Origin of the sequence: Leucobacter sp. VD1, assembly GCF_037150695.1 — a bacterium.
In the GTDB taxonomy this organism is placed as follows: domain Bacteria; phylum Actinomycetota; class Actinomycetes; order Actinomycetales; family Microbacteriaceae; genus Leucobacter.
The window spans coordinates 57,672-115,342 of the sequence record NZ_JBBCPO010000002.1 but is presented as its reverse complement, the minus strand read 5'-3'; the positions used below and the strand labels follow the sequence as shown (position 1 = coordinate 115,342).

The window sequence follows — 57,671 nt, the reverse complement described above, 5'->3', positions numbered from 1 at the left end:
CACCGCGGAGTGACGCAGCGGGCGATCAGAGCGGGCGCCCTGCGGGTCGAACGGAAACGAGAAACCGCGGCGCATCAGCTCGCGCAACTCGCGCTCAGCATCAGCGACAGTGCGGTGCACTGCGTGGCCCCTGATCAGCCTTCGATGAGCAGATCGTTGATGCCCTCTGGCACCCGCTGCGAACGCGCCCACGGTTCGCGGTCGCGTCGCGCCACACGCTTGCGCCGCTGCGTTTCCTCACTGCGCACCGCGGTAAGCACCGCCACCACAGCGGCTCGCTCCTCCTCGCCCACCATCCGCGTCACGAAACGAATATCGTCTCCGCTGAGCGCATCGTCAAGTGCACCCAGCTCCCGGCGCCTGGCGGCGTCGCGCTCGGCGGCGTCAGGGGGCAGCAGGCGATCGTTCACGATGATTCCTCTCGATCCACGGAGCGGCAGGGCGCAACCCCATGAGAATACCTGACGGGGCGCGGGCGGTTGATTGGGGTGACTCTGCGCCGGTGAGGGAGGGGCGGATCCGCACCCCTGTGCCGATCCGCCCCTCCGCGCCGCCGTGCTCGCCCGCGTCCAATCGTTACAGCGGGATGTTGCCGTGCTTCTTGGCAGGCAGCTCGTCGCGCTTGCCGCGCAGACCGCGCAACGCCTTGATCACCGCGAGGCGAGTGCCGGCGGGCTCAAGCACATTGTCGAGCTCGCCGCGCTCAGCCGCGAGGAACGGCGACGACACATCAGCGGTGTACTTTGCGGTGAGTTCGGCCCGCAGCGCTTCGACATCGTCGCCGCGCTCAGCAGCTGCCGCAAGCTCCTTGCGGTAGAGAATGTTCACAGCGCCAGCGCCACCCATGACGGCGATTTCGGCGGTGGGCCACGCGATATTGAAATCGGCGCCCATCTCCTTCGAGCCCATCACGATGTACGCGCCACCGTAAGCCTTGCGGGTGATGATCGTGACCAGCGGCACCGTGGCCTCGGCGTAAGCGTAGAGCAGCTTCGCGCCGCGACGGATGACGCCCTGGAACTCCTGATCGGTGCCAGGCAGGTAGCCGGGAACGTCGACCAGGGTGAGGATCGGGATCGAGAACGCGTCGCAGAAGCGCACGAAGCGGGCGGCCTTCTCGCTGGCGTCGATGTTGAGGGTGCCCGCCATCTGGTTGGGCTGGTTGGCGACCACGCCCACCGTGCGGCCCTCGACGCGGCCGAAGCCGATGAGGATGTTGGGGGCGAACAGCGGCTGCACCTCGAGGAAGTCGCCGCCGTCGAGGATCGCCTCGATGATCACCTTCATGTCGTACGGCTGGTTGGGGCTGTCCGGGATGATGGTGTTGAGGCGGCGGTCGGCGCTGGTGATCTCGAGAGCGGTGTCGCTGTCGTAGACCGGGGCCTCGGCGAGGTTGTTGTCGGGCAGGTAGCTGATGAGCGCGCGAGCGTAATCGAGCGCGTCGAGCTCATCGCTGGCGAGATAGTGGCTGACGCCGCTCGTCTTATTGTGCGTGAGCGCGCCGCCGAGCTCTTCGAAGCCGACATCTTCGCCGGTGACGGTCTTGATGACGTCAGGGCCGGTGACGAACATGTGGCTGGTCTTGTCGACCATGATCACGAAGTCGGTGAGGGCCGGCGAGTAGACCGCGCCGCCCGCCGAAGGGCCCATCACGATGGAGATCTGCGGAATCACGCCCGAGCAGGCCGTGTTCAGGCGGAAGATCTTCGCGTACTTGCTGAGCGCGACCACACCCTCCTGAATGCGGGCGCCGCCCGAATCGAGAATGCCGAGCAGCGGTGCGCCCGTTTTGAGTGCGAACTCCATCGCCTTCACGATCTTCTCGCCGGCGACCTCGCCCAGCGACCCGCCGAAGGTGGTGAAGTCTTGCGAGAACACGACCACCTGGCGGCCGTGAATGGTGCCGGCACCCGTGACGACCGAATCGCCGAAGGGGCGGCTGTTCTCCATGCCGAAGCCCTGGGTGCGGTGCTTCACATACTTGTCGAACTCGACGAAGGAGCCCGGGTCGAGCAGCGCCGAGATGCGCTCGCGCGCCGTCATCTTGCCACGGGGATGCTGCTTCGCGGCGGCGGCGGCATCGCGGTCTCCCACGGCCTCCTGATACTTGCGGCGATGGTCTGCGATGCGGCCCGCGGTGGTCGCGAGCGAGTCTGCTCCCTGCGAGGCGGGTGCGGCTGCGGCTGCGTTCTCTTCGATCACGCCTGCCAGCCTAGCGCGGGCCTCTGGCTAATGGTTCATGGACACCTCCAACTGAAGTAGAAATTCGTAGTCGATTGCCTACGAAAAGGGGGAGCGGTGGGTGCTTGAGGTGAGGGGGTAGCTTGGGGGTATGGAGTTGTGGCGCACGCGGGGCGTGCTGGCTGAGGTGATCTGGCGGGAGAGCTCGCCCTCGACGAACGCCGAGCTGCGGGCGCTCGCAACGAGGCCCGGAGGTGACGCGCTGCCGCACGGCACCCTCCTCGCGACCTCGAATCAGACCGCCGGCCGCGGTCGGCTCGATCGCAGCTGGGTGACCCCGCCCGACACCGCAATCGCGGCCTCGCTGTTGATCCGCGGCTTCACCGGGCTGGGCATCGGCTGGCTGCCGCTGCTCACAGGCTCTGCGGTGGTGGCCGCACTGCAGCCGTTCTTCGGCGAGGGACTGCGCGTTGGCGTGAAGTGGCCGAACGATGTGCACCTGCGCGACGAGGAAGACGCGATCGCGGGCCGACCGGGCAAGAAGCTGTGCGGCATCCTTTGCGAACTGCTGCCTGACGGTTCGGTAGTGGTGGGCACTGGCATCAATCTGCTCATCCCCGAGTGGGAACTGCCCACTGAGCGGGCGACCTCGCTGCTGGCAGCGGGCGCTGATCTGATGGCTGGTGCGGCCTCTGCCGGGTCGGCACCTGCTGAGTCGGTGCCTGCTGGTGCGGCCTCTGCTGGGTCTGCGCGCAGCGAGCTTGCGGGTGAGTACGAGGGGGCGGATCCGAGTCTCGCCGATGCGCTCGGCCACGACCTCGCCGATCGTGTGCTGGCGGCCTACGCCGGCGAGCTGCTGCGGCTGATCGAGCTCGCTGCGAGCGACCCGGATGCGGCCCGCGCTCGCGTGGCCCGGCACTCACTGACCCTCGGCACGGAGGTGCGGGTGCATCTGCCTGGCGGTGAGGTGGTTGACGGGCGGGCCCGGCGGCTCGCCGAGGACGGCTCGCTGATGGTGGATCTGCCGACGGGCGGCGTGCTCACGGTGTCAGCGGGGGACGTCGAGCACCTGCGCTGACCGCAGCCGCGCAGCCGAAGCCGCAGCCGCGTAACCGCAACCACAGACCACAGCGGGCGGGCGCGGGGTGTGTTCCCCGTGCCCGCCCGCTGCTGTCGACGCATCAGCGCCGGCGTTGCGACTTCGGTGCCGCAGCCTCAGCGGCGCGGCTCAAGCGGATACTCCTCGCCGAGCTGGTCGATCTGCTCGGTGGTGGGATCGTTCTCGGAGAAGTCCATCTTGGGCACGGGCCGCTTGAAGCCGCCGGTGACGATCGCGATGATGATGACGCCGACCACCAGCCAGATGCCGCCCACCAGCCAGGTGCCGGGCTCGAGCGAGGTCCACAGCCAGATGGTGAGAAGGAAACCGATGAACGGTGCGACGCCGTGCGTCAGAATCGAGCGAGCGGTGAGCGGTTGCTTGCGGCCACCCTTCGGGAACAGGTAGGTGCGGATCACCGACAGGTTGACCATTGCGAACGCGGCGAGCGCGCCGAAGCTGATCATGAAGGCGACGGTGTCGAGCGACAGGAACAGGCTCGACAGCGCGAACACCGACACCGTGACAGCCGCCACGATGGGGGTGCCGAAACGGCGGTTCAGGCGCGAGAGCGGCTTGGGCAGCATGCCGTCGCGGCCCATCGCGTAGAGGATGCGCGACACCGACACCTGCCCGGTCATGCCGGAGCCGAACGCGCCGACCACGTAGACCGCGACGAAGAAGGCGGTGAACGCCTCGCCGCCGATGTTGTTCATGACGGTCACACCAGCGGCATCGACCTCGCCCGCGGTGAGCGAAGCCCAGTCGGGGCGGTAGGCGATCGCGCCGGCCCACGAAACCAGGATGAAGAAGAGGCCACCCACCATCGTTGCGAGCACGATCGCGCGAGGGATGTCCTTGCGGGGGCGCTTGGCCTCTTCGGAGAGTGTGGAGACCGCGTCGAAGCCGAGGAAGGAGAGCGCGAGGATCGCGGCGCCTGAAGCAACCGCGCCGATGCCGCCTTCACCGAAGGTGAAGGGTTCGATGAGGCTGATCTCAGTGTTGCCGCCGAGTGCGTGCTTGAAGGCGAGCACCATGAACAGCACCACGAGCACCACCGAGAGCGCGATGATCACCATGTTCACCTTGTTGACGAGCGTGATGCCGAGCACGTTGAACACGAGCACGATCAGCAGCGCTGCAAGCGTGAACACCCAGGCGGGGATCGCGGGGAACTGCGTATTGAGGTAGATGCCGATGAGCATGAAGTTGATCATCGGGATGAACAGGTAGTCGAGCAGCATGACCCAGCCGGTGAGGAATCCTGCTGCGCCGCCGAATGACTGCTGCGAGTAGGTGTAGGCGGATCCTGCCACCGGATACCGGCGCACCATCGCACCGTAGCTGGCGGCGGTGAAGAGCATCGTGACGACGGCAACGATGTACGCGGCCGGAAGGTGCCCATCGGTGACCTGGTTGACGATGCCGTAGGTCGTGAAGACCGTGATCACCGTCATGTAGGTGACGCCGAACAGGGTGAGACCTGTCAGGCCGAGGGCTCGTTTGAGACGTGGCTGCGAGGATTCGCTCATGATTTCTCCTTTGAAATCGGTGTTGTTGGGAGTTTATCGTTGAAAGGTTTGCTCGCCGGCAAGCCACGTGCCGTGCACGGTGAGATCCGCAATCTCCTCGGGAGCGATGGTGAGCGGATCCGCTGACAACCAGACGGCGTCGGCGGTCTGGCCGGGCTCGAGTGAGCCGCGGTCGGGTGCGAGAGCCTGCCGCGCGATACCGGCGGTGTAGGCGGCATACGCAGTGGCGGGATCGATGCGCTCCTCCGGCAGCCAGGCCTCCGCGCCGGGATCGGTGTGGCTGTGGCGGGTGATCGCCGTCGAAAGGGCCGGGCGCCAATCGAGCGTCGTCACAGGCCAGTCACTGCCGAACGAGACCGTCGCACCGCTGCGCACGATCGAGCCGATGAGATACTGCCACTCGTCGCGGGGATGCCCGAGGTGCGGGATCGTGAGATCGCGCATGACCGCGTCGCACTGCGCCCAGTACGGCTCGAAGTTGGCGATGACGTCGAGCTCTGCGAAGCGTGCGACATCGGCGGGGTCGAGCAGGGCGACGTGCGCGATGACGTGGTGGCGCAAGCGGGGGCCGTTCGTGCGGATCGCGGCTTCGATGGCGTCGAGTGCGAAACGGTTGGCGGCGTCTCCGATGGCGTGCAGATGCAGCTGGAAGCCTGCCGCGTCGAACGCGGTGACGGCGGCGGTGAGTTCGGCCGCGGACCAGTTTGGCAGGCCGTGCTCGTCGGGTTTGTCGGCATAAGGCGCGAGCAGCGCGGCGGTGTGGCTCTCGATGACGCCGTCGACGAAGAACTTGATGGTGTGCGCGCTGAGGCGGTCGGCTCCGAGTGCGTCGACGCTCGCCCGCGCATCGGCGAAGGCTGCGAGCTGTTCGCGCCACTCGCCGGGTGCGGCGCGGAACGCGAGGTTGATGCGGGTGTGGAGCCGCTGCTGCTCGGCTGCGGCGAGGTAGACGGGCAGCTCAGTGAGTTCGACCCAGGCGTCTTGCACCCAGGTGGTGCCCTGCGCAGCGTAGTTGCGCGTGGCGCTTTCGATGGCGGCGAGCCGGGTTTCGAGGGGGTGGGCCGGCACGATATTGGCGAGGAAGTCGTTGGCTGCGGCCTCCTGGAGGGTGCCGAGAGGGGAGCCATCGGCGCGGCGCACGATCCGGCCGAGGGCGGGATCGGGGGTGTCTGCGGTGATGCCGCCTGCACGCAGCGCCGCCGAGTTCACCCACGCCGTGTGGTAATCCCAGGCGCGCAGAATCGTGGGGGTGTCTCCGGTGACCTCGTCGAGCCAGCGGGCGTCGAAGAGGCCGCCCTCGGTAAAGGTGGCGTCGTAGCTGCCGCCCACGATCCACTCAGCCTCGGGGTGCTCGGCTTTCCATGCGGCGACGGCGTCGAGGATGCCCTGCTTGTCTGAGGCCTCGCGAATGCGGGGGCCGATCGCCTCGAGGCCGCCGAGCAGCGGGTGAGCGTGGCCGTCGCCCGGGGCGGGCGCCAGCACACCGCCGGCGAGATCGATCACTCTGGCGTCGGGCTGCGATGCCAGCGCTGCGGCCTCGGTTCCGAGCGCCGCGACGACGCCGTCACGGAACGCGATGGCGTCGCTTCGCGCCGCGGCACCCGAGGCGAGCGGGTCGACGAGGATGGTGCCTCCGGTGAAGACGGTGAGGCTCATAGTGGCGGCTCCTTTGCCTACGGGGTGTGCGGGGCGGCTGCGGGGGTGCGGCGCTCGCCGCACCCCCGCAGGTGAATCACTTGAAGGGGGTCGCTTCGGCGACGGCGTCGATCACCTCGGTGGCGGGGCCCTCGGAGAAGTCCATGCGGGGCACCGGCCGGGTGAAGAAGCGGGTGTTGATCGCGAGGATCACCACGCCGATTGCGAACCAGATGCCGCCGACCACCCAGGTGCCGGGCTGCAGCGAGGTCCACAGCCAGAGCGACATGGCGAAGCCGATGAGGGGCAGCAGGCCGCGCAGGAACCAATCGGCGGTGGTGGGCCTGGGATCGCCGGCCTTCGGGAAGAGGTAGACGCGGATCACCGACAGGTTCACCATGGTGAACGCGGCGAGCGCGCCGAAGCTGATCATGAAGGCGGCCTGCTCAAGCGTGAGGAACAGGCTCGCGAGGGCGAATACAGAGACCGTGGCGGCTGCGACGACCGGGGTGCCGTAGCGCGACCAGAGGATGCCGAGCGGTCGGGGCAGGGTGCCGTCGCGGCCCATCGAGTAGAGGATGCGCGCGACCGAGACCTGGCCGGCGAGGCCTGATCCGAAGCAGCCGGCCACGCTCACGATGACGAACAGCACCGCAAGCCACTGGCCTGCCACGTGCTCGGCGAGCACGACCGCCGCGGCGTCGATGAGTTCGCGGGGGATGTCCTGCCAGTTCTCGGGCTGGTACGCGAGGGCGCCGGCGAGCGAGACGATGATGAAGATGGCGCCGCCGATGAGGGTGGTGAGCATGATCGCGCGGGGGATATCGCGGCGGGGGTGCTTCGCCTCTTCGGAGAGGGTGGAGACGGCGTCGAAGCCGAGGAAGGAGAGCGCGAGTACGGCGGATCCCGCGAAGATGGGGCTGAAGCCCTCCTGGCCGGGGATGAAGGGATCGATGAGGCTGGGCGCGTCGGGGTTGCCGATGGCTGCCTTCACCGCGAGCGTGGTGAAGATGATCAGCGAGGCCGTGGAGATGGCGATGATCGCCACGTTGAGCTTGCTCACGAGCGTGATGCCGAGCACGTTGAAGAGGAACACGAGCAGCAGCGCGGCGAACGAGAACACCTGTGACGGCACCTCGGGGAACTGGGTGTTCAGGTAGAGCCCCAGAATCATGAAGTTGATCATCGGGATGAACAGGTAGTCGAGCAGCAGCACCCAGCCCGTTAGGAAGCCTGCGCCGCCGCCGAAGGCCTGCTGGGCGTAGGTGTAGGCGGAGCCCGCCACGGGGTAGCGGCGCACCATCGATGCATAGCTGTACGCGGTGAACAACATGACGAGCAGCGCGACCACGTAGGCTGCAGGGAGACGGCCCTCGGTCATCTGGTTGACGATGCCGTAGGTGGTGAAGACGGTGCCCATCGCCATGTAAGCCAGGCCGAAGAGGATGAGCCCTCCGAGGCCGAGTTCTCGTCTGAGGTGCTGTTGCGGCGATGCGGTCTCGGCCACGGTATCTCCTTTGATAGTGCTCGGGTGCGGGGCGTCGGGCCCGGCTCCTGCGGCAGAATCAGTAAAATGAACGGGGTTCTTTTAGAACTGCCGAAATGAGAATAGTACGGAAAGGCCCAAAATGGCGAACCGAAACGGCGACGGCGCGGCAGCAGCGCCCCCAACCCGTCGCAGGGTCGGCCGTCCGAGCGCCGGAGTGCTCTCGAAACGCCTCATTACGGAGACCTGTCTCAGGCTGATCGACGAGCGCGGCACCGAGGCGGCAAGCATGCGTGCGATCGCCGCAGAACTCGGCGTGCGCCCTTCCGCGCTCTACAACCACGTTGCGGGCTACAACGAACTCATCGCGGGGGTACGAGAGCTCATCAGTGAGCGGATCCCCACCGACGCCTTCGAACGCGAGCCCTGGGAAGCCGCGCTCGCCACCTGGGCTCACCACTATCGCGACGTGTTCGCGGCGCACCCCTCGCTCGTCGCGTTGCTCGCGGTGCTGCCCCTCGCCGAAGAATCGGTGACCACCGTGATGTACGAGGCGGTGATCGCGAAACTCGTTGACGCCGGCTGGCCCGAAACACATGCGGTGACCGTGCTCGTGGCGCTCGAATCGTTCGTGCTGGGATCGGCACTCGATCTTTCAGCGCCAGACGACATGCTCGATCCCGGTCCGCGCGATGACGTGCCGCGCTTTAGCTCCGCCTACCGCGCCCGCGCGAAGCTGCTCGCACAGACGGGCACGCGGCCCGCCGATGCGTCGTTCGAACTCGGGTTGCGCGCGCTCATCGCAGGATTCTCTGCCGAGCTCGCGAACCCCTCGACTACTGGAAGATGATGGTGCGGTCGCCGTCGGCGAGCACACGGTTCTCAGCGAACCAGTTCACCGCGTGGCGCAGCACCCGCGCCTCGATGTCCTGACCCAGCTGCACCAGCTCGCGCGGCGAGTACGAGTGATCGACGCGAGTGGTGTCCTGCTCGATGATCGGGCCCTCGTCGAGATCTGTGGTGACGAAGTGCGCGGTCGCGCCGATCAGCTTCACCCCGCGCTGGTGCGCCTGCTTGTAAGGATTCGCTCCCTTGAAGCCGGGCAGGAAGGAGTGGTGGATATTGATCGCGCGCCCCTCGAGCGCCTGGCACAGCTCGGGCGACAGGATCTGCATGTAGCGGGCGAGCACCACCAGCTCGATGTCGTGCTCCTCGACTGCTTCGAGCACGCGACGCTCGAACGCAGCCTTGTCTTCGGCGCCGGCGATGGGGCGGTGCTCGAAAGGCACGCCGTAGAACTCGGCGATATCGCGCACGGTCTCATGATTTGAGAGCACGAGCGGCACCTCGATCGGCAGCTGGCCACCGCGGCGACGATAGAGCAGATCGTTGATGCAGTGCGTGGCGGTGGACGCGAGGATGAGCGTGCGCACCGGCCGGCCCACGGTGTCGAGGCGCCACGTCATGTGGTAGCGCTCGGTGACCGGGGCGAGCGCGGCTGAGAAGCGCTGCTCGAACGATTCGGGCTGTGCCACGGCGCTGACCTGCAGTCGCATGAAGAAGCGGCCGGTGTCGGCGCTCGCGAACTGCTGGCTCTCCTCGATGTTGCCCCCGGCCGCGACGATCGCGCCGCTGATGGCGTGCACAATACCCGGACCGTCAATGCAGGAAAGGGTCAGCACCCATTGGGCATGCTCTGCGGTATCTGCGGGGGCGATCGTGTTCGTGCTCACGGAGTACAAGGGTAGTGGATCCGCGCTAAACTGGTGCTCGTCGTGACTGGCGTGCAGATGGGACACCATCGGGGAACGACAACTTCGTATGAATTGGCCGCTCGCCTGGGTCGTATTTCTCTGGAATCTCCGTGTGCCGCGGAGACGAAGATAGAAGGAGCACACAATGTCCACCCAGTCCGCATTCTTCAACGAGCCGCTCGAGTCGGTCGATCCTGAGATCGCCGCAGTGCTGCAGAACGAGCTCGGCCGTCAGCGCGCCACGCTCGAGATGATCGCCAGCGAGAACTTCGTGCCGCGCGCCGTGCTCGAGGCCCAGGGTTCCGTGCTCACCAACAAGTACGCCGAGGGCTACCCCGGCCGCCGCTACTACGGCGGCTGCGAGTTCGTCGACGTGGCTGAAGATCTCGCCCGCGAGCGTGCCAAGTCGCTCTTCGGCGCGAAGTACGCGAACGTGCAGCCCCACTCGGGTGCAAGCGCCAACGCCGCCGTGCTCAGCGCCATCGCCGAGCCCGGCGACACCATTCTGGGCCTCGAACTCGCTCACGGCGGCCACCTCACCCACGGCATGAAGCTCAATTTCTCGGGCAAGCTCTACAACGTTGTGCACTACGGTGTCGACCCCGAGACCTTCCTCATCGACATGGACGTGGTGCGCGCGCAGGCGCTCGAGCACAAGCCCAAGGTCATCATCGCCGGTTGGTCGGCCTACCCCCGCACGCTCGACTTCGCGAAGTTCCGCGAGATCGCCGACGAGGTCGGCGCGACCCTCTGGGTCGACATGGCTCACTTCGCAGGCCTCGTCGCCGCCGGCCTCTACCCCAGCCCGGTGCCGCACGCGCACGTCACCTCCTCGACCGTGCACAAGACCATCGGCGGTCCCCGCTCCGGCTTCATCCTCACCAACGACCTCGAGCTCTACAAGAAGCTCAACTCGAACGTGTTCCCCGGCCAGCAGGGCGGCCCGCTCATGCACGTCATCGCCGCGAAGGCCACCGCCTTCAAGCTCGCCGCCACCGACGAGTTCAAGGATCGCCAGCTGCGCACTCTCTCGGGTGCGAAGCTCGTAGCCGAGGCGCTCACCAGTGACGCCTCGAAGTCGGCCGGCGTCGACGTGCTCACCGGCGGCACCGACGTGCACCTCGTGCTCGCCGACCTGCGCAACTCGCAGCTCGACGGCCAGCAGGCCGAGGACGCACTGCACGCTGTGGGCATCACCGTCAACCGCAACGCAGTGCCCTTCGATCCGCGCCCCCCGATGGTCACCAGCGGCCTGCGCATCGGCACCCCCGCCCTCGCAACCCGCGGCTTCGGCGACACCGAGTTTGCCGAGGTAGCCGACATCATCGCGCTCACCCTGCAGCAGAGCGGCGACATCGAGGCCCTCAAGGCCCGCGTCACCGCGCTCGCCGAGGCCTTCCCGCTCTACCCCGGTCTCGAGACCTGGTAACCCCGTTCGCCGGGGCTGCCGGAGCGCGCGGTCAGCACCGCCCTCCGGCAGCCCCGGCGCACGGCTCATCAGAGGAGTCAGTCATGCCTGCAAACATCCTCAACGGCACGGCCGCGGCCGCCGCGATCAAGAGCGAGTTGACCGATCGGGTCACCGCCCTGCGCGAGCGCGGCGTCGTGCCCGGTCTCGCCACCGTGCTCGTCGGTGCAGACCCGGGATCCCAGTGGTACGTCGCGGGTAAGCACCGCGACTGCGCCGAAGTCGGCATCGCGTCGATCAAACGTGAGCTGCCCGAGACCGTCACCCAGGACGAGCTCGAAGCGGTGCTCGATGAACTCAACGCCGACCCCGGCTGCACCGGCTACATCGTGCAGCTGCCGCTGCCGAAGCATATCGACACCGATCGCATTCTCGAACGCATCGACCCGGACAAAGACGCTGACGGCCTGCACCCGACCAACCTCGGCCGACTCGTGCTGAATGCAAACACCGAGATCATAAGCCCGCTGCCGTGCACGCCGCGCGGCGTGATCGAACTCGTCGAGCGCAACGGCCTGTCCTGGGCCGGCAAGCACGTGGTCGTCGTGGGCCGCGGCGTGACCGTGGGCCGCCCCATCGGGCCGCTCCTCACCCGCCGCGAGTACAACGCCACCGTCACTCTCACCCACACAGGCACGCAGGATCTCGCCGCAGAACTGCGCCGTGCCGATGTGATCGTCGCTGCAGCCGGCGTCGAAGGGATCGTGCGCGCCGAAGACGTCAAGCCCGGTGCGATCGTGCTCGACGTGGGCGTCTCGCGCAAGACCGACCCCGAGACCGGCAAGAGCCGAGTTGTGGGCGACGTCGATCCTGCAGTGGCCGAGGTGGCCAGCTGGGTGTCGCCGAACCCCGGCGGCGTCGGCCCGATGACCCGCGCGCTACTGCTGAAGAATGTGGTGGAGATGGCCGAGCGGACGCTCACCGCCTAACTGATCTCCCGTGAATCGCTGCCAGGGCAGCAGCGTCAGGGATGTGCCGCGAACAGGCACGAAAAGACGCAGGCGTATCAAACACGCCCTCTTCTATCACCGAGGCCCCGGGGCGGACGCGCAGCGTCCGCCCCGGGGCCTCGTGCCTGCTGCGGCCGGTGCTTGAACCTCTGGCGCACCGGGATCGCAGCGAGCGATCAGCCGAACGTGGCAAAGCCCGCCACGAGGTAGGCGATCACGCTGAGCACTGCCGCCGCCCCCGCGTACGGGAGGATCGAAAGCATGAGATTCAGCGGCTTCACGCCGACCGACTTCGACGCGAGGATGATGCCGTCGCCGTAGAGGCAGGTGGTCGAGCCGAGCGCGGCACCTGAGAACACGGCCGTTCCGGCAAGTACCGGATCGACGCCGACCGCAATCGCCAGGGGCAGCACGACCGGTGTGATGACGGCGGCGAGATCCCAGAACGCGCCGGTCGCATAGGCGTAGACGCCGCACACGAGGAACACGATGGCCGGCAAGAGCGCGCCGTGCATGACCGGTTCGGTTGCGCCGATGACCCACTCCGCGAGTTGGAGTTCGGTGTTCAGGTGCTGCACCATGAACGCCAGTACGAACAGGATGATGACGTATCCCATGCTCATGACGCCCTCGAACGCCTGCTCGAAGACATCTCGGATGGTCATTCTGCGCTGCGCCAGATACAGGACGATCGCGACGACGACGGCGGCCGCAGAGCCGGCCACGATGTTGATATCGGTGAGGATCGTCACGACGATGAGGGTGATGATGGGGAGGAGGAAATTGAAGGGGAGTGGGCGCTTGCCTGAGGTGGCGGCACCTGACAGCTCGAACGCACGTTCCTCAGCCGTGAGACCCTCGGGAAGGGGGTCGCCGGTGCGGTCGACGCGCAGTTGTTCACGGCGCAGTGGGCCCACCAGTGGCAGCAGGCCGAGGGCGAGGAGCAGGCCGATTGCCAGAGCGAACCAGCCGAAGAACACGAACGGCAGGCCCTGGACATACGCGCCGAAGCCGGACCCGTTGACGGTGACACCATCTTGTTCGAGCAGCGCGGCGAAGAACACGGCCCAGGTGGAGAACGGGATGATCACGGCGATCGGTGCGGAGGTGAGTTTGACGATCGCACCCACGAGGGTGCGCGGCACCCCATAGCGGTCAGTGACGCGCTTCATGGAGGTGCCCACGGTGAGGGCGTTGAGGTAGTCGTCAATGAACAGTGCCACGGTCAGCAGCCAGGTGAGCAGCAGAGACTTGCGACGGGAAGTGACGAAGCGCTCGGTCCACTCAGCAAAGTCGGAAACGGCTCCCGAAACATTGAAATAGGCGATGAGGATGCCGAAGAGCACCACGACCAGGGCAAGCCAGTGCACCGTTTCATTGGAGAGGGAGGCGCCGAACGTGCCTACCAAGGTGTCGAAGAAGCCCCAGCCGCCGAGCAGGATCGCTCCGGTGACGGCGCCTGCGAGCAGGCCCAGGAGCGCGCGTTTCGTTAGCACGGAGACGAGGAGGACGGTCAGGACTGGCAGGAGCGCCAGCGCGGTGTTCTGGATCACGGTTGCCTTTCGGGCAGGGCGCGGCTGCGGCGTCGCGCCGGGTTATCGATAGTGGGCGGATTCGGGGTGGATCTACTGGGCGTGGTCTTCGCGCGAACCGTCGAGGTAGGTGGCGAGCACCGGGAGTTTGACGAGCTCGTCGGCCGGCACGGTGACCGGGTCGTCGGCCCACACGGCGAGATCGGCGCGGGCTCCTTCTCGGATCACGCCCAGGTCGGTGTCGCCCTGTGCCAGTGCGGCGCCGCGGGTATAGCCGTGCAGTGCTTCGGCGGAGGTGAGCCGCTCGTGCGGCTCATACACGAATCCGTCGAGATCACCCGGGTTTCGGCGTAGCACCGCCCAGGCGAGACCGAATCGGGCGTCGAGATCGGCGATGGGCCAGTCCGAACCGAGTGCGAGCGGCGCGCCGGCTCGGAGCACGGAGCCAGCGCTCCACGCTTGCGCGGCGCGCACGGGGCCGAGTCGTCTGGCCCACTCGTCGCTGCCGTCTGGTCTGCGCCACTGCATATGGGGGAGCTGCATTGAGGCGATGATGCCGGTGGCCGCGAGGCGGGCAATGTCGCGGGGGTTCAGGCACTCAAGATGCTCGATGCGGTGGGTGGCGCGGCCGTGCGCGCGGCAGCCTACGGTTTCATAGGCGGTGATGGTCTCTCCGACGGCGCGATCCCCAATGGCGTGGGTAGCGATCTGGAATCCGGCCTGGGTGAACTCCGCGACGGTCGCGACGAAGTCGGCTTGCGATCCCCAGAAGCCATTGAGACCGGCCCCGTCAGTGTCGGGCTCGTAGAGCCAACCGGCGCCGGTGTCGATCACGCCGTCGGCGTAGAGCTTGATCACGCCTCCTCGCCAGCGCCTGCCGCCGCGGTCACGCTGTGCGCGGATGGCGGCGCGATCCTCTGCTGTCGCGGTGGGCTTCACGTCCATGGCGCTGACGATCCGCACCGGCAGGCCGCTGCCGCTGGAATCGAGAGCTTCAAGGAGGTCGAGCGTGCCGGAATTGCCGTCCATGATCGTGCCGCCGGTGAGGCCCGAGCGGCGCATTCGGGCGAAGGTGCGACGGGCTGATTCGAGGGTCTCTTCCGGGCGAAGCGCGGGCATCGTGGCGAGCAACGGCTGGTATGCGCTGTCCTCGCGAAGCTCACCAGTCGGGCGGCCGCAGCTGTCGACCACGATCTCGGAGCTGTCGTCGAAGTGTCGCGCTCCGGTGATGCCGCCGCGTCGCAGCCCCTCGGTGCTGGCGAGCGCGGTGTGGAAGTCGAAGAAGAAGAGCAGGGTGGGAAGCCCGTCGACGGCCTCATCGATGATGTCGGATCGCAGCGGCACCCCATCGAAGACCGCATAGTCGAGGTTCCAGCCGCGGACCCAGCCGTCACTGGTGTCGCGCCGGACTCGCGCGGCTTCCTCTCGGAGCGCTGCGAGCAGTTCGCGTGGGTCTGAGACGGCGCCGAGGTCGAGCCCCTGGGTGAGCTCCACTCCCTGAATGGGATGCAGGTGCGCGTCGATGAGGCCTGGGGTCACCGTCATGCCCCGGGCGTCATCGAGGCGGGTGTGCGGCCCACGGAAGGCCTGGGCGATGTCATCGCGTTCACCGACCCCGAGGATGCGACCGCCTGAGAGAGCGATGGAGCGGGGCCGGGGGGAGTCGTCTCCGGGGATCAGGGTCCGCACCCTGGCCCCATCTATGATGATGTCGGCTGCCGTCACTGGCGCACTCCTCTGTCTCTCTCCTCGGGCTCAGCCGAGGACCAGATTTAATTTAACTGCATTCAATTATCGGCGCAACATCGCGGAAGGCTCATGTCCCCCAACTCCGATGCCCAGCGTTCTGCTGGACGGCCTCGGGCCGCCGTCCTATCGCGCGAACGGATCCTTGAGGCCGCTTTCGCTCTCGTTGACGACCGTGGTTCGGATTTCACGCTCGCGGCGCTCGCGCGCTCCCTGGGTGTGCGCCCACCTGCGTTGCACCACTACTTCGAGAGCAAGGCAGATCTCATCGCGGGCATGCGAGGTCGACTGACCCTGCGCGTGGGGGACCCCGGCTTCGGCCAACTGCCCTGGTACGAGGCGATCCGGCTGTGGGCTCGGTCCTATCGGGAGACCCTCGGACAGCACCCGGGGATCATCGCCGCGCTCGCGACGTTCCCCGTCGACGGTGAACCGGAGTCGATGTCAGACTACGACCGTATTGCTCAGGCGTTCCGGCGCGATGGATACCCCGAGCACCGCATTGTGCCGGCAATCATCGCCATCGAGTCTTACATCATTGGCTCGGCGCTCGACGCGCTCGCGCCGGAGGACAACTTGCGGCCCTTCCGGGATCCCGAAAGCACGCCGGTGCTCGAATCTGCCGAACGTGCAGCCCGCCGCCGGGCTGCCGAGCGTGGGGTGCCCGTCGCAACGGAGTCCTTCGATTTCGGCCTGCGCGCCCTCATCGAAGGGCTCCGCGCGTTGGGCCGCGAGGAGCTTGAGGCCGCCGGATGACCCGAGCTTGACAACCCCACGCGCAGGATCGTCGTCGCTGCGAAGCAGGGGCCGCTCGCGCCTCAACGCCTCAGTGCCTCAGGTCGAGTGTCTCTGCGGCCGGGACATCCCCCGGCGCTTCATCGATGAGCCCCATGCGTGAGGCCTGCAGGAGCGCTTCGTCACGGCCGGACACTCTGAGCTTTCGGTACACGGCGTGCAGGTGCTTCTTCACCGTGGCCGGGCTGATGAAGAGGGCCTCGGCGGCCGAGTTGATGTTGCGATGCGAGGCGATTGCTTCGAGGGTGCGCTGCTCCATGCCGGTGAGCGCGGCGCGGCGTTGGGCGCGTGCGGCCTCCGGGATCGCGCGGATGTGCACGAGTGTGCGGTCGGCCGCGTCGATGCCGGCCTCGGTTGCGGCAACGGCGAGCGCGAGGAGTTCACCGTGGGGCACCCCCGAGAGCGGTGAGAGCAGTTCGTGCCGATCGATGAGCCGGCAGGCCACACCGAACTCATCGAGTGCTTCGGAGAGACGCCCGCAGTTCCACGCAGCGATCGCCGAAATGAGCGCCCGTCCCAGTTGCTGCCTGACGCTGGTGCGCTCGTGCTCCTGCTGCACGAGCATGAGCGCTTGGACATCGTTGCTTGCAAACAGCGCAACGCGGGCGCGCTCAATACGGGTGCTCGGGTGGTCTGAGGGAAGTGTGCCGAGGAGGCGTTCGGCGACGGCGAAGTTGCCGATCTCGGCGCTCAGACGCGCTTGGTGATGCACGAGGGTGCGGATCCAGGGGCTTCCGGCCGTGGCCGCCGCGCCGGTGAAGTGGCTGCGGTGGGAGTCGAGGTCGGCGAGCGCGGTCGCGGCGCTGCCGCTGCGGCGCTGGAACGCCGCCTGTGCGACCAGGAGGGCCGGCCGCCAGCTGTCGCAGCGGCAGGAGGAGGAGAGGAGTCGTTGCGCGGCGAGTTCGAGTTGCGCGTGGTCGCAGTATTCGGCGGCGAGCACAGCGCGGGCGAGGTCGCCGTGGTGCGATGAGGTGTTCGGGGCGCGATCGATGATGTCTGGGGTGATCTCGTCGAGTTCTGCGAGGAGTTCGCGGGCTTCTCGAATGCTGCCGTCGATTGCGGCGGTGAGCGCGAGCCCGCCGATGGCGGCCGCCCGCCACCGCGCACCCGATTCGGGGTCGGTGACGGTGCGGGTGGATGCCGGCGGGAACCCCTGCCAGGGGCGTTCGATGAGCTCTTCGGATTGCGAGCGGAGCCGCGCCCAGTTGCGACGCTGTGTGGGGAAGTCTTCGACGAGCATCGCCGTGAGTGCGATCTCCCGCAAATAGAAGAAGTGTGATCCTGATGCGGCTCGGGGGGTGATGCTGTCGTTGCGGGTGCTCGGAGGCTGGTCGGCGCCGGCCGCGATGAGGCGCGCTTCGAGCTGCATGGCCAGTGCGTGGGCACCTGCGATGTTGCCTCGCAGTCGCGCGCTGAGCATTGCCTGAGCAAGCGTGGGGAGGTGCAGGGCCTCAGGAAGGCCTTCGGCGAGGGCGATGGAGGTTCGCTTCACCCGTGCTGCTGCCTCTCCGTGCTCCGCATCGGCGTCAGGCTGCCGGAGCCGTCGCTGCAGGCCGCGATCCATGCGGTCGAGCAGATCTTGCATGCTCGATTGCGGGAGTCGCGGATCGTCGTGTTCGAGGAAGAGGCGTGCTGCGGCGAAGGTGGGGAGCGTGAAGAGCACTTCGTCTGGAAGCGTGCGGATCACCGCGAGAGCGGTGGGGCCTTCGTCGGTGATGAGTGTGAAGTGATTGGCGAGTACGAGTTCTGCTTCGCTGTAGGCACCGTGCGTGCAGAGGAGGGTGAATGCCGTGAACGGCGCCCCGGGTTCGATGTGTGCTGCGCGGTCGGTGACGAGCATGGTGTGCTGGTCGGCGCTGATCGAGCGGGAGGCTCGGGCGGCAAGGGCGTCACGAACGGCTGGGTGGCAGGAGAACTCGGTCGAGAGGCCGTCGGTGTTGACCACGACGAGCCCAAGTTCGAGGAGTTCGTAGAGCGCGGAGCGCGTCTCGGGGATGCCGGCGTCGATGAACTTCGCCGCGCCCTGAAGGGTGACAGCATCGATGCGTGAGGTGGCGAGGAGGGCGCGACGCGCGACCTCGCCGATGATTTCGAGCGAGTGGAGCGCGAAACGGTGAAGCTCTGGATATGGTGCGCCGTGTGCCGTGACCGGAGTAGCTTCGGCGCCGAGCACGATCCGCACCACCAGGGGCCACCCGGCGGCGAGCTGCAGGGCTTCCTCGCAGCGCGCGTCGATGGCGCGTTCGCTGAGCTTGGCGAGCGCGGCTGTTTCGTCGGGGGTGAATGCGAGGTCGCCGGTATCGAGCACGGTGACCGGGGCGCGGCCGGTGACGAGGGGCCCGTCGAGGATGCGCACGCGGCGCGCTGAGACCACGAGGGTGAGGCGCGGGGCGATCTGCACGAGGTCGGCGAGGGCGAGATCTTGCTCGGGGCTGGTGATGCGGTGGTAGTCGTCGAGCACGAGCGTGACGGGTGTTTCGAGTTGCGCGGCGAGTGTGAGCGCGGCGTCTTGCGAGGAGGCGCCGTCGATTCCGGGAGTGGGGTGATCGTGGTGGTCGTCGCCGAGGAGCGCCTTGAGGGCGCGAGCGATCGGCTGCCACGGATCGCTGGCGGCGCCAAGACCGCAGCTGATGCGGATCAGGGCTTCGTCGCGATCGCGCAGCCATTCGGTGAGGAGCGCGGTTTTGCCATACCCCGCGGGGGCGAGCAGCAGCGTGAAGCCCGAAACACGGTTGGGATCATCGTCAAGGGAGACCCCGGCGTGGGAGTGCGGGAGCATGGCAAGCAGGCGGGGGCGGGGCAGGATCGGCACGACGCCGTTCGCGCCTCCTGGTCGGGGCCCGTCAGCGGGTGAAGGCGGCGGGGTCATCTCCTCGGCCCTTCTCGCGCGGTTCTGGGGGCTCCGCGAACGGAGACGCACCCTATGGGAATTTCATTCTAGACCTCAGGGTTACCCGTCAAGACCACCGAGGGAGTAGTCAGCGGAGCCTCAGGGGGTAGACCCCTGGCGCAAGGGGGGAACTTTGGGTGAAGGTTTTCTGCTGGGGGCCTCGCGGGCCGAATCTGGCGAAGCGCGCAATCTACAGTCAGAGAAATCGTCCGCCGGAACATCGATGGGGAAGGCGGGTTGGAACTGACCGTGGTTCGCGCGCGAGATGTCGTGTCGAACTGCGGTCGCGGCATTTTGGGGAGACCTTGGTGGGGCAACAGCATGCGCATTCGTGGAGACGGTTCGCCGTCATCGCGACCGTGCTTGCGGTGCTGCTGGGCTCCGGGGTGACGGCGATGGGGCCGACCCCTGCCGCCGCGACGACTGAGCCGAAGTCAGACAACGCTCCCGGTGACGCACCGCCGCCGAGTGGTGATGCCACGCCACCCGCAACAGGAGAGACATCCGACACGGTAGCTCCGAGCACGCCTGCGCCGTCGCCCCCCGATGCTGAGGCGGCACCGCAGGATTCGGCCGAGCCCGGTATGGCAGCGAAGTCGCTCGCCGCGATTGCGCCGTTGTCTCTGCCGGTGGCCGGTCGCCCCTATCTTGCGTTCTCGGTTCGTGACACCGAGGGCAATCTGGTGCCTGGCGCGACGGTGAATCTGCAGGGCGCGCGCAACAGCGGCGGCAATAGCGGCACCACCTCGCGCTGGCCCGCCGCCTGGAGCGCGACCGACTGCACTGTCGACCCCTGCCCCGCAAGCTCGCTCGACCAAGATTCTGCGCCGGGCGTCTTCAAAGTGGATCGCAGCAATGCAGCGGGATCGCAGCTCAGCTCGACCTCGCGCTACCGCATCGGCGCGTCGGCGACGGTACCCAGCGGCTACGCCTGGACCACCCCGACGGCGACCGCGACAACAGACACGGGCACGGGCTCCGAGAACTGGGTGGCGACTATCTCGGGCACGCAGCAGAACGCCGCAGCAGGCCAGTGGGTGAACTCGGGGTCGAACATGGTGCACACCTTCGCCGCCGCCCCGATCCTTGAACGGGTCGCACCGATCTGCGCAACCGGTTACGTCTACGCGATTGGCGGGACGAACGGTCAGATGCAGGAGATCTCGCCGACTGGTGCGGTGCGCAATCTCGGCGGCACGACGGGCTCTAATGCCATGAACGGCCTCGGGATCGCCTCTGACGGCACCGGCACGGCGTGGGCCTTCTCTCGCGGGAGCAATACCGACCAGGCGCAGGTGTACCGGTACACCGGGTCGACCGGGACCTGGGCGCGGGCGCTCTCGACGGGCACGAACACCTGGGACATCGACGGCGCGAGCGGGCTCCAGCTCGTCGGAGGAGCGGTCGCGCCGAACGGTGCATATTTTGTCGGCGGCTTCGAGACCAGCGGCGCGTTGGCCGCCAACTTCTCGCTCTGGTCGACGAACGCGGCAGGCACCGCGATGGTGAGTCGCGGCTACTTGAACATTCGCGCGACCGGCACCACGAGCGGAACCTTCAACGGTGATTTCGCCTTCGACGAGTATGGCAACCTGTACCTCGCCCGGAACGACTTCACTGGCACGACGACGAGGGTGACGATCTTCCGGGCGAGTGCGACGGACCTCGCCGGGGCGACAACGGGCACCGCGATCCCGGTGACTCAGCTCGCGAACAATGACAGCCTCATGTCGGGGGTGAACGGCGTCGCATTCGATCTGCGCGGGCGCCTGTACCTCGGAGGGTCGAACACGCTGCGCTGGGTGTCGCTCCCGTCCCCGGGCACGGCCAACTCGGTGACGCTCAGCGGAGCGACGATGGTGAGCACCGACCTCGCCTCCTGCTCCTACCCGCCGACTGTGAAACTGCAGAAGCGATTGCCGAACGGGCGGGTGGCGGGCGCCGACCGCTTCGGGCTCGAGCTGCGAAACGGCGGTACCGTGAGCGGTGGCACCATCTCGGGCGGTACCGTGCTCGGCACTGCGACAGCGCAGAGCCCGGCGAGCGGAGTGCAGGATCAGAGCGTCGGTGCCTTCCCCATTACCGCCGGCGAACGGGTCACTTTCGCGGAGACCTTCACGAATGGCGCGAGCGCGGCCAACTACGCCTCGGGGTGGCAGTGCACGGTCGATGGCGAATCGACGCCGCGGTCGAGCGGATCCGGGACCGCAGGCGAGTTCAGCACCGCGGGCCTCGTGAACGGCGAGCAGCTCGTCTGCGAGTTCGTGAACAGCATCATGCAGCCGGAGAAGACCGCGGATCCGGTGTCGCTCACCCCGGTGGACGCCGAGGCGATCGTCACCTACACGCTCCGCTTCGACAACAGCGAGGGTCTCGGACCGGCGACGGTGAACTCCCGCGACTTCCTGCGAGATGTGCTCGACGACGCCGCATTCATCAACGCGGCCGGCGCGACGGTTTCGGCGCCGGTCTGGTACCCCGCGGCGACGAATGGCGTCTCCGGCGCCTGGGACGCGGCGAACGCGCGCATCAATGTGTCCGGCGCGGTGCCCGCGGGCACGGTCGGCACGCTGAGCTTTCGCGTGCGAGTGCTCGGCAACGATGTGAATACCGCGGCACGGCAGAGCGCGGCGGCCCCGCTTCAGGGCTTCCTGCTGCGCAATTACCTCACGCCGGGCACGGTGACGACGCCGCCCGCGACGTGCGCGGCCCCCGCCCAGGGCCAGCGCGCGATGTGCACCGAGCACTCGGTCGCGGCGTGGACGATCGAGAAGACCTCGCAGCCGGAGGACGGCGCGATGATCCACTCCGGCGGCAACATCTACTACCGGGTGAAAGTGACGAACTTCGGAGCCACGGACATCAGCGGCATCCTGCTCGACGACGACCTCACCCAGACGCTCGCTGCGACGGTGATCGATCCGGCCGCGCCCCCGGCGGTCGCAGTGCCAAACGGCATCACCTACTACGAGGCCAACGGCAACCGGGTCGCCTCGGCGCTTGACCAGAGCTGGAACTCTGTCAACGTCTCGAACAACGGCGTTCCAGCAGGCGCCCCCAATCCGGCCCTGCCGACGGTCAACTACCGTGCCGACGGGCAGGGCGGGTGCTCGCTCTCCGCGCAGTTCGCGGACGACATTCCCGGTGCGGCGGCGGGGTGCTGGACCTACACCCCACCGGCCTTCACCCTGCCCGCCATGATTAACGGCAAGCGGATCGCCTACGCCATCGTGGGGTACGCGGTGAAGGGCGGTCAAGCAGCAGCGGCTGCCACGCCCACGCTTGCGAGCAGCACCCCCATCCGCTCGAACGCGAGCTGGGTGAACACCGCGCAGGGCCGTGAGGCGACCTTCGCGGCGGGGACTCCGCAACAGCGAGCGGTGTACCCGAGCGCGTGCAGCGCCGCGAATGGCGGAGTGCCCGTCGGCTGGGACAGCAGCGACCCCGCCTTCGAGCAGAAGTGGGGCGCCTGCAAGACGTACCACCTCATCGGTGAGAGCTACTTCCACATTTGGAAGAAGTACGGCCCAGTGCCCATCGAAACCCCCAACAACCTCGACGGTGCCAACTTTCTGCTCGCCGATTCCGAGGCGCTGGCTCAAGCGGGTGAGCCCTCGCGCTGGCTCTGCCGCGTGAACAACAACCCCTTCCCCAGCGGTTCCCCCGTTGCGGCGACGCTGGGAGTTGCGACCCGCCCCGGCGGGGCCGTCTATCGCGCGCCAGGCAGCCTGCCGAGCACGAGCGGCGCCACCGACTTCGGCGCCAACTCGGCCACGGCCAACGCGATCCAGGCGTGGAACAACGAGGCGGGCAAGGGTGCCGCCGGCCTGCTGCCCGGGCAGGCACAGGTCGAGCAGTGCGGCACCTTCTTCAGGCTCACCGCGGAAGACCAGGGGCAGGCCAAAGGATCGTGGCGCGCGATGAACGTGCGCGGCGGCGACACCACGGGCGGCAATCCGCAGGATCCGCCGAAGGTCGACTGGCGCACCACGAGCGCGCTCAACGCCTGCGACACCACGCCGAGCGACACGAGCTGCGGGCGGCGCGGCACCTACTGGCTGATCGAGACGCAGGCGCCGGCCGGCTATGAACTGCTGCCCCGCGCCATGAAGATGTGGGTGGCCCCCAGCTCGCCCGTCACGGGCAACCCAGCCCAGGGCACCCAGGCTTACTACGATTTCCAGGGCCGCCTCTCCCTGCCCTCTGTCGGGCAGGGAGAGAGCTCCGCCGGTGTGACCCCCATGCCCGGTTCGAGCGCCGGCACCCCGCTCCGCGTGCGCTGTGAGAACCCGTGGCAGCTCCCCGCCGACCTGCAGCCGAACTGCGTGATGCCGACGGGGTGGACCATGCCGGTGTTCGACACCGCCGCGCGCCGGCTCCCGTTCACCGGCGGCATGTGGCTCGGTGTCCTCACCGGCGCAGGCGCCGTCGCGATCCTTGCCGCGGTTGCAGGGGCCCTCTGGGTTCGCAGGCGCAGATCCGCCTCCACGTCTTACGACAGACCTCACAACCTCGGATAACCGAACACACTTATCAGCTTTCGAGAAAGGGAAGACATGTCCACACGCACACCGCGAGGCCTCCTCAAGGGCCTCGGCGTACTCGCCGTCGCGGCGGCACTCGCGCTCGGAGGGGGCGTCGCAGCAAATGCCGCCCCCGTCGACCAGATGCCCGAATCTTCGGACATCATCATCACGAAGACCGAGCAGCCCTCGACCGGCGTGCCCGCAAACGGTCTGCCGCAGACCCCTCCCGGGGCGCCGATCAAGGATGTGCAGTTCGCCGCCTACCCGGTGCCCGTCGCCGGAACCCCCGGCACGAACGCCTGGCAGCAGGCCATGGCAGGCACGACGCTGGCTCAGGCGCAGGCCACCGCTAGTGCGACGGCCTCGTTCACGGGCACCACTGACGCCGCAGGCGTGATCCGCTGGAACACCGTGCCTCGCGGTCTCTACCTCGTGCGCGAGACCAGCGCTCCCGCCGGTGTGGTGCGCGCAGGCGACTTCCTCGTCTCCGTGCCGCTCACCGATCCCGCAACTGCGGGCAACTGGCTCACCGAGATCTACGTGTACCCCAAGAACGGCCGCAGCGATGTGCAGAAGAGCGTGCAGAATGTGTCGAAGCTCAAGGTGGGCGACACCGTCACCTGGTCGATTGACACCTCGATTCCCGATGTACGCGACCCCGGTACGGGTGCATTCCTCGCAACCGACCGTTTCGAGATCCACGATACGCTCACCGACACCCAGCTCAGCACCACCGCTGCGGGTGTGAATGTGACCTCCCCCGGCGGCTTCGTAAAGGGTGCGGCAGGGGACTACACCGTCGAGTCGGTTGCGGCTGGCTCCGGTGCGACCGCCACCACCACCTGGAAGGTCGTCTTCACCGCCAGCGGCCGCACCAAGCTCGCTGCGGCGCTCGCCGCGCACGCCGCTGACACCGATCCTGACAAGGGCCCGGCCCCGCGCGTCGTGGTGAAGATTGACAGCCTCGTGAAGTCGGTCGGCGAGATTCAGAACACCGCCCTCGTCTTCCCGGACGGCAGCTCGATCACCGAGAACAAGCCGCTGGAGAGCCAGCCGAGCGTTGTGAAGTACGGCAGCTATGCGCTGCGCAAGACCAGTGAGGGTGCCCCCAACGGCACCACCCCGAACCTTGCCGGCGCCGAGTTCATGGTCTTCGCGAACGAGGCCGCGGCCCGCGCAGGCGACCCTGCCGACGCGATCAAGCCTTCGGGCAACCCCACCGGCGTCTGGACCACCGACGCTCAGGGCCGTGTGGATATCTCGGGCCTGCGCTACAGCGACTTCGCCGACGGCGTGCTGCAGACGAAGTTCGTCGACGCCCCGGGCGAGACCTGCGCCGACAAGAACCTCGGCCCGGCGAGCGCTACCTGCGTGGCGAACGCGAAGTTCCAGACCTACTGGCTGGTAGAGAAGAAGGCGCTGCAGAACCACCAGCTGCTCGCCGAACCGCACCCGTTCCTCGTGAACGCCGACTCGGCCAGCACCAGCACGCAGACCGAAGCGATCGTCAACCAGTACAACCGCAATGGTTTCGTGCTGCCGCTGACCGGTGGCACCGGCACCGCACTGCTCACCATCGGTGGTATCTCGGTGCTCGCCGTCGTGCTGATCGTGGCGCGTCGTCGTCGCCGCCTCGCTGAGGCTGCGCTCGAGCAGTAGTTCCATCCCCGTCGCGGCCCCAGCGGTCGTGATCACACCCCGGAAAGGAGGTGCCCGTGGCGTACCGTGTCTCCCCGCAGCCCGAAGCGGGCACCTCCGCGCCGACCGAGCCGACCCCGGCACCGCCTCAGCGCGGTGCCGGGGGCAGGCGTGTCGACGCGGTGCCGATACTGCTGCAGCTGCTCGCCATGATCGGGCTTGCAGCGGTTCTGTTGCCCGCGGCCGCTGACTGGTTCGCGAGGCTCGGGCACAATGCCGCGGTGTCGGGATATGTGCGCTCAATCGAGGGCATGCCGGGATCGGAGACTCGCCGCATGATCGGTGAGGCCGAGCAGTACAACCGCAGGCTGCCGCCCGGCACGCTCGTAGACCCGTACGGCCCCGATGCCGGCAGCTCCGGGCAGTCGAACGAAGGCTATCGTGCCTATGAGCGGCTGCTCAGCGTGCCTGGCACCGATGTGATGGGGGAGCTGCAGTATTCGCGGCTCGGCATCGATCTGCCATTGCGCCACGGCACCGGTGAGGATGCGCTGCGCACGGGTGCCGGGCACCTCTACGGCTCATCGTTGCCGGTGGGTGGCCCCTCTACGCATGCGGTGCTGACGGCGCACTCAGGTTTGGTGAGCGCCGAATTGTTCAGCGGCCTTCACGATGCGCGGGAGGGCGACGTGTTCTCGGTGCGCGTGCTCGACCAGCTGCATTTCTACGAGGTCGATCGCATCGAGACCGTGCTGCCAGCGCAGACGCGCTCGCTCGGCATCGTCGAGGGGGAGGATCGCGTGACGCTGCTCACCTGCACCCCGATCGGAGTGAACAGCCACAGGCTGCTGGTGCACGCGGTGCGGGTGCCGGCCCCTGCCACCGCAGAGGTGGCGTTGGTGGGTGACGGGCGGGCGGCGGGCTTTCCCTGGTGGGCTGTGGGCTTTGTTGGCGGATCGGCCGCTGTCGCGGCCCTGCTCTTCGCGCCGAGCTCGCGTCGCGGTCGACGCGTCAAGGGTGCCGCTGCCGTGCAGCAGCGGCCTCGACGTGGCAGCGCCAACCCGCGCCGGATCCGCCCAGGAGAACTGACCTCATGACCGCCGTTTTCCGCCTTCGATCCCGGCTCCGCGCCTTTTGGGCGTGTGTCGCCGTGATCGCTGTCTTCGCTGCGCTCACCGGTGGCGGGGCAGCCGCCTATGCGGCCCCCGATCTGCCCACCGGCCCGATGACGCTGGTGCTGCACAAGTATGCCCAGCCGGAGGTGCCTGGCTCGCCGGTAGACGGGCTGCCGATCGACCCGGCGCAGCTCGCCGGTCTCGCCCCGATCGGCGGGGTCGACTTCGCGGCGACGTTCGTGCCCGGTATCGATCTCTCCACCGACGAGGGGCGGGCCGCTGCTGCGGCGCTCACTCCTGCAGAGGCGGCGCTGCTCGTGGCCGGGCAGCCTGCGACGGCAACGGCGCGCACCGATGTCGCTGGTGAGGCGCGTATGGCCGGGCTTCGCGTCGGCCTGTACTACGTGTCTGAGACCTCGGCACCGCCCGGAGTGCTGCGGGCCGCCCCGTTTCTGGTGCCGCTGCCGATGGCGAGCCCCGATAGCTCTGGTGCGTGGCTCACCACCGTGCACGTCTACCCCAAGAACCCCGTGGTCGATGTCACGCTCACGGTGCGCGACCGCGACGCGATCTCCTGCGGTGACACGGTGAGCTGGAGCTCGCTCTCCGCGATTCCGAGGCAGGCGCAGATCGCCAGCTACCGGCTGCAGCATCTGATGCCGCTCGGGGTGGTGCTCGACAGCGCTTTCCCGGATGTTGCGGTGTCGCTGACGGGCGCCGGTGCTCTCGTGTTTGGCGACGATTACACGATCAGTTCGGTCGATGCCGACGGGTTGCACGGCTTCGAGACCGTGTTTACCGCGCAGGGGCTGGCGAAGCTTGCGGCGCACCCGGAAGCGCAGCTCGCCGTGGACTACAACACGCACGTCACGAGCATGGGTGAGTTCACCACCGAGGTGCGCCTCTTCGCGGGGAACGCCGACCCTGTGCGTTCGACGGCGACCACGAAGTTTGGCCCGCTGGGCATTCTCGTCAGCGAGCGTGGCGACCCGGGCAACCTCATCAAGGGTGCCGACTTCGAGCTCTTCCTCACCTCGGAAGATGCGAGGTCAGGCAGCAACCCCATTTCGGTCGGCGGGGTCTCGGCGTGGTCGACTGATGCCGATGGCCTCATCATGATCGGCTGCCTGCGTCTCTCGAACTTCGCAGACGGGCTCGATCGCGCGCCTGGCAGCGCTCTGTTCCGCTTCTACTTCGCGGCACCCACCTCCTACCCGGCGGGGTGGACCGGAGAGACGATGGTGCTGCGCGGGGTGGTGGGTTCGGTGTCTCGCCCCGAAATTCTGCACGCTGAGGTGTGGCGGGCATACCCGGCATCGCCACCGCCGTTGCTGTCGGTGACCGGCGGCCGGATCGTCGGCGGGCTGCTGCTTGGTGCGGTGCTGCTCGGGGTGGGGGCACTGCTGCTGGGTCGGCGTCGCGCGAATCGGGCGGTGCGCGGGTGAGTGTGCAGTCGGGGTCGGTGGTGGCTGGGGCGGCGAAGCCGAAGGCGAAGCGGCGGCGCGGATCGCGGCTGCTCACGGTGGTGCTGCAACTCGCGGCGATGGCGGCGATCGGCATGCTCGTGTATCCCGATGCCGCGAGCTGGGTCGCGCGGATCGGCCACAACGCTGAGATCTCCGGCTATGTGCGCGGGGTCGAGGGGACCCCCTCCGCGGAGCGGGAGCAGCTGCTCGATGCCGCGTACCGCTACAACGCTGAGCTGCGGCCCGGCCCGTTGACCGATCCGTACACGACGGTGCAGGAGGACCAGACGCTTCGCAGCCCGCTGTATCTCGCATATGAGGAGATGCTGCGGATCTCGGGCAGCCAGGCGATCGGCACGCTGAGCTACCCCCGCCTCGATATCGGGTTGCCGATCTACCACGGCACTGACGATGAAACGATCTCGAAGGGCGTCGGCCACCTGTACGGCACCTCGTTGCCCGTCGGTGGCCCGTCAACGCGGGCCGTGCTGACCGCGCATTCGGGGCTGCCGCATTCGAAGCTGTTCACCGATCTCGACCAGGCGCGGGTCGGCGACACCTTCTGGATCTCGGTGCTCGGCGAGGATCACTACTACCGTGTGGAATCCACCGAGGTGGTGGTGCCCGGCCAGACCGACAGCTTGCAGATCGTCGCAGGCGAAGACTGGGTGACGCTGTTCACCTGCACCCCGATCGGCGTGAATAGTCACCGTTTCATGGTGCACGCGGTGCGCATCCCCGATGGCGAAGCCCCTGCGGATGAGGCGATCGGCGGCGACGGGGTGCAGCTCGGATTCCCGTGGTGGGCTGTGGGCTTCGTCGGGGGGAGCGGGGCGGTGGCCTGGCTGCTGTGGGCGCCGACGCGGCCGGTGCGCAGGAAGCGCCCAGCCTCGGGGTGAATGCGGCTGCGCCGGCAATGAGGGTCGGTGCTGGTGGCGCGGTTCTCGGCGCACGCCCGGGAGTGGTCAGGGTGCTGCCGGTAGACTTGCGCCAGCCGCCGAGCAGCCCGGCGTCGCCGTGATCCGCCCGCCGTTCCGACGAAAGCAGAGCTCCCGTGACCACGATCCATCTCGCCCTCGGCGCTGTCGTGCCGGCTCTCCTCGGCATCGACTGGCTCGACCCCGAGACGCTGCTGCAGGCCGGTGGATGGGCCGCGCTCATTCTCGCCTGCTTGTTCGTGTTTCTTGAGACAGGCGTTGTGGTGCTGGCGTTCTTGCCCGGCGACTCGCTGCTGTTCACGGTGGGGTTGTTCAGTGCGACGGGCCCCGGTGGGTCTCCGATCATCGACATCCCGATCTGGATCACCTGTGTGGTGCTGTTCATCTGCGCCTTCCTCGGAGACCAGATGGGCTTCATGCTGGGGCGCAAGATCGGCCCTGCGATCTTCAAGCGCGAGAAGAGTCGCTTGTTCAATCCCGAGAACGTGGCGCGCACGCACGCGTTCTTCGAGAAGCACGGGCCGAAGGCGATCATCATCGCGCGCTTCCTGCCCATCATCCGAGGCTTCGTGCCGGCCGCGGCGGGTGTGGGCCACATGAGCTATCGCCGCTTCGTGGCATACAACGCGGTGGGTGCCCTGCTGTGGGCCGTCGGGGTGACGTTGCTGGGCTACTACCTCGGCCAGATCCCCTTTGTGCAGCAGTACAGCGAGGTCTTCATCATTGTGCTGGTGCTGATCCCAGGTATTCCGATCCTCATTGAGATGTGGCGTGCCTTCTCCTCGTGGCGCGCGCGTCGCCGCGCTGCGCAGCTCGGTGATGCGGCTCATCCGGGCGGATCGGCGGAGGCGCCGGAGCGACCCGAGGCACCGGCCGCCGAGTAGCGCCCGCGGGGTGTGAGCGCTTCGCTTTCTGGTTGCTCCTCGAAGGGGGTTCGAGGAGCTTGACCTGTGGTGGGGCGCGAGCTAATATGCAACTAAATGGTTGCATATTAAGGAGGTGCTCATGATCCCCCCGAACGCCCGCACCGCGCAGCTCAGCCGCGAACTCAACGACGCCGAGGTCGACCGCATCTTCCGCGCCCTCGCCGATGCGACCAGACGCGACATCGTGCGCCGCACGCTCGGAGCAGAAGCTTCCATCTCGCAACTCGCCGAACGCTACGAAATGTCGTTCGCGGCGGTGCAGAAGCACGTCACCGTGCTCGAAGCCGCCGATCTCGTCGAACGCATCCCCCGAGGAAGGGAGCGCATCATCCGCGGCAACCCTGACACCATCCGCCGCGCCCAGCAACTGCTGGGCCACTTCGAGCAGATCTGGCGCGGGCGCATCGAACGACTCGATGCGCTGCTCTGCGCCGATCCGCCCACCTCATAACCCCCAGAGCAGGCGCAGCGACGCGCCTGCCCCACCAAGGCCCCAACGGGCCTTACGAAAGGCCAACATCATGCCCATCACCGACATCACCACCGACCCCGAAGCGCTCACGCTCACCGTGACAGCCGACTTCACCGTGTCCGTCAGCCGACTCTGGGATGCCTACCTCGACCCTCGCCAGATCGAACGCTTCTGGGGGCCGCCCGAGTACCCCGCCATCTTCACCAGGCACGACGCCCACCCCGGCGGGTTCAGCCAATACTGCATGACAGGCCCAGAAGGCGACCGCAGCTGCGGCTACTGGCAGTGGATCGCAGTCGACGCACCCCGATTCTTCGAAGTGCGCGACGGCTTCGCCCACGAAGATGGCAGCCCCAACACCGAACTGCCCCACATGCGCATGGTGTTCGAATTCCAAGAAACCGCGCTCGGCTCCCGGCTCGTCACCACCACCCACTTCACCTCACTCGAAGAGCTCGAACAGCTGCAGGGCATGGGCATGATGGAGGGCATGAGCGCCGCCATGGGGCAGATCGACGCAGTGCTCGCAGACCTCGCCTCCTTCGCCGCAGGCCGTGGCACCGAACTGCAACTCATCGGCGACCGCGCAGCGCGCGTCTCGCGCGTCATCCGCGGCACTGTCGAACAGGTGTGGCGGGCCCACATGGATGCGGATCTGCTGCGCCGCTGGCAGCTCGGCCCCGACGGCTGGACCATGCCGATCTGCGAGGTCCCCACAGAAGTGGGCCAGCATCACCGCAGCGGCTGGCAGAACACCGCAGACGGGCAGCAATTCGGATTCACAGGAGAGCTGTTGGAGGTCTCGGCACCCTACCGCGCAGTCACCACCGAGAAGATGTGGACCCCCGAAGACCCAGAAGCCGCAGGCAGCCCCGAAACCCGCAACGAACTCACCCTCACCCCCGTCGAAGGCGGCACCCTGCTCTCGCTGCTCATCACCTACCCCGACACCGCGACGCGCGACATGGTGCTCGCCACGGGCATGGTCGACGGCATGGAGGCGAGCTACGCCAGACTCGAATCCGAGGTGATCGGGGCGTAACCGGTCAGATCTTGACGAAGCGGGTGAGGGTGTCGACGAGCACATCGACGAGACCCGTCTCCTCCTGCATCTCGGAGCGCAGCGCAACAAGCTGATCGGGGTGGTCGCTGACAATCCCATCCACGCTGCGACGCAGCTGTTCGCGCATGCCAGCTTCTTCGTTCACGGTCCACACCATGAAGCCCAGCCCCGACGCCCACGCCGAACGCTGCAACTCCTCGGTCGCGCTCCACTCCTCGACAACGATGAAATCAGCGGGGGTGTCGGGCGCGGCCACTGCAGCAAGCGCCATCGTGTACCCCACCGAAAGATCAGGGCGCAGCTGCTTCAAGCGGGCCACGCTCGGCGCGTCGAGGGAGTGATAGATATTGCTCTCCAGTGCGTCGAGCCGCTCCAGCTCGGCCACCAAACGCTCCACATGATCAGGAGTATCGGCCCCGCCGAGTTTGATCTCGATGAGCAACGGCATCCCCAGTTGCTGGGCGCGCACCACATAGTCGCTGAAACTCGGGATCAGATCCTCATGACCCTGCACATCATGCACCGTGATCGCGGTGAGCTCGGCCAGCGTGAGATCCTTCACGGCCTCCGGCCGATCAGCGAGCCGCGCGAGCGTCGCATCATGCATCGCGACGAACTCGCCATCCTGCGTCTGCATGACGTCCATCTCCACCAGATCGGCGCCCGCGGCGTGCGCGGCCTCGAGGCCGCTGATCGTGTTCTCGACCCCGCCACCCGAGAAGCCGCGGTGCGCGAGCACCAGGGTCTCCGGGGACTGAGACAGACGCTGCATCGTGCCCAGAGCCGCCGTGCCGAAGCCGAGCGCCGCAACGAGCGAAAGCGCCCCCACGAGCAACACCGACCGCCTCGCACTCGCGGTGCTGCGCCGCGCCGAACCCGAGGCTGCAGCTGCCTGCGGGCGCACCAGCTCCACACCCGGCGCGAGGCGATCCGCACCCCGCTGCACCCGCGTGATGAGCACCGCCGCAATCCACGCCGTCACCACACCGCTCAGCAGCATGCCCAGCACCTGCCCAACACCGAGCGAATACGCCGCAATCGTGGGTGAAGCACCCGCAGCGACCTCATCGGCGACCGCCGTCGGCACCACCGCAGCGACCGTGAGCACCACAACCGCCGCACCACCCAGCAACAGCACCGCCGCCACCGCCAACATCAGCGGCAGCCAGGCACGCACCCCGCGAGTCAGCCGCCAACTCGACCGCGAAGCCCGCCCTCCCGTGGTCAGCACAAAGATCGGCACCGTCAACGCGAACCGCACATTCAACACCGCGAGCAGCAGCAGCACCACGCCGAGCGCCACACCGCTCGACGCGCTCTTCATCAGCTCGCCAGAAATGAACGCCGGAATCGCAATGCCGCGCGTGAGCGCCGAAGTGAAGCCGAAACCCGTGAGCGGCAACAGCAGAAACAGATAGAGCAGCAACGACAGCGACCCCGGGCGCAACAGCTTGCGAGCTACCCGGCCCAGCTCCCGCCCGAGCCCCCGCCAGCCGATCCCCGGCCACTGCAGCAACACCACGAGCGCCGTGAATTGCAACGAGATCAGCCAGAAGGCCAGCGCCACAATCACAATGATCAACCCCACAGTCAGCGTCACACCACGCCCCGGCGCGAACGCCCCCAGGTCGAGGCCCGTCATGCCGCTCGCCCGCAACGCCTCCCGAAACAGCCAGCCGATCACCGGCATGGCCACGCCCAGAATCACCAGCTGCGAGACCAGGATCACGCCGAGCAACCGCGCCCCGCCGGCCCGCACCAGGCTCCAGCCCCTCGTGAACAGCGTCGCGCTCTCGCGCCAAATGCCGGGCCTCTCGATCTGCATCCTCTCAGTGTATGAGGAGGCAGATCGCTGCGAACTCGCCGAACCCACTTGGGGAACATTGAGTGCAGTGCCACACTGATGCCATGAGACGCACAACCCTGGCCACTCTCGGAGCCGTCGCCCTGCTGGCCCTGCCCCTCGCCGGCTGCGGCGCCTCGAAGCCCGCCGACACCGAACCGATCGGCAAGAACACCATCGCGCCGGTCTCGATGAGCGTGCACGAGCTGCAAGGCGCAACCGTCGAACTCGTCACCGGACAGGTGCTCAACATCAACACCTCAAGCCTGGCCGTCGACAGCTACACAGCTGAGGTTGCCCACCCCGACATCGCCGAGTTCACGCCGGGCCGCATCACCGACACCGCAGAGTTCAACCCCGGCGTCACCGCGCTCGCACCTGGCAGCACCGAGGTCACCATGTTCAACGAGCAGGGAGGGATCCAGCCCCTCACGTTCACCGTCGAGGTGACGGCCCGAAAGTAGGGCACCCGCGCCTGCGATTTCCCAGGGACGCAGGGTACTCTGGGGCACTGTGCTGAGTGAGCTGGAACACTACTCGACGATCGCGCTGTATTCCGCCATGATCGTGTATTCGATCGCGTTCGTCTTCTACGCGGTCGACCTCGCGAATCGCAGCGGCGACACCGCCCAACAGGCCACCGGGGCTGGGGCCCAGCAGGCCGCTGCGGGCGGTGGCGGCGTCGCCACCCTCACCCGCACCGCGAGCCCCCGCACCGAAACGCGGCAGCCCCGCTCTCGCTCGCTGCGGATCGGCTTCTCGCTGACCGTGCTCGCCTTCGTGCTGCACCTCGCCGCCACCGTGCTGCGCGGCATCGCCGCCTCGCGAGTGCCGTGGGCGAACATGTACGAGTTCGCGCTCACCGCCACCTGCGCGATCATGCTCGTGTTCCTCATCGCACAGCTCTTCATCGACCTGCGGTTCCTCGGCACGCTCGTCACCGGCCTCGTTGTCCTCTTCCTGGGCGTCTCGAAGGTGAACTACTACGTCGAGATCGTGCCGCTGCAGCCCGCGCTCGACTCGTACTGGCTCGTGATCCACATCCTCGTCGCAGTGCTTGCGGTCGGCTTCTTCACACTGTCGTTCGGGCTCGCCCTGCTCCAGGTGCTCCAGTCCGGGCGGGAGGCGAAGATCGCGGCGCAGGAGCCTGGCGGGCTGCGCTTCCTCGCCACGCTCCCCAACGCGGTGCGGCTCGAAGACATCGCCTACCGCCTCGCGATCATCGGCTTCGTCTTCTGGACCTTCACCCTCATCGCCGGTTCGATCTGGGCCGAGGCCGCGTGGAGCCGCTACTGGGGCTGGGACACCAAAGAGGTCTGGACCTTCGTGATCTGGGTGCTCTACGCCGGCTTCATCCACGCGCGTGCGACGCGAGGCTGGCGAGGCACCCGCTCGGCATGGCTGAACATGATCGCCTACGCCGCAGTGATCTTCAACTTCACCATCGTCAACGTCTTCTTCAAGGGACTGCACGCCTACTCAGGGCTGTGATCCTATGGCGGGTCACGGCGTCGCCCGCTCGTGATCGAGGTCACCCGTGTGGTCGTTATCTCAGGGGTGAAACGGCCATACGGGTGACCTCGATGTGGGTCACCCGCCAAGATGGGGTGCGCTCGGATCAACCTTGTGCGGGCTCGGCTGCGAAGAGCTGCGGCGCTACCCCGCGCAGCGCCGCCAGCAGCGCCGGCTCCGTGGTGCGAGCGTAGGTGTTCGTCATGTGCCCGTCGTCGCGGTAGACGAGCACATTGCCCACCACGGGCTCGCACCTCGTCGGCCCGCACAGTGCGTCGGAGAGGTCGATGATGTGAAAGTTCGTCGGCAGATCTGCCGCCAGCGTGCCGAAGAAGTCGGGCGTCAGCTTGCTGGTGCGCGGTAGCGAGCACGCGCTCATGTCGGTGCCGTGTTCAACCAGGCACTCGGGCACATTAAACGGAAACTTCGGTGTGCCGCGGATCCCCACCACTTCGATACCGTGCTCGCCGAGCCGCTGCACCTGCTCGATCATGCCGCGCGGGATTTCCTCCGGGGTGCCAGGCTCGAAGGAAACCACGCTGCCGAGCGTGAAGACGAGGTCCGGGTGGTACGACGCAATCGTGCGCACCACGTCACTGTTCCACTCGCTGCAGGTGTCTCCGGTCTGATCGGTCGTGAGCCTGCAGCCGTCTTTCTCGATGACGAGCAGACGCCAGTGCTGCTGCTCCGCGATGCGGCGCAGTGCCGGATACCACTGCACCGAGAAGGAGCCGCCTGTCAGCACCACCGTGCGCTCGCGGCCGAAATCGTCGACATCGCAGACGAGCACTGCACCGTCGCCTGGCTCGTCGCGGTGCGACTGAATGCAGCCCTTGTTGTAGATGGGCGCGAGGTCGATGAACGCCGAAGTGGGGGTGGGGAGGAAGCCGACATCGGGATCTGGGTTGAGGGGTTCAGTTGCGCCGAGCAGCGCGCCGGCCCCAACCTGCTCGGGCGACAACTGAGCCGCCGCAGCGAGGTCGACGTGGCGCTGCCTGTCGACGAGTTCCGCCCAGCCGACCGTCGTGACCGCAAGCAGCAGCAGCGGCGCCAGTGGCACCGCCGCTGCCCGCGGCCACGACCACTCGCCCAGCGAGCGCCGTGACACCGTGGAGACGATCCGCTCAGTGGCGATCGCCAGCGCGAACGAGACTACCGCGATGAAGACCGCGGTGCCCCAGCTCACCGTCGTCTCGCCCTGCACCCGCATCGTGAAGACCAGCACCGGCCAGTGCCAGAGGTACAGCTGGTAGGCGATCCGGGCGAGAAACCTTACCGGGCCAACACTCAGCGCGCGCGCCGCCCAACCGTCGGGTGCCCCGCGCGTCGCCCCGAAGAGCACCAGCAGCGACGCCCCCACGGGCCACAGGGCCGCTACGCCGGGAAACTCGCGGGCACCGTCGAAGATGAACCCGCAGACGAGGATCATCGCGAGCCCCACCCACACACCGGCCTCGCGCACCCAGCCATACGCGAACACGCTCGCCGGGATGAACGCGATCATCGCGCCGGCCCCCAACTCCCAGAAGCGGCTGAAGGTATTGAAGTAGGCGACCGTCTGGTCGGCACCGACCAGCACCAGCGCCCACACGAAGGAGGCCACCGTCAGCACCAGCGTCGTGCCGAGAAACACCCTGCGAAACGTCGATCGCCCGGCCCCGGCGCGCGCGAACACGCCGTAGAGCGCAAGTGCCAGAAACGGCCACACCAGGAAGAACTGCCCCTGCACCGCCAGCGACCAGAAATGCTGCACCGGGCTCGAATCCGGCCCCGCGGCACCATAGGCCAGCTGCGAAGAGATGAGTTCCCAGTTCTCGTAATACAGCGCAGAGGCGAACACCTCGCGGAACGTCTGCAGGTAGCGCGTCGCCGGAAGCCACAGCCAAGTGGCGATCAGCACCGCGGCGAGCACGATCACCGCACTCGGAATCAGCCTGGTCGACACCCCGATGAAGTGCTTGCGCAGCCAGACGCCTGGCCGCTTGCGGGCACCCTCCGGTTCGGGCCTGTCGAAGAAGCCCAGCAGCTTGCGAGTGAGAAAGTACGCCGACAGCACCAGAAACACATCCACGCCGCCGGAAACCCTGCCATTGCCGAATACGTGGAACAGCATGACCAGTGTGAGCGCGATCCCGCGCACACCATCGATCTCGTGCATGTACCCGGCCTTGCGGTCGGGGCGCACGACACTCCGATGCTGCACTGCGATTGCTCCCACACCGCAGATCGTAGAAGCCCGCGGCCCTGCCAGCAGCGGAAAGCCGTGATTCCTACTCACCCCGCGTGCGCGGGGGCGGGACTACTGCAGCACTTCGACGATCTCGATGGGCTCGATGCGCCGACCGGTGTAGAACGGCGTCTCGAGGTGCACATAGTTGCGCGCATCGACACCGCGCAGATCACGCATCATGTCGACAAGCTCGGTGAGTTCGTCGGCCTCCATCGGCAGCAACCACTCGTAGTCGCCCAACGCGAACGCCGACACCGTGTTCGACACCACCCCGGCGTGCTGCGCCCCCGCGCTGCCGTGCTCCGCGAGCAGCGCGCGACGTTCCTCCGGCGGCAGCAAATACCACTCGGCGGAGCGCACGAAGGGGTACACGGCGAGCCACTGCAGCGGAGGCACCCCGCGCGCGAAACCCGGCAGATGGCCGCGGTTGAACTCGGCATCGCGGTGCACGCCCATCGCGCCCCAGGTGCGGATCAGCGGCTTCAGTAGCGAAGAGCGGCGCAGCTCACGCAGCGCCCACTGCAGATCCTCGGCGGCCGTGCCGTGCAGCCAGACCATGAGATCGGCGTCCGAGCGCATCCCGCTGACGTCGTACCAGCCGCGCAGCGTGACGCCCTCGTCCTCGATGAGTTCGACAACGCCCTCAAGCTCCCGCACCGCCTCCGGCACATCGCGGCCGTCGACGGTGACGGGATGCGATGAGCTGAGCCGGAACACCGCGAAAAGCGTGAAGGCGGGCTCATCAGAGGCGCCCTCGAAATCGACGTCGATGGCGGCGTTGCGATCCGGGACGGCGTGGAGCGGTGACGAGTTCATGGTCTCATCGTGCTCCCTCACCGAAGCCTGCGCAAGAGGCGAAGGACAGTCTCCCGGCAATCAGTCGGTTGAGCGGTCGAGCGCCGCGATCCGCCGCCACGCATCGCTCCAGCTGGGTGCCCGCCCCGGAGGTGCCTCCCGCGACCGCGCGAGCGCTGCGGCCGCGGCCTCTGGCAACGACGCCGCGCCGTCGAGCGGCACCGTGTGCTGCGCGATATCGGGCGGCAGCGACAACCCCAGGGTGAGCACCGGGCGGCTGCTGGCGAGCGCGTTCCAGATCTTCGCGGGCACAAGCGTCTGCTGGCGCTCGCCCACGCGATACGGCAGCAGAATCGCACTCCACCCGTCGAGTATGGGCGGCAACTCGGAGACCGGCACCGGTGAGGCGATCCGCACCCCCGCTGCGAGCAATTCGGTGCGTGAAGCCTCGTCGACCTCGCCCACGATCTCCACGGGCCGGGCGCGGGCAACGGCCGCGACCGCCGGCACATCGATGATGCCCTGCTGCACTGTGCCGAAATAGCCGATCGGAGCGTCAGCTTGCGGGTTCGACCAGCGAAACCCGGTGAACTCGTCATCGGCGGCGGGCAGCAAGAGCAGCGAATCGAGGCCGCGATCCGCCCACGCCTGCTGCATCGCAGCGGAATCGGTGACCAGCCGCGCCTCGCGTTCGAGCGCTCGCTCAACGCTGCGCCAGGCGCGCGGCGGGTGCCAGCTCGCGGGCACCTGAGACCAGTCGAGCACCCTGTCGTAGACGATCCACCCCGCGCTCAGACGACGCGCGAGCGCCAGACAGCGGCGCGAAGGCACATACTGCAGCACCATGGTCTCGTGTGCGGCCGCTGCCCCAAGACGACGCCGAATGCGGCGCAAGGTGGCACCAGGCAACAGATCGACCGGCGACCAGCGCAGCAGCTGCACCCCCTCGGGAAGCTGCTGCGACGGGGGAGCACTGCCGCGCCGCCGCCGAAGCCTCGCGAAGATCTGCCGCACATCGCGCAACTGCGGCTCGACGAACACGACGGCGGTTCCCGCGCCCGCAGCAGCCCGCGCGAGCGAGTGGTGACGCTGCCAAGCGAAATTCCACTTCACCGAGCTCAGGATCACCAGCGCCGCGGGCGCCGCGGCCGACCGCGCGCCAGGGTCTGCGTGCTGGGCCATGATGCTCCTTCGAATCGTGACGGCCGGATCCTCATCTTTGCACGGCCAGGCAACATACGCCGAGAAAGTCGTACACCTTTATCACACATGGAACAAGATCTCAAAAACATCATTGACGTGTTGTGACATCTGGGCGGAGACTTGCGTACGTGCAAAACACGTAAAGTCGAAAGCGGAGCGAAAAAGCCGGACTTACTCTGAAATGGCTTTCGGGCGGCAGTGGGGGGCCGATCGGCTCCCCTGGGGGAGTCAGGTCATGGAACTGTTCAATGGAGACGGATCGGATCGCGAATTCACGGTCTCAGCCGAGTCGCGCCTCGCAGTGGACGCGAGCAGCACGCCGGAGCGCTTAGAAGCGCTGCTGCAATCGCTGATCGCGCCGGGCAGCGTCGCGCTGCTGATCGGCGAGGCCGGCACCGGCAAGAAACGCCTCGCGCAGGAGGCCGCCGCTGCGCTCGGCGGCAGGCTCGGAGCAGCGGTCTCCGTGATCTCGCTGGAACCCCCGCCGAGCCCGCTCACAGGCATTGCCTCTCACTTCGGCCTCTACTTCCCCGAACTCTTCGGCGCGCCAGACGCCCTCGACAACAGCGACCACTTCAGCATCGAAGAACCCGAGGTGCTCGCGAGCCGCCTCATCGAAGCCGTCGAACGGGTCAGCGACGACGGCACCCCGCTGCTCATCGCACAGGGGCTCGAGCAGTACTCGCCGATGGCGGCGATGCTGCTCGACAGACTGGTGCGCTCCCACCGCATCAGAGTCATCGGAACCACTCGCCAACTCAGCGGCGCCGCGGGCAGACTCGCGCGCGACCCGCAGGTGCGCAAATTTTCTGTGCCCCCGCTCTCGGTCGCCGAAGCGCAGCGCTTCCTCGTGCAACTGCTGGGTGCCGAGCACGTCGAACTGCAGACGCTGCGCCGCTGGTACCGCGTCACAGAGGGCAACTCGCTGTCGCTCACCCTCCTCGCACTGACGCTCGACCGCCGCGGGCTCGTAGGACGAACCCGCGGCGTGGTGTACGAACTGCCCGGAGCGGAGGCGGTGCCCACCGAGTTTCACGAGTTTCTGCACAGCACCTGCACCGCAGAGGAGCTGCGCACCCTAGAACTCGTCGCCCACGTCGAGTCTATGTTCGAGAACGCCTTCATCCAGCTGCTCGATCCCGTGCACCTTGCCCACCTGACGGACAAAGGGCTGCTGACGGCTGGAACAGGGCCGAACGGGCGGCTGACGCTGAGCCTCAAGCATCAGCTGCTCACCACGGCGGTGCGGGAACAGATGAGCCCCACCCGGCTCGTCGAGGTGAGCAACCAATTGTTCGATGCTCTGCACGACGAGCTCGGATCCGAAGATCCCTACCGCTCTCCGCGGCACCTGTTCCGCTTGGCGGCGATGGGCCTCGACGCTGACCGCAACGTGCCGCTCGGCTGGCTGTGGGAAGTGCTCGAAATCCTGCGCAGCGGCCACGAACTGCAGCTGCGGTTGCGCGTCGCACTCGCGGTGGCCGCCCACCCGGACGCTTCCACCCTGCAGCTCACCATCAGCGCACAGCAGGCCAGCCAGATCGCACGCTTCCTCGGCGACCGCCACCGGCTCGCCCAAGCACTCGACCAGGTGCGCCACGCTGTGGAACGCACGCGCCGCGTAACGGGCGTCCCGGCGCTGCTGCGCGCGAAACTGCGCCTCGCGCTCGTCGAACATCTCACCCTCGACCGCGACGACGCCGAAGGTGCCGAAGCGCTGCTCGACGAACTCGAACGCGAGTTCGCGGAAGCCGATACGCGCGTCATCGAGGTGGTGCGCAACGCACGAGTGCTCTTTCTCTCCCGCACAGGCCGACTGCGCGAAGCCGCCGAACTGGTGCCCGACCCCGGCGACTTTGGCACCATGCCGATCGAGTGGGAACGCACCTTCAGCCGGGCGGTCTCCTCGTTGATCCTCGCGCAGCGCGGGCGACAGGACACCGCAGTGCAGATCGCGGAATACGCCGAATCGTTCGCCTCGCTCGGCGAGCAACCGCAGATCGACAGCGCCGACCTGCTGCGCTTCTGCGGGTTCATCAGCGCCTGGGGGTGTGGCGGGCTCGAATCGGCGCGGCAGATGCTCGCCGAAGCCGTGCAGCAATCCTTCTCTGACATGCACTACTCGGGCCTGGTCGACACCTGCGCGGTGCTGATGAGCCTCGCCGATGGCAAATGGCGACTGGCGGCACAGCGCGCCGAACGGCTGCGCGAACGCCTCGGCGTGTACGACAGACACGGTGTGATCGGGCTCGTCAACGCCGCGCTGGCACTCGCGCTCGCCGCGCTCGGCGAGCCCGCCGCGAGCCGGCGTGCGATCCGCATGGCAGAGAGCAGGCACTACGGCATATCGCAGGCCGTCACCGGTTTTCTGCGGCTGCTGACGCTGCAGGCGCGACAGTGGAACTGCGATCCTGAGAACGTCGAGCTTGCGCAGCGCCTCGCCTCATGGGCCCGCACGCAGCAGCTCGAACTGGTCGAACTGCGCGCGCTGCGACTGCTCGCGATCGAGGATCGCGTGGCGGCCGCGCCCTACCGTGGGCGGATCGAGGCGCTCGCCGCCGTGATCGACCCGGACTTCGGCAGTGCGCTGCGCGCGCACTGCGAAGAACTGCTCAACGGACTCGACGGCTGGGACACCCCATCCGCGAGGCGACTCACCGAGTACGGCATCTGGATGCCGTTGCCGCTCACTGAAGAGCTGTCGTCGCGGGAGCGGGAGATCGCGCTCTTCGCCTCGCTCGGCTACTCCAGCCGGTGGATCGCCGAGCAGTTCCACCTCTCGGTGCGCACCGTCGACACCCATCTGCGGCACGTCTTCACGAAGCTGCGGGTGAGCGGTCGCGACGAGTTGCGGCAGTGGTTCAGGCGCGAGCACCTCTCCAGGTAGGTGCGCGGCGCCCACCTCAGCGCGCGCTCCGGCGCGGCCGTTCCTCAGGGATCTGCCGTGTATATGGTCGGAGAGGCGGAAACTGCCATATCTTCGGCAGATCCCATATCTTCGGCAGATCCCATATCTTCGGCAGATCCCATATCTGCGGCCGGGCCGGACACCCGCGGAGGAATGCGTAGCCAGAGCGAACTTCCCACGACGTGCTCGGAGAACAGCGCCGAACACTCCGTAGGGCTTGCGTAACTTCCCCCCGCAGAGGCCAGCATCCTTCTTAGCCTGACTCCAGATTCACGATGGAGTGCAAGCTAGGGGAGTTGGCATGCTTGTGGAAAGCGGGCTGGACACGTTCACAGGAGCGGTCGCGTTGTCGCCGAGGCGCACGCCCACTCTTGAGCGGCGGCGGCGCTGGGAGCGCAACTTCCGCTGGTGCCTGCGGGTGTCTGACACGCTCGTGATCCTCGCCTCCATCGGCGCTGCGCTGCTGCTGCAGGGCCTGCTCGTCGGTGAGAGCCCGTCAACGCCCGTGGTTGCCGCGGCGCTCGTGACGCTCTGGATTCTCGCGCTGACGGGCATGCGCAGCCGCGACATCGGCTGCCTCGGGGCCGGCACGATCGAGTATCGTCGGGTGGCGCACGCCACCGGTCTCGCTGTCGGGGCTGTCGCCATCACCGCGCTGATCGCCGACTGGAGCGGCGACCGGGTGCTCATCTTCGCCGCACTGCCGATCGGGCTCATCGCGCTGCTCATCTCGCGGTGGGAGTGGCGGCGCTGGTTGCGCGAGCAGCGCCGCATCGGCCACTACGCCTCGCGCACGCTGGTGGTGGGTGAGCGGGCAGATGTCGAGTATGTGATCAGCACGCTGCAGGCGGATCGCGGCAGCGGCTACCAGGTGGTCGCGGCGACGCTCTTCGGAACCGACCGGGGCCCGCTGGTGGTCGGCGGCCACCGCTATCAGGTGCGGGGCAGCGCCGATCAGGTGGCTGCGGTCGCTTCGCAGGCCGGGGCCGACACCATCATCGTCGCCAGCTATCCCGAGAACGCGCCCTCGTTCGTGCGGGAGCTCAGTTGGCGGCTCGAAGGCACCGCGGCGAATCTGGTGCTCTCCAACAGGGTCACCGATGTCGTCGGCCCGCGCATCTCCTTTCGCCCTGTCGAGGGGTTGCCGATGCTGCAGATTGCGATCCCGTCGTATGAGGGCGGGCACCACCTGCTCAAGCGGGGCTTCGACGTGAGCGTGGCCGTGTTCGCGCTCGCCGCGATCGCGCTGGTGACACCGGTGCTGGCGCTGCTGATCAAGCTTGACTCGCCGGGGCCGGTGCTGTTTCGGCAGCAGCGGGCCGGTCGTGACGGGCGGTTGTTCACCATGTTCAAGTTCCGCACGATGGCCGTTGATGCCGAAGACCGGCTTGCTGAGTTGCGCGAGCAGAACGAGGGATCCGGTCCGCTGTTCAAGATGAAACAGGATCCGCGGGTCACCCGGGTGGGCCGTGTGCTGCGGCGGCTCTCGCTCGATGAGCTGCCTCAGTTCTGGAATGTGCTGCGGGGCGATATGAGCGTGGTGGGGCCGCGGCCGCCGCTGCCAGCCGAGGTCACCGCCTATGACGGCACCGTGGTGCGGCGGCTCTACGTGAAGCCGGGCATCACCGGCCTGTGGCAGGTCAGCGGTCGCAGCGATCTCTCCTGGGATGAGAGTGTGCGCCTCGACCTCAGCTATGTCGAGAACTGGTCGATCATGAACGATCTGCAGATCATGTGGCGCACGGCCCGAGTGATGGTGCACCGAGAGGGAGCGTACTGATCATGTCGCTGCTCAATGTGCACGCTCATGGCGATGCCTCGGTTGAGGTGGCCGGGGTGGTCGTCGACCCCTTCACGGAGCGGTCTTTCGCCGAAACTGTCATCGAGTGGGCTGCGAGGCCCGGCGTCGATGTCGCTGTCGGGGTGAACGCGCACGTGTGCAATCTGGCTCGCAGGGATGCGCAGCTGCGCGGCTTTTTGCAGCAGCACACCACCTACGCCGACGGGCAGTCGGTGGTGTGGGGTGCGAGGCTGCTGGGGCGGCGTCTGCCGGAGCGCCTGGCGACCACTGATGTTGCCGAGCCAGTGCTGCGGGCCGCTGCCGAGGCGGGTGTGCCCGTCTATTTTCTCGGTGCGGCAGACGGGGTGGCGGAGGCTGCGGCTGAACGGTTGCGCGCCCGTATTCCGGGGGTGCGGATCCGCACGCACCACGGCTATTTCGCCGAGCGCGATGTGCCGCGTATCGCAGCCGACATCGCCGAGCACGGCACCGGCATCCTCTTCGTCGGCATGGGCGATCCGGTGCAGGAGCGCTGGGTGCAGGAGCATGAGGAGCTGCTGCCGCCGGCTGTGCTCACCTGCGGTGGCCTGTTCGACTGGCTCAGCGGATCGAACCGTCGTGCGCCGCAGTGGATGATCCGTGCAGGCCTCGAATGGTTCTGGCGGCTGGGCCTCGAGCCGCGGCGGCTGGCGAAACGCTATCTGATCGGCAATGTGCAGTTCATCGCCGCGCTCGCGCGGCAACGTCTGACGGCGAGCGCAGCATGACCGCCGTAGCGACGCCCGTGCGCGAGGAGCGGGGCCTGGGTCGCCGAAGCCTGCTGAGCTTCGCAGGGTCGGCGACGAGCGCCCTGCTCGGCTTCCTGCTGGTGGTGGTGCTCGCCCGCTTTCTCGGCGACGCCGACTCCGGCATCGTGCTGCAGGCCATTGCGGTGTTCATGATCGCGCTCGGCTTCGCCCGCTTCGGCATGGATTCAACCGCGGTGTGGCTGCTGCCCAGGCTCGCCGATGACGAGCCGCAGCAGCTGCGGGCCACGGCGTGGTTCCTCATCGCGGTGTCGGGTGTCGCAGGCTCTCTGTGCGCTGTGGTGGTGTGGATCGGGGCGGGGATCGCGGCGCAGGGCAACCCCGCCGATCCGCTGCCCCCAGTGGTGCGTGTGAGTGCGGTATTCCTGCCGATCGCTGCGATGCTGCTCACCGCTCTCGCCGTCAGCCGGGCACTGGGGCGCATCGCCGAGTATGTGCTCATCGGCGGTATCGGGTTGCCCGCCGCCCGCCTGCTCGCGGTTCTTGCCGCTGTGCTGCTGGGGGCCGCGCTGAGCGGAGTGATGCTTGCGTGGGCGCTGCCCGCGGCGATCGCCCTCGCGCTCGCCCTCGTGGTGGTGGCCCGTCAGCTGCGCGGCCTCGGTGCCAGCGCCGGTGCCCGCTTCTTCGGCACCGAGCTGCCGACCCGCACCCTCGGCTTCGCCGGCCCCCGCGTGATCTCGGCCGCACTCGAACAGATGCTGCTCTGGATCTCGGTGCTCGTCGTCGGCGCGGTCGCCGGTGCCGCAGCCGCCGGCGTGTACGGTGCTGCGAGCCGCTTCGTCGCCGCAGGTATGATCGTCGACTCTGCGATCCGCGTGGTCTTCGCCCCCGTGTTCAGCCGCATGCAGCACCGCGGCGCTGAGGGCGAGGTGCGCGAGCTGCACCGCACCGCGACGAGCTGGCTCGTGCTGTTCAGCGCTCCGGTCTTCCTGCTGCTCGCCATCTTCGCGCCGGTCGCCCTCTCGGTGCTCGGCCCAGACTTCACCTCCGGCGCAGCCACCCTCGCAGTAATGTGCGTCGGCGCGCTCGTCGCTTTCCTGGCTGGCAATGTGCAGACCATCCTGCTCACCGCCGGCCGCAGCGGCCTCGCCGCCATCAACAAGGCCGTGGTCGTCGCCGTCAATGTCGCACTGATCCCGCCGTTCGTCGCCATGTGGGGGATCGTCGGGGCTGCCTGGGCCTGGACCATCGCTTGCGTCATCGACGCAGTGCTCGCCTGGTGCGAGATCCGCTTCCTACTGCGGGTGCGGATCGCGCCCGATGCCGGCCTCGCCGCGCTCGTCGCCTGTGTCGGCAGTGTCGGCCTGCCAGCGGTGATCGCCCGCACCGTTATCGGGCCGAGCCTCACAGGCCTCCTCGTCGCCGCGGCCATCGGTCTCGTGCTGTTCGCCGCGGTCTGCCGCCTCGGCAGAATCCCGCTCAGACTGGTGGGTTTCACCCCGCCCGCCCCCAGACCACCGGAGCACCGTCGCCCCGGTCAACACAGCCGGCGATCCGCTCGTCCGGCCCATCACACGCAGAAATCAGGGACACCATGACCACCGAAACACACGACCCAGATCGGCCACCGCGCAGGAAGTGGGCGTTGACCGTGATCATCGCGGCCGTGCTCGCCGCCACCGCCGGTGGCATCTGGCTCAGCACCGCAGGAGCGCAGCAGCCCGAAGCAGCCAGCCCCGCACCCCAGGGCGCATCGCCGCCCACACAAGCCCCCGCATCCTCCGAGCCGCCGAACTCCCCTGAAACTGCGGGCGGTTCGGGGGGTGCGGGCTCACTCACCGAGAAGAGTGCGAGCACACTCATCGCGACAGCCATCGGCACGCCGCTCACCAGCAGCGAAGACGAAGCGGCCCTCGCCCAGCAGATCGCGGGCTTCGCGGCTGGCGCTTTCGCCTCCGAGCTCGAAGTGCAGTGGGAAGAACTCGTCGTCAACGGGTGGAGCATCTCGGGCACACCCAAGATCGTCACCACCTCGGTCGAAACCTCCGCCGACGAGCGTAGCGCCGTCGCAGTCAGCTGCGTCGACGCCACCGCGGTGCGCACCCTCGATGCCGCAGGCAAACCCATTGCCCCGGAAGCAGCGAGCGACAACCGCGCCCTGCACCGCTTCACCCTCACCCGCGGAGACGACGACGTCTGGCGAGTGACTCAACACGACTTCCCCGACGATCCGGCCTGCTGAGCCGCAGCAAGGAAAGAGACACGACCATGTTCGAACACCGAAGCGAGACCAGGCGCCGGCTGCGCCGAGGCGGCACTGCAGCCGTCGCTCTCGCCGCCGCACTCACCGCGAGCCTCCTGTCGGCTCCGACTGCTGCGACCGCTGCACCCACCCCGCCCGTCGTCGACGGGCTGAGCGAGGCCACCGCCGCAGCATCCTGCTGGGAGATCAAGCAAACCACCCCCGCCGCGCCGAGCGGCATCTACTGGATCGCCACACCCGCCATGGGCGGCGCGCAGCAGTTCTACTGCGACCAGGATCGCAACGGAGGTGGCTGGGTGCTCGTGGGGCGCGGCCGAGACGGTTGGGGGGTCGCGAACGCCGGATCCGGAACCCCCGAACAGGTGCGCAGCACCGTCACCGGCCCAGATGCATTCCTGCCGCGTCAGCTGTCGTCAGAGATCATCGGACAGCTCGCGAACAACACCCCCATCAAGGATCTGCCCGACGGCATCCGCCTCGTGCGGGCCACCAATCAGCAGGGCACCACTTGGCAAGATCTCACGTTCACCCTTTCCAGCCCCCGCGCCGACTGGACCTGGCAGTTCAATAACAAGCAGCGCGTCGCCACATACAAGATCGGCAACACCACCCGCAGCGGCGGTGAGACCGCCAACTTCGGCAGCGACAACTCGTACAACCGGGTGCGGATGGTGACCGGCGCCAATGAGGGCTGGAAAATGGGGTTCGGCTTCGGGTCGCAGATCCGCGGCAACCCCTCGGACACCAGCTACCTCTGGTCGAAAGACACCTCGACCGGCTACGCCAGGCCCTTCACGCAGGTCTTCATCAGGCCGAAGCTGATGAGCGCGCAAATCTACCAACCGATCCCCGACACCGGCACCCCCGCCGTCACCACCACCTCGGTCGTCGACAGCTTCGCGTTGCCGCAGCCATGGAGCGTCGCAGGCCTCGGCAACGGTCCCCTCACCACCGAGGGCAACAACGAGGTCGCCGCCTTCACCGAGGACAACGGCAAGGTGTACGTGGGCGGCAACTTCACCACCGTGCAGAAGACGGCGGCCGGAGGTAGCGCCCAACAGCAGCCCTACCTCGCCGCGTTCAACCGCGACACCGGGGAATGGGATCCTGGCTTCCGGCCCACCTTCAACAACGCAATCCGCGCACTCGCAGCCCTCCCTGGCAACCGCATCGCTGTGGGCGGCTTCTTCACCGAGGTGAACGGGCAGCCCCGCGAAGGCCTCGCCGTACTCAACGGCACCACCGGGGAGCTCGACCCGCAGTTCACGGGTCGGCTCATCAACAAGTTGAGCGGAGGCTTCCCGCTCGTGCGGGCGCTCGACGTGCAAGACGGCTGGCTCTACGTCGGCGGCTCCTTCACTCACGGTACGGGCGGTTCCACAAGCCAGGAACGTTACATGCGAGCCGGCGGCCGACTCTCGGTCACCGATGGCACGCCCGACCTGTGGAACCCCGAGTTCAACGGAACCGTGATGGCCGTGGATGCTTCGGCGCGCGGCGACCGAGCCTACTTTGCCGGGTACTTCAGCCAGTCCCGCGGCCGTGACGCCGACAAGGCCGCCGCGCTGTCGTCAACGAGCACCGACCTCTTCACCTGGAACGTGCTCTTCTCGAACCGCACTGGCGGCAGGTCCGGCTATCAGCAGGCCGTCAAGGAAGTGGGCGACCGGGTGTGGCTCGGTGGCGCCGAGCACTCGCTCTTCAGCTACTCGCGCGACGACTTCTCGGTGCTGAGCACCACCATCGGCAACGCCGGTGGCGATTTCCAAGCGATCGCCGAGTACAACGGCGTTGTCTACGGCGGCTGCCACTGCTTCGAAACCCAATACGAGGGCGAGACGCTGTGGCCGAACATCGGCACCGGCTGGACCTCCGCCAACGCGGTTTGGGGCACGGGGGCCTGGAGCGCGAGCACCGGTGAGCGGATCCCGCAGTTCAACGGCACCTTCAGCACCTACCGCGGAGCGGGCTCCTGGGCCCTGATGGTCGACTCAAACGGCACGCTCTGGCAGGGCGGCGACTGGTCGTACTCGACGCGACCAGGCTACGTGCGGCAGTGGACGAGCGGCTTCACACGCCACGCCCAACGCGATGTCACCCCGCCTGTCACCCCGGCCGCGCTCACCGCGATCGGCGACGTTTCATCGGTCTCGCTGAGCTGGCCCGCGGCGACAGACAACACCGGCGTCACCGCCTACGAAGTGATGCGCGATGATCGAGTTGTCGCCACGGTCACGGGCACCAGCGCCCAATTGCCGCCGGCGGCCTCGGGGGCGAAGTACTTCGTGCGCGCCGTTGATGCCGCAGGCAACAAGTCGGCATCGACCGCGGCCGTGCTCGCCCAGGATCCGCCCGTCACACCCGACACCGTCAACTACATCAACTCGGGCGACGAATGGTCGTACCTGTTCAATGCAGCAGGGCCGACCGCCGGGTGGACCGGCATCGGCTACGACGCCTCCGCCTGGGCGACGGGCGCCGCACCGTTTGGGTGGGGCCACGCAGGCCTTGCGACGACACTGACAGCGCCGAGCCCGGTGCCGCTCGCATCGTTCTACCGCAAGTCGTTCCAGGTGGCTGACGCCACCCGCGTGGAGTCGATGCAGATCACCACGCGCGCCGATGACGGTGTCGTGGTCTACGTCAACGGCACCGAGGTCGGGCGGCAGAACGTGTCGGCCAACCCGGCCGGGGTGAACAGCTACGCGACAGCCTCGCCGAACGCGGCGACCGCGCTCGCGAACCCGGTCACGATCACCGTGCCCGGCGAGCTACTGGTGACCGGCACCAATGTGGTGTCGGTGTCGATGCACTCGGGCTACCGCACGACCCCCAGCCACAGTTTCGATCTGCAAGCGGTGGGCACGCTGAGCGCCGAACCGGTGCGTAACGAAACCGTCGCCTATGTGAACCCCGGCTCGGAGTGGGCATACCTCTATAACACTGCAGGCCCGAGCGGCGACTGGACAGCCATCGCCGCTGACACCACGGGCTGGGCATCAGGGGCTGCACCCATCGGGTGGGGCCAGACCGGGCTCGCAACGACACTTTCGGCGCCCGCGCCGAAACCCTACGCCTCGTTCTACCGGCGGGCCTTCGAGGTGGCCGACGCGACGAGAGTCGAGTCGATGCAGATCACCACGCGCGCCGACGACGGGGTTGTGGTGTACGTCAACGGCACCGAGGTCGGCCGGCAGAACATGGCCGCCGGGCCGGCCGGGGTGAACAGCTACGCGACCGCCTCGCCAAGCGCCGCGGCCGCGCTCGCGAACCCGGTCACGATCACGGTGCCAGGCGAACTGCTCGTCACCGGCACGAACGTGATCGCCGTGTCGGTGCACTCGGGCTACCGCACGACGCCGAGCCACAGCTTCGAGTTGCAAGCCATCGGCACCGTGAGCCCGACCCCGCTGCGGGCGGCTGCGCCGCCCGCGCTGCTCGCAGCGCCGGCCGAGGCACCGGCCGAGGCGCCGGCTGAGGCGCCCAGTGAAGCGCCTGCCGATCCCGCGCCTGCCGCCCCGCAGGCCGAGACCCCGAGCAGCCCAGCTCCTCAGGCGACCCCATCGCCTGAGGTGACAGAGGATCCCGCCGCTCCTTCCCCGGCCGTTCCCCCGGCTACAGGCGGATCCTCGCCGGAGGGCGGGGGGCGATCTGTGATCGCCCCCGCCCCCGCGGTTCCCGGAAAGGAATGAGATCATGCTCGACCGCGGCCCGCGCTCATACCGCGAAAACGTCGTAACGCTGCAGCACGCTCAGAAGAGCGGAGCCGGTGTGCCCGCCTACATGCGCTGGGTCAACCGGTGGCTCGGGCGGCGCATCGCGGCAGCCGCGGCCGTGGTCGGGCTCACCCCCAACGGAGTGACCGCCATCAGCGCTCTCTGTTCGCTCGCCGGGTTGGTGCTGCTCGTCGTCGCTGAGCCGGGTATCGGCACCGGCATCGCCGTGGCCCTGCTGCTCGCACTCGGCTTCGCCTGCGACTCCGCCGACGGTCAGCTCGCCCGCCTCACCGGGGCGGGCGGGCCTGCCGGCGAGTGGATGGACCACGTTGTCGACGCGATCCGCACCCCGCTCACCCATATCGCTGTGGCGGTGGCCCTCGTGGTGCACCGCCCCGAGCTGATCTGGCTGGCTGGGGTCGCCCTCGCCTACGCCGTGGTTGCGGCGGGACAGTTCATGAGTCAGATTCTCGCCGAGCAGCTGGTGCGCCAGCGCGGTGGGGAGGATCCGGAGCCGTCAGGGGTGCGCAAGTCGATCGCGCTGATTCCCACGGACACCGGCACCCTCTGCTGGAGCTTCGCGCTGTGGGGTGCGCCCGTGCTGTTTGTGCCTGTCTACCTCCTGCTGTTCGCGGTGAACGCCGTGTACGCGGCGGTGTCGATGCGGCGCAAGTATCGCAAGCTGCGCGCGCTCTGAGGCGAGTGCCGTCGGCGAGAGCGACCGTTGCAGCGAGGCGGACAGTTCCAGAGCCTCTGGAATCGTCCGCCTCGCTGCAACGGTCGTGTTCGGTGATGCTACGGCTCTGAGACGAACCCCACCACATGGGTGCCGGCGCGGCGCGCCTCCTCCGTGATCCAGCGCATATCCTCGACCAGGGCGGTGCGCCGAGAGCAGAGCACCAGCACCGCCGTCGCCTCCCGCAACATCGCGAGCCCATCCGCACGGCTCCCCGCCGCGTCCACCCGCTCGAACTGCACTGAGCCGTCTGAGATCGCTTCGAGACGCTGCAGGGCGCGGGACTCCTGCTCGCTCCTGCGCGCATCGAACACCAGCACGGGGCCTGGAGTCGCCGCTGCATCGCTGCGTAAGCGCTCGAACACGATCCGCATCTGCTCCTGCGCCGCATCGTCGGAAACCTCGCCGTGTCTCGGGTCGAGATCGGCGAGCGCGGGCGCGCCCAGCGCGTCTACAATATCGGAGGCGGATCGCAGCCGCCTGTCGAAGGGGTTGCGCACGAACGCGGCAATGATCCCGAGCACCAGCCCGCCCGCGAGCCCGGTCGCAAGCGTTGTCCGTGCCGAAGGGCTCTGCTCAAGCTCGCTGTCGCGGGCCGAGGTGAGCACGATGCCGCCCGTGGTGTCGACGGTGGACAGCGCGTTGCGCTGCGACAGCAGGCTGTCGAGTTCGACCTGAATCTGCTGCTGCTGCGAGACCGCCTGCGCGTAGTCGGTGCTGCCCGGCTGGGCCGAGACCAGCTCGCGATTGGCTTCGAGCAGTGCGTCATTGAGTTTCTCGACGCGCGAGTTCATGCTCGTCAGCATGGTGTCGATGCGCTGCTGCGCCTGGTCGCTGCGGAACTCGAGGTAGGCCTGCGCGATCGCGTCGGCGCCGCGCACCGCCTCCTTCTCAGTCGGCGCGGTGAAGGAGACGCGCACCACCGAGGCGCCCCCTGAGGAGGAGACCCGCGACAGGGCGCGCACTTGAGACGCTGAGAATGCGCCGCCTAGGAGTTTGGCGGCGCCCTCCGCGACGGCGTGCGAACTTGCGATGTCGGCCTCCGTCGCGGCGTCGAGCAGCCCGGAGGCCGGCCGCTGCTGGTTGAACGGCTCCGTGGTGATGACGTTGAGGTTGACCGCGGTTGTTGCGGTGACCGTATGCGGGGCCACCAGCAGATAGATGCCCGCCGCCGCAACGCCGACGACAACGCCGGTGATCGCCACCCAGCGCTGCCGCCGCAGCACCGCGAGATACCGCGAGATCCCGAGGGTCTGGTCGTATGCTGTGCTGCCGCCCATTGACGCTCCGCCTCCTTCGGCAGGGGATCTCGTGAACGAAACGCCCGAGAACCCGGTGGTGTGCTTATCCTAAGGGAAAGCAGGGGAATGAGAAGAGCATGCGATCAGGGGGCGTGACCGGGGCGGCGATGGCCGTCGAACGCGCTGCGCTGCCGAGATGGCCGCTCACCGCGATGATTGTCTGGTTTCCGCTGTGGTGGGTGCTGGGCATCGCCGAGATGGCCTGGATTCCGCTTGCGGGCTGCATGCTGGTGCTGATGATCAGGCGGGGCGGGATCCGCGCACCCCGCGGCTTCGGCATCTGGCTGCTGTTCCTGGTGCTCATGCTGGTCTCGGTGATCGGCATCGACACGAGCGGGCGGCTTGTCGGTTTCGTCTACCGTGCGCTGCTCTACCTCGTGGTGACGATCGTGTTCGTGTACGTCTACAACGCTCGTGAACGGCTCACGATGCGCTATGTGCTCGGCGTCTTCACCGCATTCTGGATCTACACCTGGCTGGGCGGCTATGCGGGGGTGTTCTTCCCGGAGTTCTCGTTCAGATCGCCCCTCGGCTACATCCTGCCGCCGTCGCTGCTGCAGAACGAACTGATCGACGAGATGGCGGTGCGCCGCACCGCGCAGTACAACCCCGACGGCTGGCTCGAACTCGCGCCGCGGCCCTCCGCCCCGTTCCTGTACACGAACGCCTGGGGCAATGTGTACTCGGTCACCCTGCCGATCGCGATCGCCTACCTCGACGTGGTGCGCAGAGGCTGGCGCTTCTGGTGCGTGCTCATTGCGGTTCCGGTGTCTCTGGTGCCCGCGATCCTCTCCCTCAACCGGGGCATGTTCATCGGGCTCATCGTCGCCGGAGCCTACTGCTTCGTGCGCTTCATCATTGTGGGCCGCACCCGCGAGGTGCTGCTGCTTGGTGCGCTCGGCCTGCTCGGTGCCGGCTTCGCGGTGGGGTTGGACTTGTTCTCGCGGCTCACCGAGCGCGTTGAGGTGAGCGGGTCGACGACCACCCGCTCGACCCTCTACGAGGAGACCTGGGTGCGCACCCTCGACTCGCCGCTCTTCGGCTATGGTGCTCCACGGCCCTCATACACTTCGCCGCCAGCCGTCGGCACGCAGGGACATGTGTGGATGGTGATGTTCTCGCACGGGCTGCCGGCACTGATCTGCTTCGTGCTCGCGCTCGTCTGGCTCGTGGTGGCCACGGCGCGATGGCAGGGGCCTGTGGTGCTCGTGCTGCACACGGTGCAGCTGGTGACACTTGTGGAGAGCACATATTACGGCCTGCTGCCCAACGGGCTGATCGTCTCCTTCGCTGTCGCGGCGCTCGCGCTGCGAGAACGAAACGTCGGTGAGCGAGGCGGGGGCGGATCGCGCGACGCCGAGCACCGGATCGAGCCGGGGCCGGGCGCAGTTCGGCAATCCGCCGCATCGCACGCGCAGCTTACGTAGTTCCCGCCGATGCGCCGCAGGGGGCGCCGAACTTACGCTGACGTGAAGCGCACGGTTCTGCAATGGGGCAGCCGGCGGGGCGAAGGGGAGCACCATGACGCGCATCGGCTACGCAGCGGGGGCATTCGATCTGTTTCACATCGGGCATCTGAACCTGCTACGGCACGCGAAACAGCACTGCGACTACCTCGTCGCGGGGGTGGTGAGCGATGAGATGCTGCGCGAGGTGAAGGGCTGCGAAGCCGTGATCCCCACCGCAGAGCGCGAGGAAATCGTGCGCCACATCGACTTCGTCGACGAGGTGTACGTGGAGCGCGTGCCCGACAAGCTCGAGGTGTGGCGGGAGGTGCGCTTCACGCACTTCTTCAAGGGCGACGACTGGCGCGGCACCGAGAAGGGGATGCAGCTCGAACGTCGCTTCGCTGCGGTGGGCGTCGAGGTGGTCTACTTCCCGTACACCGCGCACACCTCGAGCACCGCGCTGCGCCGCGCCCTCGAACGGCTCGAAACACCGGCCGCTCGCTTCGACACCGCGCCCGTCGCCGTGCTGCAGGGCTAGCCTTCGCCCACTGGGTCGGCCTATTCGTGTCGAGTCGGCCTGCTTTTCGCGCGAATTGTGGGCAGGCTCGGTACGAACAGACCGACTGAACGGGCGTGGTGTGGGTGGGGTGGGGTGGGCGCTCGGCGCTCAGCCCTGGGGGAGTTCGGAGCCCGGGGTGCGGGTCGCCGCGTACTCGTTGAGGGTGCCGTTCTGGAACGCAGCTTGCACCTTCGCCATCTCGGCCCAGTCGGGGAGCACGATCGACTGGCCGTCGGCCGAGGTGCCCGTGCCCAGTGTGGGGCTCGTGAAGAACTCGATGTCGTCACCTCGCAGATCGCGCATGTCGTAGCCGAGCGCCACCGCGGTGCCGAGGTTGAGGCCCTCGTCGAGGATGAGATGGGGTTTCACGGCCTGGAAAGTATCAACAAGGCGCCCGGGGCTGCGCAGCGTCTCAGCGCTCAGCACCTTCTGCGCGAGCGCCTTGAGGTACGCCTGCTGGTTGCGTGCCCGCTGGTAGTCGCCGTCGGCGAAGGCGTAGCGTTCGCGCACAAAGCCCAGTGCCCGTTCGCCGTTGAGCGTCACCTCGCCCGCCGGAAAGTCGAAGCCGCCGTGCAGCGAGGTGAACGCAACATCGTTGTGCAAGGTCACCCCACCAACGGCGTCGGTGAGCCCCTTGAACGACTCGAAATCGACGAGCGCGACGTGGTCGATGCGCGCCCCGATGAAGTTCTCCACAGTGTTGACCGCGAGCGGCAGCCCGCCGAAGGCCACCGCAGCGTTGATCTTCGCTTCGCCGTACCCCTGGATCTCGACCCAGTTGTCGCGCATGATCGACATCACGGTGAGGTGCTGGCGGTCGGGCGAGATCTGAGCCACCATGATCGCGTCGCTGCGGAAGCCGCGAAGATCAGCTGCCTTTGCGGTCGGGTCGGTGGTCTCGCGGGAGTCGGAGCCGAGCAGCAGTATGTTGATCGGCGCGTGCTCGCCGGGGGCGGGCTGCACCGCAGCTGGTCGTTCGAGGGCGGGATCCTGCGTGATGCTCACCCGCTGCACCTCGTTGTAGCTACTCGACAGTAAAGCGTAGGCGACGCCCGCGGCGATGCCGAGCAGCATCACGAGCACCCCGAGCGTGATGAGCGTGTTGCGCAGGCCGCGGCGCATGCGGCGGGGTGCGGCACCCGTGCGACCCGGAGCTGACGATGCGGGGTTTCGATCGTCGGTCATGGCCTGCTCCTCGGATGTCAGCGGGCGCCGCGCGAGCGGGCCCGACTACCTCGGCGAACCCACCACCGGGAAGGTGCCGGTGGGCGTCTCACCCTCATCGTAAACCGTGGCGGGCGGGCCAATGATTTTCGAATCCGGATTGCCCACGAGCTTCACATCTTTGTCCGGGTAGTCGAAGCGGGAGAGTACCCAGCGCATGGCCTCCAGGCGGGCCCGCTTCTTGTCGTTTGACTTCACGACGGTCCAGGGCGCGTGAGGGGTGTCCGTGTAGAAGAACATTGCCTCCTTCGCGGCGGTGTAGTCATCCCACTTGTCGAGCGAAGCGAGGTCGGTGGGGGAGAGCTTCCACTGCTTCACCTCGTCGGAGGAGCGCGATACGAAGCGCTCGTGCTGCTCGGCCTTGCCCACCGAGAACCAGAACTTGATGAGGTGCACGCCCGAGTTCACGAGCATGCGCTCGAACTCGGGGGCGGATCGGGTGAACTCGAGGTACTGCTGAGGCGTGCAGTAGCCCATGACCCGCTCAACCCCGGCCCTGTTGTACCAGGACCTGTCGAACATCACGATCTCGCCTCCCGCGGGAAGATGCGCGGCGTAGCGCTGGAAGTACCACTGCGTCTGCTCGCGCTCAGTGGGAATCTCGAGCGCCACCACGCGCGCACCGCGCGGGTTCATGTGCTCGGTGAAGCGCTTGATGGCCCCGCCCTTGCCAGCGGCATCGCGACCTTCGAAGAGGATCACGATCTTTTGGCCCGTCTCTTTCACCCAGGCCTGGAGTTTGAGCAGTTCGATCTGCAGCTTGCGCTTCTCGCGCTCGTACGCGCGACGGGAGATCTTCACGTCGTAGGGGTAGCCCTGCCGCCACGCCGCATCCGGGCCGTCGTCGAGCTTCGGAGCGCGGCCCTTGCGCCGCAGCTCGGCGATCTCGTCGATCTCGGGCGTGACGTCGATCTGGCCGGGAGCGGCCATCTCGAAGGTGTCGTCTGCGGGCGCGTGTTCGGGGCCGTTGACCATGTGATTCCTTCGGTTCGGGTGGATCAGCGCGGGCGCGCTTCCCAGTCTACGGCGGGCATGCTTCGCTCACAGCAGACACCGAGGACACCTCCAACGCGTTGCCGCTCAGTGACCCGCCGATTGGAGAGAGCCGCAACACCGCTCCCCGCAGAAGCTCGGTGCCGTAGAACCTCGGCACCGCAGAGTCTCAGCGCACCAGGCGGGCGATGGCTGCGGAAGCCTCATGCAGCTTCTCAGCTGCGACCTCTCCGCCTTCCGCGGCCGCCGAAGCCACGCAGTGCGCGAGATGATCGTCGAGCAGGGCGAGTGCCACCCGTTCGAGGGCCTTCGTCGCCGCCGATACCTGCGTGAGAATATCGATGCAGTACTCGTCGTTCTCGACCATGCGGTGCACGCCGCGTACCTGACCCTCGGCACGTCGCAGCCGCTTCAGCAGATCATCCTTGTGATCGATGTAGCCGTGGCTGTCGTGCTCGCAGGAGGCGTCTGTGGCGTCGCTCATGCCAGAACCTTACACGTCGTGCCGCGGAGTATCCGCAGGAGACGATCCGCGCCCCCTCCGCAAGCGCGACACCCCACCGGCCACCAGCACCAGCACCGCCACCCAGATGGCCCCGTAAATGACGGACTCCTCCGGCGAAATACGCTCGCCGTTCAGCAATGAAGCGATCATCAGCAGTGCCGGCTCGAGATAGCTGAGCAGGCCGAACAAGCTCATCGTGAGCAGACGCGAAGCCGCGAGATAGAACATGAGCGCAACTCCCGAGGCCACGGCAAACAGCGGGGCCGCCCACCACAACGCAGGATTCGCGGCCGTTGCAGATCCGCCAGCGATCTCAGCCACCAGCATCACGACTGCAACCGGAGCGAGCGCCAAGAACTCCCAGAACATCCCGCCCAGGTGAGCAATGCCGAGTGCCCGCCGCAGCACGAAATAGACGGGGTAGCCGAGCGCCACGAGCAGCGTCTCCCACGACACCCCGCCCACTCGGATCACCTCGAAGACCACACCGGCGGCCGCGCACGCCGCTGCGAGCCACTGCCACCACACCAAACGATCACCGTACAAGAAGCACCCCACCACCACGAGCACGAGCGGCAGCAGGAAATAGCCGAGGGCCACCTGCATGCCACGCCCGTGCAGCGGAGCCCAGGTGAACACCCACAGCTGCGCCGCGACGAGCACACCGCAGAGCGCCACCCCGAGCGCCAGCAGCGGC

General features: G+C 67.6%; 43 protein-coding genes and 1 riboswitch (2 of these 44 cut by a window edge). Of the genes, 24 read left to right on the top strand and 19 right to left on the bottom strand.

Going from position 1 to position 57,671, the window contains the following annotated elements; translation table 11 throughout:
- The 3 genes from WFL22_RS05875 to WFL22_RS05865 form a co-directional block, all read right to left on the bottom strand.
- A protein-coding gene (locus WFL22_RS05875; protein ID WP_336991877.1) for an NUDIX hydrolase crosses the window boundary here: on the bottom strand, positions 1-120 show its 5' portion. 579 nt of this gene lie to the left of the window's left edge; only the first 120 of its 699 coding nucleotides appear in the window; it begins with the start codon at positions 118-120; its stop codon lies beyond the left edge, outside the window.
- A gap of 14 nt (positions 121-134) precedes the next feature.
- Positions 135-410 carry a hypothetical protein gene (locus tag WFL22_RS05870; protein ID WP_336652885.1) on the bottom strand — a complete coding sequence of 92 codons (276 nt, stop codon included), beginning with the start codon at positions 408-410 and terminating at the stop codon, positions 135-137.
- A 166-nt stretch (positions 411-576) separates the two neighbouring features.
- A complete protein-coding gene (locus tag WFL22_RS05865; protein ID WP_336652884.1) occupies positions 577-2,202 on the bottom strand; it encodes an acyl-CoA carboxylase subunit beta in 1,626 nt (541 codons plus the stop codon).
- Positions 2,203-2,332: 130 nt separating this feature from the next.
- Here WFL22_RS05865 and WFL22_RS05860 point away from each other — a divergent pair, with 130 nt between their 5' ends.
- Positions 2,333-3,259 (top strand): biotin--[acetyl-CoA-carboxylase] ligase, encoded by a 927-nt coding sequence (locus WFL22_RS05860; RefSeq protein ID WP_336991876.1) that lies wholly within the window; start codon positions 2,333-2,335, stop codon positions 3,257-3,259.
- Positions 3,260-3,396: 137 nt separating this feature from the next.
- On the opposite strand, the gene WFL22_RS05855 is transcribed toward WFL22_RS05860, so the two are convergent.
- The 3 genes from WFL22_RS05855 to WFL22_RS05845 all read right to left on the bottom strand — a co-directional run bounded on the left by WFL22_RS05855 (position 3,397) and on the right by WFL22_RS05845 (position 7,954).
- A complete protein-coding gene (locus WFL22_RS05855) occupies positions 3,397-4,812 on the bottom strand; it encodes an APC family permease (protein WP_336991874.1) in 1,416 nt (471 codons plus the stop codon).
- A 33-nt stretch (positions 4,813-4,845) separates the two neighbouring features.
- Positions 4,846-6,468 carry an amidohydrolase gene (locus WFL22_RS05850; RefSeq protein WP_336991872.1) on the bottom strand — a complete coding sequence of 541 codons (1,623 nt, stop codon included), beginning with the start codon at positions 6,466-6,468 and terminating at the stop codon, positions 4,846-4,848.
- A 76-nt stretch (positions 6,469-6,544) separates the two neighbouring features.
- Positions 6,545-7,954 carry an APC family permease gene (locus WFL22_RS05845; protein WP_336652880.1) on the bottom strand — a complete coding sequence of 470 codons (1,410 nt, stop codon included), beginning with the start codon at positions 7,952-7,954 and terminating at the stop codon, positions 6,545-6,547.
- 121 nt (positions 7,955-8,075) lie between these two features.
- On the opposite strand from WFL22_RS05845, the gene WFL22_RS05840 reads away from it, so the two are divergent.
- Entirely contained in the window at positions 8,076-8,783 is a 708-nt protein-coding gene (locus WFL22_RS05840) for a TetR/AcrR family transcriptional regulator (protein ID WP_336991870.1), read from the top strand.
- Here WFL22_RS05840 and purU read toward each other — a convergent pair.
- Entirely contained in the window at positions 8,770-9,675 is a 906-nt protein-coding gene (gene purU / locus WFL22_RS05835; protein WP_336991868.1) for a formyltetrahydrofolate deformylase, read from the bottom strand. The two genes, WFL22_RS05840 and purU, sit on opposite strands and share 14 nt — an antisense overlap.
- A 23-nt stretch (positions 9,676-9,698) precedes the next feature.
- Positions 9,699-9,784: riboswitch (ZMP/ZTP riboswitch) on the top strand.
- 48 nt (positions 9,785-9,832) lie between these two features.
- On the opposite strand from purU, the gene glyA reads away from it, so the two are divergent.
- The gene (glyA, locus tag WFL22_RS05830) at positions 9,833-11,116 is read left to right on the top strand and encodes a serine hydroxymethyltransferase (protein ID WP_336652877.1); all 1,284 of its coding nucleotides are present in this window, start codon (positions 9,833-9,835) and stop codon (positions 11,114-11,116) included.
- An 83-nt stretch (positions 11,117-11,199) separates the two neighbouring features.
- Positions 11,200-12,084: a bifunctional methylenetetrahydrofolate dehydrogenase/methenyltetrahydrofolate cyclohydrolase gene (locus WFL22_RS05825; protein WP_336991866.1), complete on the top strand. Its 885-nt coding sequence runs from the start codon at positions 11,200-11,202 to the stop codon at positions 12,082-12,084.
- 197 nt (positions 12,085-12,281) lie between these two features.
- Here WFL22_RS05825 and WFL22_RS05820 read toward each other — a convergent pair whose 3' ends face one another.
- Entirely contained in the window at positions 12,282-13,658 is a 1,377-nt protein-coding gene (locus WFL22_RS05820; RefSeq protein ID WP_336991865.1) for a TRAP transporter large permease subunit, read from the bottom strand.
- A gap of 72 nt (positions 13,659-13,730) precedes the next feature.
- Positions 13,731-15,362, bottom strand: a complete 1,632-nt coding sequence (locus tag WFL22_RS05815; RefSeq protein WP_336991864.1) for an amidohydrolase — start codon at positions 15,360-15,362, stop codon at positions 13,731-13,733.
- A gap of 93 nt (positions 15,363-15,455) precedes the next feature.
- On the opposite strand from WFL22_RS05815, the gene WFL22_RS05810 reads away from it, so the two are divergent.
- Positions 15,456-16,139 (top strand): TetR/AcrR family transcriptional regulator, encoded by a 684-nt coding sequence (locus tag WFL22_RS05810; protein ID WP_336652873.1) that lies wholly within the window; start codon positions 15,456-15,458, stop codon positions 16,137-16,139.
- A 70-nt stretch (positions 16,140-16,209) separates the two neighbouring features.
- On the opposite strand, the gene WFL22_RS05805 is transcribed toward WFL22_RS05810, so the two are convergent.
- A complete protein-coding gene (locus tag WFL22_RS05805) occupies positions 16,210-19,047 on the bottom strand; it encodes a helix-turn-helix transcriptional regulator (RefSeq protein ID WP_336991863.1) in 2,838 nt (945 codons plus the stop codon).
- Positions 19,048-19,376: 329 nt separating this feature from the next.
- Here WFL22_RS05805 and WFL22_RS05800 point away from each other — a divergent pair, with 329 nt between their 5' ends.
- The 8 genes from WFL22_RS05800 to WFL22_RS05765 all read left to right on the top strand — a co-directional run bounded on the left by WFL22_RS05800 (position 19,377) and on the right by WFL22_RS05765 (position 31,191).
- Positions 19,377-23,588 (top strand): DUF7927 domain-containing protein, encoded by a 4,212-nt coding sequence (locus WFL22_RS05800; protein WP_336991862.1) that lies wholly within the window; start codon positions 19,377-19,379, stop codon positions 23,586-23,588.
- Positions 23,589-23,624: 36 nt separating this feature from the next.
- Positions 23,625-25,253, top strand: coding sequence for a SpaH/EbpB family LPXTG-anchored major pilin (locus tag WFL22_RS05795; protein ID WP_336991861.1), 1,629 nt, complete (start codon positions 23,625-23,627; stop codon positions 25,251-25,253).
- Between the two features lie 56 nt (positions 25,254-25,309).
- Positions 25,310-26,329: a class C sortase gene (locus WFL22_RS05790; protein ID WP_336991860.1), complete on the top strand. Its 1,020-nt coding sequence runs from the start codon at positions 25,310-25,312 to the stop codon at positions 26,327-26,329.
- Positions 26,326-27,792: a SpaH/EbpB family LPXTG-anchored major pilin gene (locus WFL22_RS05785; protein ID WP_336991859.1), complete on the top strand. Its 1,467-nt coding sequence runs from the start codon at positions 26,326-26,328 to the stop codon at positions 27,790-27,792. Before WFL22_RS05790 ends, WFL22_RS05785 begins: the two co-directional genes overlap by 4 nt.
- Positions 27,789-28,712 (top strand): class C sortase, encoded by a 924-nt coding sequence (locus WFL22_RS05780; protein ID WP_336991858.1) that lies wholly within the window; start codon positions 27,789-27,791, stop codon positions 28,710-28,712. The genes WFL22_RS05785 and WFL22_RS05780 overlap by 4 nt, the downstream gene beginning before the upstream one ends.
- Positions 28,713-28,867: 155 nt before the next feature.
- Entirely contained in the window at positions 28,868-29,635 is a 768-nt protein-coding gene (locus tag WFL22_RS05775; RefSeq protein ID WP_336652866.1) for a VTT domain-containing protein, read from the top strand.
- A 121-nt stretch (positions 29,636-29,756) separates the two neighbouring features.
- Positions 29,757-30,128, top strand: coding sequence for an ArsR/SmtB family transcription factor (locus tag WFL22_RS05770; RefSeq protein ID WP_336652865.1), 372 nt, complete (start codon positions 29,757-29,759; stop codon positions 30,126-30,128).
- 70 nt (positions 30,129-30,198) lie between these two features.
- Positions 30,199-31,191 (top strand): SRPBCC family protein, encoded by a 993-nt coding sequence (locus WFL22_RS05765; RefSeq protein WP_336991856.1) that lies wholly within the window; start codon positions 30,199-30,201, stop codon positions 31,189-31,191.
- Positions 31,192-31,195: 4 nt separating this feature from the next.
- On the opposite strand, the gene WFL22_RS05760 is transcribed toward WFL22_RS05765, so the two are convergent.
- Entirely contained in the window at positions 31,196-33,037 is a 1,842-nt protein-coding gene (locus tag WFL22_RS05760; protein WP_336991855.1) for a glycerophosphodiester phosphodiesterase family protein, read from the bottom strand.
- Positions 33,038-33,120: 83 nt separating this feature from the next.
- Between WFL22_RS05760 and WFL22_RS05755 the strand changes: the two genes are divergently transcribed.
- Entirely contained in the window at positions 33,121-33,519 is a 399-nt protein-coding gene (locus tag WFL22_RS05755; RefSeq protein WP_336991854.1) for a hypothetical protein, read from the top strand.
- 97 nt (positions 33,520-33,616) lie between these two features.
- The gene (gene ccsB / locus WFL22_RS05750) at positions 33,617-34,546 is read left to right on the top strand and encodes a c-type cytochrome biogenesis protein CcsB (protein WP_336653095.1); all 930 of its coding nucleotides are present in this window, start codon (positions 33,617-33,619) and stop codon (positions 34,544-34,546) included.
- A 127-nt stretch (positions 34,547-34,673) separates the two neighbouring features.
- Here the strand turns inward: ccsB and WFL22_RS05745 are convergent, their stop codons facing one another.
- The 3 genes from WFL22_RS05745 to WFL22_RS05735 form a co-directional block, all read right to left on the bottom strand.
- Positions 34,674-36,785, bottom strand: coding sequence for an acyltransferase family protein (locus tag WFL22_RS05745; protein ID WP_336991853.1), 2,112 nt, complete (start codon positions 36,783-36,785; stop codon positions 34,674-34,676).
- 81 nt (positions 36,786-36,866) lie between these two features.
- Positions 36,867-37,613 (bottom strand): hydrogen peroxide-dependent heme synthase, encoded by a 747-nt coding sequence (hemQ, locus tag WFL22_RS05740; protein ID WP_336652860.1) that lies wholly within the window; start codon positions 37,611-37,613, stop codon positions 36,867-36,869.
- A gap of 60 nt (positions 37,614-37,673) precedes the next feature.
- On the bottom strand, positions 37,674-38,774 hold the full coding sequence (locus tag WFL22_RS05735; protein WP_336991852.1) for a hypothetical protein: 1,101 nt from the start codon (positions 38,772-38,774) through the stop codon (positions 37,674-37,676).
- A 256-nt stretch (positions 38,775-39,030) separates the two neighbouring features.
- Here WFL22_RS05735 and WFL22_RS05730 point away from each other — a divergent pair, with 256 nt between their 5' ends.
- The 7 genes from WFL22_RS05730 to WFL22_RS05700 all read left to right on the top strand — a co-directional run bounded on the left by WFL22_RS05730 (position 39,031) and on the right by WFL22_RS05700 (position 50,905).
- Complete coding sequence (locus tag WFL22_RS05730) at positions 39,031-41,682, top strand: LuxR C-terminal-related transcriptional regulator (protein ID WP_336991851.1); 2,652 nt, start codon at positions 39,031-39,033, stop codon at positions 41,680-41,682.
- 322 nt (positions 41,683-42,004) lie between these two features.
- Positions 42,005-43,483, top strand: coding sequence for a sugar transferase (locus tag WFL22_RS05725; protein ID WP_336991850.1), 1,479 nt, complete (start codon positions 42,005-42,007; stop codon positions 43,481-43,483).
- Positions 43,484-43,485: 2 nt separating this feature from the next.
- On the top strand, positions 43,486-44,250 hold the full coding sequence (locus WFL22_RS05720) for a WecB/TagA/CpsF family glycosyltransferase (protein WP_336652856.1): 765 nt from the start codon (positions 43,486-43,488) through the stop codon (positions 44,248-44,250).
- Positions 44,247-45,827 (top strand): lipopolysaccharide biosynthesis protein, encoded by a 1,581-nt coding sequence (locus WFL22_RS05715; protein ID WP_336991849.1) that lies wholly within the window; start codon positions 44,247-44,249, stop codon positions 45,825-45,827. Before WFL22_RS05720 ends, WFL22_RS05715 begins: the two co-directional genes overlap by 4 nt.
- On the top strand, positions 45,824-46,471 hold the full coding sequence (locus tag WFL22_RS05710; protein WP_336652854.1) for a hypothetical protein: 648 nt from the start codon (positions 45,824-45,826) through the stop codon (positions 46,469-46,471). Before WFL22_RS05715 ends, WFL22_RS05710 begins: the two co-directional genes overlap by 4 nt.
- 26 nt (positions 46,472-46,497) lie before the next feature.
- The gene (locus WFL22_RS05705) at positions 46,498-50,184 is read left to right on the top strand and encodes a fibrinogen-like YCDxxxxGGGW domain-containing protein (protein ID WP_336991847.1); all 3,687 of its coding nucleotides are present in this window, start codon (positions 46,498-46,500) and stop codon (positions 50,182-50,184) included.
- Positions 50,185-50,188: 4 nt separating this feature from the next.
- Complete coding sequence (locus WFL22_RS05700; protein WP_336991846.1) at positions 50,189-50,905, top strand: CDP-alcohol phosphatidyltransferase family protein; 717 nt, start codon at positions 50,189-50,191, stop codon at positions 50,903-50,905.
- Positions 50,906-51,003: 98 nt separating this feature from the next.
- Here WFL22_RS05700 and WFL22_RS05695 read toward each other — a convergent pair whose 3' ends face one another.
- The gene (locus WFL22_RS05695) at positions 51,004-52,224 is read right to left on the bottom strand and encodes a hypothetical protein (protein WP_336652851.1); all 1,221 of its coding nucleotides are present in this window, start codon (positions 52,222-52,224) and stop codon (positions 51,004-51,006) included.
- 98 nt (positions 52,225-52,322) lie between these two features.
- On the opposite strand from WFL22_RS05695, the gene WFL22_RS05690 reads away from it, so the two are divergent.
- Both WFL22_RS05690 and WFL22_RS05685 read left to right on the top strand, forming a co-directional pair.
- The gene (locus WFL22_RS05690) at positions 52,323-53,672 is read left to right on the top strand and encodes an O-antigen ligase family protein (protein WP_336991845.1); all 1,350 of its coding nucleotides are present in this window, start codon (positions 52,323-52,325) and stop codon (positions 53,670-53,672) included.
- Between the two features lie 94 nt (positions 53,673-53,766).
- Complete coding sequence (locus WFL22_RS05685; protein ID WP_336991844.1) at positions 53,767-54,231, top strand: adenylyltransferase/cytidyltransferase family protein; 465 nt, start codon at positions 53,767-53,769, stop codon at positions 54,229-54,231.
- Between the two features lie 129 nt (positions 54,232-54,360).
- On the opposite strand, the gene WFL22_RS05680 is transcribed toward WFL22_RS05685, so the two are convergent.
- The 4 genes from WFL22_RS05680 to rarD all read right to left on the bottom strand — a co-directional run.
- Positions 54,361-55,437 (bottom strand): LCP family protein, encoded by a 1,077-nt coding sequence (locus tag WFL22_RS05680; RefSeq protein ID WP_336991843.1) that lies wholly within the window; start codon positions 55,435-55,437, stop codon positions 54,361-54,363.
- 45 nt (positions 55,438-55,482) lie between these two features.
- Entirely contained in the window at positions 55,483-56,451 is a 969-nt protein-coding gene (gene ppk2 / locus WFL22_RS05675; RefSeq protein ID WP_336652847.1) for a polyphosphate kinase 2, read from the bottom strand.
- Between the two features lie 187 nt (positions 56,452-56,638).
- Positions 56,639-56,953, bottom strand: coding sequence for a metal-sensitive transcriptional regulator (locus tag WFL22_RS05670; protein WP_336652846.1), 315 nt, complete (start codon positions 56,951-56,953; stop codon positions 56,639-56,641).
- Positions 56,954-56,962: 9 nt separating this feature from the next.
- On the bottom strand, positions 56,963-57,671 hold the 3' portion of the coding sequence (rarD, locus tag WFL22_RS05665; RefSeq protein ID WP_336991842.1) for an EamA family transporter RarD. 239 nt of this gene lie beyond the right edge of the window; 709 of the gene's 948 nt are visible here — the last part of the coding sequence; its start codon lies beyond the right edge, outside the window — the gene reads right to left on this strand; it ends in the stop codon at positions 56,963-56,965.

Coding starts and splice junctions, on each gene's coding strand:
- WFL22_RS05860 (WP_336991876.1), top strand. CDS start 2,333: ATGGAGTTGTGGCGCACGCGGGGCGTGCTGGCTGAGGTGATCTGGCGG.
- WFL22_RS05855 (WP_336991874.1), bottom strand. CDS start 4,812: ATGAGCGAATCCTCGCAGCCACGTCTCAAACGAGCCCTCGGCCTGACA.
- WFL22_RS05850 (WP_336991872.1), bottom strand. CDS start 6,468: ATGAGCCTCACCGTCTTCACCGGAGGCACCATCCTCGTCGACCCGCTC.
- WFL22_RS05840 (WP_336991870.1), top strand. CDS start 8,076: ATGGCGAACCGAAACGGCGACGGCGCGGCAGCAGCGCCCCCAACCCGT.
- glyA (WP_336652877.1), top strand. CDS start 9,833: ATGTCCACCCAGTCCGCATTCTTCAACGAGCCGCTCGAGTCGGTCGAT.
- WFL22_RS05825 (WP_336991866.1), top strand. CDS start 11,200: ATGCCTGCAAACATCCTCAACGGCACGGCCGCGGCCGCCGCGATCAAG.
- WFL22_RS05810 (WP_336652873.1), top strand. CDS start 15,456: ATGTCCCCCAACTCCGATGCCCAGCGTTCTGCTGGACGGCCTCGGGCC.
- WFL22_RS05805 (WP_336991863.1), bottom strand. CDS start 19,047: ATGACCCCGCCGCCTTCACCCGCTGACGGGCCCCGACCAGGAGGCGCG.
- WFL22_RS05795 (WP_336991861.1), top strand. CDS start 23,625: ATGTCCACACGCACACCGCGAGGCCTCCTCAAGGGCCTCGGCGTACTC.
- WFL22_RS05785 (WP_336991859.1), top strand. CDS start 26,326: ATGACCGCCGTTTTCCGCCTTCGATCCCGGCTCCGCGCCTTTTGGGCG.
- WFL22_RS05770 (WP_336652865.1), top strand. CDS start 29,757: ATGATCCCCCCGAACGCCCGCACCGCGCAGCTCAGCCGCGAACTCAAC.
- WFL22_RS05765 (WP_336991856.1), top strand. CDS start 30,199: ATGCCCATCACCGACATCACCACCGACCCCGAAGCGCTCACGCTCACC.
- WFL22_RS05760 (WP_336991855.1), bottom strand. CDS start 33,037: ATGCAGATCGAGAGGCCCGGCATTTGGCGCGAGAGCGCGACGCTGTTC.
- WFL22_RS05755 (WP_336991854.1), top strand. CDS start 33,121: ATGAGACGCACAACCCTGGCCACTCTCGGAGCCGTCGCCCTGCTGGCC.
- ccsB (WP_336653095.1), top strand. CDS start 33,617: ATGATCGTGTATTCGATCGCGTTCGTCTTCTACGCGGTCGACCTCGCG.
- hemQ (WP_336652860.1), bottom strand. CDS start 37,613: ATGAACTCGTCACCGCTCCACGCCGTCCCGGATCGCAACGCCGCCATC.
- WFL22_RS05735 (WP_336991852.1), bottom strand. CDS start 38,774: ATGGCCCAGCACGCAGACCCTGGCGCGCGGTCGGCCGCGGCGCCCGCG.
- WFL22_RS05730 (WP_336991851.1), top strand. CDS start 39,031: ATGGAACTGTTCAATGGAGACGGATCGGATCGCGAATTCACGGTCTCA.
- WFL22_RS05725 (WP_336991850.1), top strand. CDS start 42,005: ATGCTTGTGGAAAGCGGGCTGGACACGTTCACAGGAGCGGTCGCGTTG.
- WFL22_RS05720 (WP_336652856.1), top strand. CDS start 43,486: ATGTCGCTGCTCAATGTGCACGCTCATGGCGATGCCTCGGTTGAGGTG.
- WFL22_RS05715 (WP_336991849.1), top strand. CDS start 44,247: ATGACCGCCGTAGCGACGCCCGTGCGCGAGGAGCGGGGCCTGGGTCGC.
- WFL22_RS05710 (WP_336652854.1), top strand. CDS start 45,824: ATGACCACCGAAACACACGACCCAGATCGGCCACCGCGCAGGAAGTGG.
- WFL22_RS05705 (WP_336991847.1), top strand. CDS start 46,498: ATGTTCGAACACCGAAGCGAGACCAGGCGCCGGCTGCGCCGAGGCGGC.
- WFL22_RS05700 (WP_336991846.1), top strand. CDS start 50,189: ATGCTCGACCGCGGCCCGCGCTCATACCGCGAAAACGTCGTAACGCTG.
- WFL22_RS05695 (WP_336652851.1), bottom strand. CDS start 52,224: ATGGGCGGCAGCACAGCATACGACCAGACCCTCGGGATCTCGCGGTAT.
- WFL22_RS05690 (WP_336991845.1), top strand. CDS start 52,323: ATGCGATCAGGGGGCGTGACCGGGGCGGCGATGGCCGTCGAACGCGCT.
- WFL22_RS05685 (WP_336991844.1), top strand. CDS start 53,767: ATGACGCGCATCGGCTACGCAGCGGGGGCATTCGATCTGTTTCACATC.
- WFL22_RS05680 (WP_336991843.1), bottom strand. CDS start 55,437: ATGACCGACGATCGAAACCCCGCATCGTCAGCTCCGGGTCGCACGGGT.
- ppk2 (WP_336652847.1), bottom strand. CDS start 56,451: ATGGTCAACGGCCCCGAACACGCGCCCGCAGACGACACCTTCGAGATG.
- WFL22_RS05670 (WP_336652846.1), bottom strand. CDS start 56,953: ATGAGCGACGCCACAGACGCCTCCTGCGAGCACGACAGCCACGGCTAC.